This window comes from Streptomyces sp. MK7 (assembly GCF_032658145.1).
Lineage (GTDB): Bacteria > Actinomycetota > Actinomycetes > Streptomycetales > Streptomycetaceae > Streptomyces > Streptomyces spiralis.
Genome location: NZ_JAVACL010000052.1, coordinates 1 through 50,473, shown reverse-complemented (window position 1 = coordinate 50,473; position 50,473 = coordinate 1). Strand labels below are relative to the sequence as shown.

The window sequence follows — 50,473 nt, the reverse complement described above, 5'->3', positions numbered from 1 at the left end:
TTAGGCGCCCGCCCCGAGCTGGCAGACCTCCGTCTGCGGGCCTGGGCCCACATGCTCGGCTTCCGCGGACACTTCTCCACCAAGTCCCGCCGCTACTCCACCACCCTCGGCGCCCTCCGCGACGCGCGCGCCGACTGGCGCCGGGCCCAAGCGGCTCCGCCCATCCCGCAGGACGGCGAAACCACGCTCGTCCTCGCGCACTGGGTCTTCGCCGGTACCGGCCTGTCCCGCGCCGAAGCCTGGCTTGCCGCATCCCTCGAACCCGCCCTCGGAACGGAAGGAGAGCCGACATGGACACCCGCCGCGACGAGTTGATGACTGTTCATCAAGTCCTGGACGAGCTGGGCGGCGTTTCTCGACGGACGTTCTACCGCTGGCGCGAGCTGGGGCAGGGGCCGGCCGCATTCAAGCTTCCCAATGGCGAGCTGCGAGTCTGGCGAAGCGACTTCACCGCTTGGCTGCGGCAGTTGGAGGCGGCGGCGTGAAGTCTCTCGATGTAAAGGTGTGGGGCGTCCGGAAGAGGAACACCAAGAAGTCGTCTTATGACGTCCGGTGGACTGTCGCCGGGAACGTGTTCTCCGAACAGTTCCGTACCAAAGGGTTAGCGGACCACTACCGTTCCAAGTTGCTCCGCGCCACCCATGCCGGCGAAGAGTTCGACACGGCGACGGGACTGCCTGACTCACTGGTTGAAAAGGCACCGTCGAAGACCTGGTACGCCTTCGCGCTGGAGTACCTGGCGATGAAGTGGCCCCACGCCGCACCGAACACGCGCAACGGGATCAACGAATCGTTGACCGCCGTGACGGTAGCCCTTCTCGACGATCGTCCGGGGCGGCCGTCCGATGAGCAGCTCAGGGGGGCTTTGCGGAACTGGGCTTTCGTCGTTCCTGGCCCGGAGGGTCGCGACTTGCCGACCGAGGTGACGAACACGTTGCACTGGGTCGCCAAGGCGTCGCGCCCTCTCTCTGACCTCGGTGACCCTGCGATCGGTAGGTCTGTGCTGGACTCCCTCAAGCTGAAGCTCGACGGAACGGCGGCAGCAGCGGAGACCGTACGGCGCAAGCGACGGACACTCGTCAATGCAATGCACTACGCGGTGGACCTCGGTGAGTTCAAAGAGAACCCGATCACGGGCATCCGCTGGCAGAAGCCGAAAGCCGCCGGGGAGGTCGATCCCCGGGTGGTCGCCAATCCCGAGCAGGCTCGTTCCTTGCTGACCGCCGTCTCGTACGTCGGAGGATACGGCCGCGCTCGTGGTCGCCGACTCGTCGGCCTGTTCGCCTGCATGTACTACGGTGCCCTGCGCCCGGCTGAGGCCGTCGGCCTCACCAGTGCGGACCTGAAGCTGCCCGAAGTCGGCTGGGGGACAGCCCTGTTGAACCGGACGCGCCCCAGTGTCGGCAAGCAGTGGACCGACTCCGGCGAGACCCATGATGACCGTGGTCTCAAGAACCGGCCGGTGGAGGAGGTCCGGCTCGTGCCGATCCCACCCCAGCTCGTCACCATCCTCCGGCAGCACCTCGACACGTTCGGCACCGCCGAGGACGGGCGGCTGTTCACCAACGAGCGCGGGGGAGTGGTCGGCTCGTCCACGTACTACCGCGTTTGGCAGGAAGCGCGGGCGTTGGCGCTCCCGCCGGCCGCGGTCGCCTCGCCACTTGCCGCCCGGCCGTACGATCTTCGGCATTCGGCACTGTCGACGTGGCTCAACTCCGGAGTAGACCCGACAGAGGTCGCGGAGCGCGCGGGTAACAGCGTTGAGGTGCTGCTGTCCCGCTACGCCAAGTGCATCGACGGCCGGCAGGAGATCGCCAACCGCAAGATCGAAGGGCTGTTGCGCGAGTACGAATGAGCGAGCCGGCCATGAGACACAGGGCCCCTGGACAACCCGGGGGCCTTCGGCGTTGCTGGGGCTTGACTTTGCCGTGCCAAATCGATCGGTCTACGGTTGTTTTCGGGATCTCCCTGACGTCCACCCTTCAGTCAATGAGGAGGCGGGGCTCAGGGAGCAACCTCGCTCTGACCGCGGAACGAAGGTCAAATGCCACGGCTTTCTTCAAGCCAAGGCGTCGTTCGGTAGGTGAACACTCGACTGGAGCGAGAGAAGAGATCATGGCAACGACGAAGAAGATCCTGGTCATCGTCACCAACGTCGGTGAGTACGAGAAAGTCGGCATGCGTACGGGGCTGTGGCTGGGGGAGCTGACTCACTTCTGGGATGTGGCTGCTGAGGGTGGTTACACCATGGACATCGCGAGTCCTCAGGGCGGCAGGATCCCGTTGGATCCCGAGAGTCTTTCCCATGAGGTTCTCGCGGAACTCGGCACCGACAAGCGGTACCGGGACCGAGCGTTCATGGATCTCCTGGAAGACACGAGGAAAATATCCAATGTGCATCTCGACGACTACGACGCGATCTACCTCACGGGCGGTCACGGGGTGATGTTCGATTTTCCGCAGACCCCTGAGTTGGAAGAACTGATGGCGCGGTTCTATGAATCGGGACGCGTTGTGTCCACGGTCTGCCACGGTGGGACTGGTCTGCTCAACGTCGTCCTGAGCAACGGCGACCCCCTCGTTAAGGGGAAGAGGGTCACGGGCTTCTCCTGGCCCGAAGAGGAACTGGCGAACCGAGCAGACGCCGTCCCTTACAACCTGCAGGAGAGGCTGAAGGAACTCGGGGCCGACTACAGCACGGCCGACAAGCCCTTCGAGTCGTATGTCGTCGAGGACGGGCGGCTGATCACGGGCCAGAACCCTGGTAGCGCCAGGGGAGTGGCAGAGGCGGTTCTGAAGCAGTTGAGTACGGCCTGAGCGCGGCGGCAGCCTCTTGGGTCGCGGCGGCCGGCAGGTGGCCTCTCTCGACATCGGGTGACCTCGAAGGGCCAGCTGCTCTTCACCGCGAGGCGCAGGCGTGCCCAACCCTTCTAGGTCACTTGGGGCGGACATGCAGCTGGCGGGCATGGACTTCCAGGTGCCCACCAGCCTCTCGCCGTGTGACCACCTCAGGTCAAAACTGGCCGCGCTTCCGTAAAACAGCTCACCGGGCGGGGAAGGTGAGTCGCAGAACGATCTCGCCGTCGTCGATCTCCCCGGTGGGCTCGAACCCGAACTTCTGATAGAAGGGCCACGGTTCGCCGTCGCCGGGCTCGTAGCTGGTCAGCAGCTCGGTGGCGCCGTCCGCGCGCACCAGGGTGGTGACCTGCGTGAGCGCCTCTCGGCCGATCCCTCGCCCCTGGTACCGCTTGTCGACGAGGAGGCGCCAGAGGAAGTGACGCCCTTTGTAAGGACCGGCCGGCGGTTTCCACGACAGCATCACGAAGCCGACTGGCTCATCGCCGCGGTACACGGCGCGGTACCAGGGATTGGCCTCCGGTTTCTTCGCCGCCTCCTTGAGGGAGTGGGACACGGAGGCGACGAACTGCTTCTGGTCACGTCGGACGCGGAGGGCACGCACGGCATCCCGGTCGTCGTCGGTGATCTCCCGTAGGTGCACGCCCGGGAATCTCACGCCACGCCCCTTCCGTATCCGGCAGCTGCGCCGTCCGGGCATACGTGGAGAGCCGCTACCGGGCGGCATTCCCGCGCATCCGCGTTGTCGAGGCCTCCAGGTCGGACGTCTTCGCAGCGTATTCGACAAAGGTGATCTGGAGCGGGACTGGCACGCCGGGCTGGGACCGCGTCCGAGGCTGCTCCAGCCCGAGCCCCTACGCCGACCTTGACTATCGACGGTCGGCAGGAGATCGCAAACCGCAAGATCGAAGAATTGCTGCGCGAGTACGAGTGATCGCACGTGCTGTCAGGCTTAGGCCCCCGGACCTGGCAGTCGAAGGTGATCGCAGGAAGTTCCCTCCGGAATTTACCGAAAAGCTATTGACTCATGACATTTAGTGCGCATCCTGGTGAGTAAGGCCATAACACCGAAAGAGTCACAAAGTCGATCAGGACGTCTAGTCGACGGAGTGACTTGGACAGGATGTGGTTGAGGCCCCCGGCAAGCCGGCGCGATACCGAGGCGACAGTGACGACTGAAGCTTCAGGACACGCGCAGTACTACCGGGGACTGTTTTTTGCCCTTGGAGCCTCTGCACGGCTGGGTGTCGGTGCGGAGGTTCTGGCATGCCCACTCTCAGCGGAACCGAAGAGCAGCAGGCGTAGTCCGTTCCTGCAGGCGAGACCTACACATTGAGTATGTCGGCGCTCATCGTGGAGGTCCTGTCCGGAACTACGCGGCACGCGTTCGCGATGGTGACGAGGCGGTGCAGCCCGAGGCTCACATGCAGGTCTGCGGGGCCGACCTGTCCGGCTTCGTGGGTGAGTCGGAGGTGTGTCCGGAGCGGGGTGAGGTCTTCGTCTGGGACCTCAGCGTTTCCGCTGGTGGCGGGGTCTTTCGGCACCTTCTTCGAGGTGCCCCCGGCAGGATTCGAACCTGCGCGCACGGTCGGAGAGCATGGGCATGACACGCTGACTGACTCGCATGGCTACAGGTGGCATCCATCAGTCGGATCTCTATCGCATATCTTGCGCAAGGTTGGCAGCCGCGTGCTGCGCCTTGAGCACCTCGCCCGCCTCGCCAAGCAGGACAACCGCCGATGGGCTGCGCCCCGCACTCCGGAACGGCAGTCCCCACCTCACGGCCGGCGCACCGCCAGCAGCGCGAGGTCGTCCTCGCCGGCGCCGGCGGTGTGCCGGTGGACCTCCTCCACGACGACGCTCAACAGCCTGCCCGGCGCGTCGAACACCCTCCCGCTCAGGCTCGCCACGGGGTCGAAGAAGACGCCCTGCGCGTCGCGGGCCTCGGTGACCCCGTCGGTGAACATGAGCAGGATCGCTCCCTGGGGGAAAGCGAGGGTCTGGGACTGCGGCGGCCAGACGCCCAGTTCGGACATGCCGAGCGGCAGCGAGCCCTCCTCGGTCGCCACCTCCTGCAGAGCGCCGTCCGCGTACGCGATCAGGGGCCAGGGGTGACCGCGGTTGACGATCCGGATGGTGCCGTCGTCGTGCGGGATCTCGGCGAAGACGGCGGTGGCGAACTCCTCGAAGGCCTCCTCGCCACGTCGCATCGCCGCCTCTCTCGCCAGTGCGCGGTCGAGCCGCTGCGCCACTGTCTCCAGCGAGGACGTCTGCTCGGCGGCCTCCCGGAAGGCGCCGATCAGCACGGCGACGGCGGCCACCGCGCTCATCCCCTTGCCCCTCACGTCGCCGACCAGGACCCGTACGCCCCACCGGGTGTCCTGTACGGCGTACAGGTCACCGCCGATGAACGCACCCGCCTGCGCCGCCTCGTAGTGCGCCGCCACCTCCAGCCCAGCGATACGCTCGGCGGGTTCGGGCAGCACCGCGCGCTGGGCGGCGAACGCGATCTCGCGCGCGGAGCCGAGCAGGGTGTAACCCCGGTGTACGACGCGGTTGATGAGCACGGTGAGGAGGGCCACCGCGAAGGAGGTACTGATCTGGGTGATGGCGTTGGAGGAGCCGACCGACATGCGCTCGGCATTGCGCGCCGCGACACCGATCAGCGCGATCGCGTTGACGATCATCACGTACCGCATCCGGTAGAACGGCGCGGCGATCAGCGGTGCCGCCACGAAGATCGCCAGGAGGCCGCTGTAGCGCGCCGGCACCGTCGCCTCGAGGGACACGGCACCCGCGAGGAGCAGCCACGGCGCCAGCCACACCAGGACGCGCGCCAGGCCGACCCACCTGCTGCCGCCGGGCGCGAGGAGTTGGTCGCCCGCGGAGATGTACACCCCGGGCGCCGGCCGGGCGGGAGTCAGCAGAGGGGACAGCCAGGGCCAGGAGGACGCCTCCCGGCGCTTGCTGTGTCGGACGGACCCCGCGGACTCGCCCCCGGCCTGTGAGCGGTGGCCCGGGGCGGCGCGCGATGCATGCTGACGCCGGCCACTGCCGCGCGGGGGATCTTCCGGACGGCCCCGGGATCGCCCGAAGGCACCGGACGGCCTGGAGGTGCGGGAGGCGCGGCGGACACCCGAGAGCCGATCGCCCGTGGGTACACGATCGTCAGGCCCGTCCACCTCGCGGTGTCCATCCGCGCCTGACCCTGGCTGCGTCACCGCTCGTCTCCTGCCACTGCTGCGCTGGTACCGGCAACACTGGCAAGCCTGGCCGGTTTGTTCACATATGGCCAGTCGTGCGGTGGACCGGCGGCAAGGGGGTCGGTGTCCTGGGCACGCGCCGGCCATGTCGTTGTCCCCGGTGTCCGGTAGCGCTCGGGCGGTGTCGCCCGCGACCCCTGCGTGCGGACGCGTCCGGGGGCCTTGCCATTTGCTGGGGCTGACCTCGGCAGACGCTCCAAGATCCTGTCCACGAATAGTCCACAGACTCCGTCATAGGGCCGCTCGGCGCTGCATACGCCTGCACAAACAAGAAGACCCCGCACTCAGCGTTTTCGCTGGTGGCGGGGTCTTTTGGCACCTTCTTCGAGGTGCCCCCGGCAGGATTCGAACCTGCGCACACGGCTCCGGAGGCCGTTGCTCTATCCCCTGAGCTACGGGGGCGGGTCGGGCGCGGTGTGTGCGCCCGGCGACGGGTAGAACATTACCAGCTCTCGTGGGGTGGTCATGAACGTTTTCCGCAGGGCCGGGCGGGGAGTGGTGTCCACTCCGTGGGGTTGTGTCCCCCGGAGGGGGTGGAAGTGGGGAAAACCCGGACGCGGTGGCCGGTCCGGACCTACTCTCGAGTTGTGCCAGGGGCTTCCGGCCGGGTGCTTGTTGTGGACGACAACAAGGTCATCCGGCAGCTGATCAGGGTCAATCTCGAGCTCGAGGGTCTTGAGGTCGTGACCGCGGCCGACGGTGCCGAGTGTCTGGATGTCGTGCACCAGGTGCGGCCCGATGTCGTCACCCTCGATGTCGTCATGCCACGGCTCGACGGGCTCGCGACCGCGGCCCAGCTGCGTGCCGATCCCCGTACGCGTGACCTTCCCCTCGCCATCGTCAGCGCCTGTACGCAGCACGAGGTCGAGGCCGGGCTCGGGGTCGGCGTCGACGCCTTCCTCGCCAAGCCCTTCGAGCCGTCGGAGCTCGTCCGGGTCGTGCTGCGGTTGGTCGAGGGGCGAGGGGCCGGTGTCGGGTCCAGTGGGAGCAGTGGGACCAGTGGGCCCTGTGGTGGCAGTGGGTCCTCCGGGGGCGAGTGGGCCGGGTACGGCAGCAGCAGTGGGTGAGCCCTGCCGCCCTCGGTGATCCGTACGGGTACGGCGCACCGGCGTCCACATGCCGATATCCCGGCGAAACCAGTTCGCCTGCCCACCCCCCTCCTCCCCTACGCTTGTCCCGTGACCCCCCTCGAGCTCTCTCGCACCGTCCTGCACGCGGTGCGTCGTGCTGTGGACGTGGGGGAACTGCGAGTGAGCGTTCCTGAGCGGGTGGTCGTCGGGCCGCCGGGGCCCGGGGGGTGCGGCGACTACGCCACCAACGTCGCCCTCCAGCTCGCCCGGCCCGCCGGGCAGCCCGCCCAGCGGGTCGCCCAGGTGCTGCGCCGGCACCTTGTCGCCTGCGACGGTATCGACGACGTGTCCGTCACCGGGCCCGGGTTCCTCAACATCAGCCTCCATGACTCCGAGGGCGGCTCCGGTCGTCTCGTCGCCGAGATCCTGGGGGCCGGTGTTCGGTACGGGCATGTCCGCCATGTCGAGCCAGAGGACGGGCGGGGCCTCGAGCTGCACTGTCCTTGTGATGTCCGTGCCGTCGTCGTCTCCGATGCCGTTGCCCGGTTGCTTCAGGCCCAGGGACACGACGACGTTCATATTCGCTGCGGCTGCCCGCCTCCGCCGGAGTGGGTTTCGCTTCTCGGGGTACGTGTCGGGCTCTTCCGCGCGTCCGGCACCTCCGGTGCCTCGGGCATCCGGCCCGTTCCCGTTCCCGCTTCCCACTGCGCCGAGGTCCTCGGCCTCGGGCGTGACGCCGGGCGTTGGGCCCTGCTGCATCCCGCGGGGCACGACCGGGTCCAGGTCGACGGCCGGCACCTCGTCCAGCGTGAGAGCAACCCTCTCTTCCGCGTCCGGTACGCGCACGCCCGCACCCGGGCCCTGTGCCGCAACGCCGCCGACCTCGGGTTCCGCCCTGAGCCCGGGACGCCGGCTGCCACGGACACCGCGGCCGTCCGTCCGCTGCTCACCGCCCTCGGCGATCACCCCCGCGTCCTCGCGCAGGCCGCCGCGCACCGTGCGCCCGACCGTCTCGCCCGGCACCTCGTCACCGTCGCCGATGCCGTGCTGCCCCTTCTGCCCGCCGTACTGCCGCTCGGCGAGGAGAAACCCTCGGCCGCCCACCGTGCCCGGCTCGCCCTCGCCGAAGCCGCCGGGACGGTGCTGGCCGGCGGCCTGTCCCTGCTCGGCATCGACGCACCCGACCACCTCTGAGAGAGCCAGAGAGACGTAACCGACATGAGCCGTTCCGCACATCCCGCCGGGCCCCGTCACGCCGATGTCCTGCCCGAGGGGCACTACTCGGCCCCGCCCGCCGACCTCAACAGCCTCGATCCCAAGGTCTGGGCACAGACCGTCGGGCGGGACGCCGACGGTGTCGTGACCGTCGGCGGGATTCCCGTCACCCGGCTCGCCGAGGAGTTCGGCACCCCGGCCTACGTCCTCGACGAGGCCGACTTCCGCGCCCGTGCCCGGGCCTGGCGCGGCGCCTTCGGGCACGACGCCGACGTCTTCTACGCCGGGAAGGCGTTCCTGTCCCGTGCCGTCGTGCGGTGGCTGGACGAGGAAGGGCTCAATCTCGACGTCTGCTCCGGGACCGAGCTGGCCACCGCGCTCTCCGCGGGGATGCCGGCGGAGCGCATCGCCTTCCACGGCAACAACAAGTCCACGGACGAGATCCACCGTGCCGTCGAGGCCGGGGTCGGGCGGATCGTGCTCGACTCCTTCCAGGAGATCGTCCGGGTCGCGCACATCGCGCAGTCGCTCGGGAAGCGGCAGAAGGTCCAGATCCGGATCACCGTCGGTGTCGAGGCGCACACGCACGAGTTCATCGCCACCGCGCACGAGGACCAGAAGTTCGGCATCCCGCTCGCCGGCGGGCAGGCCGCCGAGGCCGTACGACGCGCCCTCCGGCTCGACGGGATCGAGCTGATCGGCATCCACAGCCACATCGGGTCCCAGATCTTCGACATGTCGGGCTTCGAGGTCGCCGCTCACCGCGTCGTCGGGCTGCTCAGGGAGGTCCGCGACGAGCACGGTGTCGAGCTGCCCGAGATCGACCTCGGCGGCGGGCTCGGGATCGCGTACACCAGTGACGACGACCCGCGTGAGCCGCACGAGATCGCCAAGGCGCTGACCGAGATCGTCACGCGCGAGTGCGAGGCCGCCAAGCTGCGCACGCCGCGCATCTCCGTCGAGCCCGGGCGCGCCATCGTGGGTCCGACGGCCTTCACGCTCTACGAGGTCGGCACCATCAAGCCGCTCGAGGGGCTGCGTACGTACGTCTCCGTCGACGGCGGCATGTCGGACAACATCCGCACCGCGCTCTACGACGCCGAGTACACCGTCGCGCTCGTCTCCCGCACCTCCGACGCCGAGCCGATGCTCGTCCGTGTCGTCGGCAAGCACTGTGAGAGCGGGGACATCGTGGTCAAGGACGCCTTCCTGCCGGCCGACCTCGCTCCCGGCGATCTCGTCGCCGTGGCCGCCACCGGCGCCTACTGCCGGTCCATGGCCAGCAACTACAACCACGTGCTGCGCCCGCCGGTCGTCGCCGTCGCCGACGGCGAGGCCCGGGTGATCGTCCGCCGGGAGACGGAGGAGGATCTTCTCCGCCTCGATGTCGGGTGAGATGCCGGGTCGGGGTGGCACGGAAGACGATCCCGGATGGCGCGGAAGACGACGATCTCGGGTGGCACGGAAAGCGATCCCTGGTGACACGGAAAGCACTTGAGCGCCGGAAGATCTCCGGTCTTCCGGCCCGGCCGAAATGAAATAGATGTCTCAGGATCCGGACAAATGACAGAAACTCCGGTCCGGTGAGTGAGACTGGTCCAACCGTAGACGGTATGAGGAAACGAGGTCGGATGATGCGTACGCGTCCGCTGAAGGTGGCGCTGCTGGGCTGTGGGGTTGTCGGCTCAGAGGTGGCGCGCATCATGACGACGCACGCCGACGACCTCGCCGCCCGCATCGGTGCCCCGGTCGAACTCGCCGGGGTGGCCGTGCGGCGGCCCTCCAAGGTCCGCGAGGGCATCGACCCGGACCTCATCACCACCGACGCCACCGCCCTCGTCAAACGCGGCGACCTCGACGTCGTCGTCGAGGTCATCGGCGGGATCGAGCCCGCGCGGACCCTCATCACCACCGCCTTCGAGCACGGCGCCTCCGTCGTCTCCGCCAACAAGGCGCTCCTCGCCCAGGACGGCGCCGCCCTGCACGCCGCCGCCGACGAGCACGGCAAGGATCTGTACTACGAGGCCGCCGTGGCCGGCGCCATCCCGCTGATCCGGCCGCTGCGCGAGTCCCTCGCGGGGGACAAGGTCAACCGGGTGCTCGGCATCGTCAACGGGACGACCAACTTCATCCTCGACAAGATGGACTCGACCGGCGCCGGATATCAGGAGGCCCTCGACGAGGCCACCGCCCTCGGGTATGCCGAAGCCGATCCGACCGCCGACGTCGAGGGGTTCGACGCCGCCGCCAAGGCCGCCATCCTCGCCGGGATCGCCTTCCACACGCGCGTACGGCTCGACGACGTCTACCGCGAGGGCATGACCGAGGTCACCGCCGCCGACTTCGCCTCCGCCAAGGAGATGGGCTGCACCATCAAGCTGCTCGCCATCTGCGAGCGGGCGGCCGACGGCGCCTCCGTCACCGCGCGCGTGCACCCCGCGATGATCCCGCTCAGCCATCCGCTGGCCTCGGTACGCGGCGCGTACAACGCCGTGTTCGTCGAGTCGGACGCCGCCGGGCAGCTGATGTTCTACGGCCCCGGCGCCGGAGGCTCGCCCACCGCCTCCGCCGTCCTCGGCGACCTGGTCGCCGTCTGCCGCAACCGGCTGAGCGGGGCCACCGGGCCCGGCGAGTCCGCTTACGCCGCGCTGCCCGTCTCGCCCATGGGCGACGTCGTCACGCGCTACCACATCAGCCTGGACGTCGCCGACAAACCGGGCGTCCTCGCCCAGGTCGCCACCGTGTTCGCTGAGCACGGCGTGTCCATCGACACTGTTCGCCAGCAGGGCAAGGACGGCGAGGCCTCTCTCGTCGTCGTCACCCACCGTGCTTCCGACGCCGCCCTCACCGGGACCGTCGAGGCGCTGCGCAAGCTCGACACCGTCCGCGGTGTCGCCAGCATCATGCGGGTTGAAGGAGAGTAACGAGCAATGACCCACCAGTGGCGCGGAATCATCGAGGAGTACCGGGACCGGCTGCCGGTGTCCGACAGCACGCCGGTCGTCACGCTCCGCGAGGGTGGTACGCCCCTCGTGCCCGCGCAGGTGCTCTCCGAGCGCACCGGCTGCGAGGTCCACCTCAAGGTCGAGGGCGCGAACCCGACCGGGTCCTTCAAGGACCGAGGCATGACCATGGCCATCAGCAAGGCGAAGGAGGAGGGCGCCAAGGCGGTCATCTGCGCCTCCACCGGCAATACCTCCGCCAGCGCGGCCGCCTACGCCGTACGGGCCGGGATGGTCTCCGCCGTGCTCGTACCGCAGGGCAAGATCGCCCTCGGCAAGATGGGCCAGGCACTCGTGCACGGTGCCAAGATCCTCCAGGTCGACGGCAACTTCGATGACTGTCTGACCCTCGCCCGCGCGCTCAGCGACAACTACCCCGTGGCGCTGGTCAATTCGGTCAATCCGGTGCGTATCGAGGGGCAGAAGACGGCCTCCTTCGAGATCGTCGACATGCTCGGTGACGCGCCCGACATCCACGTCCTGCCGGTCGGCAACGCGGGCAACATCACCGCCTACTGGAAGGGTTACAAGGAGTACGCCGCCGACGGCGTCTCGACCAAGTCCCCCCGCATGTGGGGCTTCCAGGCCTCCGGCAGCGCCCCGATCGTGCGCGGCGAGATCGTCAAGGACCCGTCGACCATCGCCACCGCGATCCGGATCGGCAACCCCGCCTCCTGGCAGTACGCGCTGGCCGCGCGCGACGAGTCCGGCGGTGTCATCGACGAGGTAACGGACCGTGAGATCCTGCGCGCCTACCGCCTGTTGGCGGCGCAGGAGGGCGTCTTCGTCGAGCCGGCGTCCGCCGCGTCCGTCGCCGGTCTGCTGAAGGCCGCCGAGCAGGGCAAGGTGGACCCCGGGCAGCGGATCGTCTGCACCGTCACCGGCAACGGCCTCAAGGACCCCGACTGGGCCGTCGCGGGCGCCCCGCAGCCGGTCACCGTCCCGGTCGACGCGGCCACGGCCGCGGAGCGGCTCGGCCTCGCCTGACCCGGCGGCGGACGGAACAGGGCGGGGCCCGGTACGGGGCGCCCGCCGCCCGCCCGCCGCCCGTTCGGCGGCAGAGGTTGACCGGGCACCCCGTGCCATCCACCGCCGGTTCCACCGGCTCCACCGGTCACGCCCGCCCCCGCTCGCTCACGCCCGCCCTCGCTCGCTCACGCCCGCGGACCCCGCCCGGCTCGCACGGCGAGAAACCGCCCACGGCGGCGTACACCCACCACCCGGCGCGCAGACCGCCACAACCCCGCCGCACGCGTCGCCGCGCCACGCCCCGCCGGCCCGCGCAACCCCGCGGCACCCGCAGGCGTCCTCACCCGAGGAACCCGAGGAACCCCGCTGAGGGTGCACAAGGGGCTTACGACACGCATCGTGCGCCTCCTGTGCGCCCTATGTCGCCACAGAACCTTCCTTCGATAGGCTGTAGGTAACCCGCCCGCCGCATATGCCTCGCATGGCGCGGTGCCGCGCCGTCTCCACGGCCCGAGGGTCCTCACGTACGTGTCGAATGTCGGTCGAATGCCACTCGACCATCACGCAGCTCAAGGAGAGTCAACGAGCGATGGCCGGTCCAGCGTTCCGCGCCGCCGCCGTCCGGGTGCGCGTCCCCGCCACCAGCGCCAACCTCGGCCCGGGCTTCGACGCCCTCGGCCTCGCGCTGGGGCTCTACGACGACGTCGTCGTCAGGGTGGCCGACTCCGGGCTGCACATCGACATCGCGGGCGAGGGCAGCGAGACGCTGCCGCGTGACGAGAAACACCTGCTCGTGCGCTCCCTGCGCACCGCCTTCGACGTCCTCGGCGGGCAGCCGCGCGGCCTGGAGATCGTCTGCGCGAACCGCATCCCGCACGGCCGCGGCCTCGGCTCGTCCTCCGCCGCCATCTGCGCCGGCATCGTCGCCGCCCGCGCCGTGACCATAGGCGGCGAGGCCAGGCTCGACGACACCGCGCTGCTGGAGCTGGCCACCGAGATCGAGGGCCACCCGGACAACGTGGCGGCCTGTCTGCTCGGCGGTTTCACCCTGTCCTGGATGGAGGCCGGCGCCGCCAGGGCGATCAGGATGGAGCCCTGCGATTCCATCGTTCCGGTGGTTTTCGTGCCCGGAAAGCCGGTGCTGACCGAAACCGCGCGGGGACTGCTCCCGCGTACCGTGCCGCACGTCGACGCGGCCGTCAACGCGGGCCGTGCCGCGCTGCTCGTCGAGGCCCTCACCCGGCGCCCCGAGCTGCTGCTGCCCGCCACCGAGGACCGCCTCCACCAGGAGTACCGCGCTCCGGCCATGCCGGAGAGCGCCGCGCTGGTGGAGCGGCTGCGCGCCGACGGCGTCCCCGCGGTCATCTCCGGTGCCGGGCCCACGGTGATGGCCCTGGCCGACGCGGACACCGCCGACAAGGTGGAACAACTGGCCGGTGCCGAATGGGCGGCGAACCGGCTCAGCCTGGACAAGCAGGGAGCGAGCGTGCTGCCGCTGTCGGGCTGACACGCGATTGCCGGATTGTGAGAGGGGGAATGTTTGTTGGATCCGGTAGTGTTAACCTCAAGTCTGCACCCGACCCCACCATGGCGAGGTGCTTCGCGTCCCCGTCCGGGACCAACATTCTTCCGGGAGCTCCCCAAGGCACTCTGCGTTCCGAACGCCGTATCTGGGCAGTACGTCGTACGCGGACGCTGAGCGGTTCACAGGGCACGCTCCGGAATCGGTGCGACCACCACGTGACACAGTGACACTCGGTGCCACGGCTCGGGGAAGCGCCAATCACCAGATATCTCTTCCGCCGCTTTGGCGGACCACCGCCCCGGCACGGTCCACACAGCAAGGGCCGTAGCCGGACAGCACAACCGGTCGCCGAGCCAGACAGGCCGACGTCCGCTCCAGGGAAGGACCCTTCGTGAGCGACACCACCGATCTGATGGGCGCACGTGTCGAGGAGACCGCTGCCGCGCCCGCCACGGACGCCTCCGCGCCTGCCACCGGTGCGGGCTCCCGGCGGCGCCGCGGTACCGGCCTCGAGGGCATGGTGCTGGCCGAGCTGCAGCAGGTCGCCTCCGGCCTCGGTATCAGGGGCACCGCGCGCATGCGCAAGAGCCAGCTGATCGAGGTCATCAAGGAGGCGCAGGCGGCAGGGGGCGCTGCTCCCGCGAAGGCCGACGCCGCCGAGACCAAGCCGAAGCGCCGCACCACCTCCCGGGCCCGAACGGGTGAGGAGGCCCCCGCCGCGGAGAAGAAGGCGGCCGAGGCCCCCGCCGAGAAGGCCGTGGCCCAGCAGCAGATCGAGATCCCCGGCCAGCCGGCTGGGGGCACCGCCCGCGGGGGCGAAGGCGAGCGTGGGGGAGAGGACGCTCCCGTGGAGCGCCGCCGGCGCCGTGCCACCGCCGAGGCGGGCAGCCCGGCGGGCAGCGCCGAGACCGTCGCCGCCGAGGCCAAGAGCGAGCCGAAGGCAGAGACCCCCGCGCAGCCGCAGCAGGCTCAGCAGGGCGAGGCCAAGGGCGACGCCGGTGAGGGCGGCGAGGGCCGCCGCCGGGACCGCCGTGAGCGCGGCCGTGACCGCGACCGCGATCGTGACCGTGACCGTGACCGCGACCGCCGCGGCAAGGGCGACGAGCAGCAGGGCCAGCAGCGCGGTCAGCAGCAGGGTCAGCAGCAGGGCGGCGGACGCCAGGACCGTCAGCAGGACGACGACGACTTCGAGGGCGGCCGCCGGGGCCGTCGCGGCCGCTACCGCGACCGCCGTGGCCGCCGCGGCCGCGAGGACGTCTCCGAGCCGCAGATCGCCGAGGACGACGTCCTGATCCCGGTCGCGGGCATCCTGGACATCCTCGACAACTACGCGTTCATCCGTACGTCCGGCTACCTGCCCGGCCCGAACGACGTGTACGTCTCCCTCGCCCAGGTCCGCAAGAACGGCCTGCGCAAGGGCGACCACATCACCGGTGCCGTGCGCCAGCCGAAGGAGGGCGAGCGCCGCGAGAAGTTCAACGCGCTGGTCCGCCTGGACTCCGTCAACGGCATGGCGCCCGAACACGGCCGCGGCCGCCCGGAGTTCAACAAGCTGACCCCGCTCTACCCGCAGGACCGCCTCCGCCTGGAGACCGACCCGGGCGTGCTGACCACCCGCATCATCGACCTGGTGTCGCCGATCGGCAAGGGGCAGCGTGGTCTGATCGTGGCCCCGCCGAAGACCGGCAAGACCATGATCATGCAGGCGGTCGCCAACGCGATCACCCACAACAACCCCGAGTGCCACCTGATGGTCGTCCTCGTCGACGAGCGTCCGGAAGAGGTCACCGACATGCAGCGGTCGGTCAAGGGCGAGGTCATCTCCTCGACCTTCGACCGCCCGGCCGAGGACCACACCACGGTCGCCGAGCTGGCCATCGAGCGCGCCAAGCGCCTCGTCGAGCTGGGTCACGACGTGGTCGTCCTGCTGGACTCGATCACCCGTCTGGGCCGTGCCTACAACCTGGCCGCCCCGGCCTCCGGCCGCATCCTGTCCGGTGGTGTCGACTCCACGGCCCTGTACCCGCCGAAGCGCTTCTTCGGTGCGGCCCGCAACATCGAGGACGGCGGCTCGCTGACCATCCTCGCCACCGCGCTGGTGGACACCGGGTCCCGCATGGACGAGGTGATCTTCGAGGAGTTCAAGGGCACCGGCAACATGGAGCTCAAGCTCGACCGGAAGCTCGCCGACAAGCGCATCTTCCCGGCGGTGGACGTGGACGCGTCCGGTACCCGTAAGGAAGAGATCCTGCTCGGCAACGAGGAGCTGTCCGTCGTCTGGAAGCTGCGCCGGGTGCTGCACGCGCTCGACCAGCAGCAGGCGATCGAGCTGCTGCTCGACAAGATGAAGCAGACCAAGTCGAACGTCGAGTTCCTGATGCAGATCCAGAAGACGACCCCGGCCCCCGGCAACGGCGACTGAGCCACGGCCGTCCTTCTGCGACGCTGCTCCGAAGCCGCCCCGTCACCTGAGTGACGGGGCGGCTTCACTTTTGCTCTGTAGCCTCGGCGCACCGAAGTGGGGGGGAACGTATTTTCTCATACGCCCATGGGGGACGGTCCGTGCTGCCTTCGACGGCTCCGCGTCCGCCGGGTTCTTCTCTCCCGCGAGCGATCCACGGTGACAGGAGAACCGAGTGGCACCCAGTTCCCGTACTTCCCGTACTTCCCGAAGACCCAGACGGGGTCTTCCCGCGGCCGCCGCGGCACTCGCCCTGGGAGGCGCGGTCCTCGCGGCCGCTCCCGCCCAGGCGTCCGGCACGACCCCCCTCCCGCCCGGACCGGCCGTCACCGAGAGGCCCAGCGCCTCCCTGACCGAGCTGCTGGCGCGGATCAAGGGTTCCGAGACCGCGCTGAAGGACGGCGCGGCCGCCGCTCCCACCGGGGAGGCGACGGCCGGCGCGAGTCCCACGGCCTCGTCCGGCACCGTCGACCCGAAGATCATCGGCGGTACGGAAGCGTCCCTCTCCGAGGCGCCGTGGATGGTGCAGCTGCACTACTACGACGCCACCACCGGCGAGGGCTACTTCTGCGGCGGCACCCTGGTCGCCCCGACGAAGGTCCTGACCGCCGCCCACTGCGTGTACGGCCTGGACTGGGCGGAGAACGGCGCCGTCCTCGCCGGCACCAGCCGACTGCCGGACGGCGACGACCTGCACGGCGGCCGGGTCGCCGGCGTGTGGCGCCAGTGGGTCAACCCCACCTACAAGCCGGCCACCACCGCGGGCGGTGACCTCGCGGTGCTGACGCTGACCGAGGCTCTGCCGTACAAGACGCTCCAGCTGACGCCGAGCTCCGACACCACCTCGTACGCCAACGGCACCCCGGCGACGGTGTACGGCTGGGGGCGCACCAGCTCCACCAGCGACGACCTGTCGCTGACGCTGAAGAAGGCGACCGTGCCGATGCGGTCGGACTCCGCCTGCACCGCGTACTACGGCTCCGACTTCGTGCCCGGTCAGATGACCTGCGCCGGCAACCCGGCCACCGGCCAGGACGCCGGTACGGTCTCCCCGTGCAACGGGGACTCCGGCGGCCCGCTCGTGGTGGGTGGCCGGATCGCCGGTGTCGTGTCGTGGGGCGTCCAGGACTGCGTCGAGACGGGCGCCTACAGCGTCTACGCCAAGACCCGCTCCTACGTCGGCGCGGTCAACGCGCGCATCGACGACGCCGACCTCGACTTCGACGGCCTGGCGGACCTGTTCGCCCGGCGCTCGTCCGGGGGCGGGGCCTACGAGTACTACTCGCTCGGGGACAAGTGGCCCTACCTGGGCAACCGGTACTCGATCGGCGACTGGAGCGGCCTGAGCCTGGTGCGCCAGGCCGACCTGAACCGCGACTTCTACCAGGACTACCTGTACCGCACACCGGACGGCGTCCTGTACGACTACGCGTTCAACGGGAGCGACAGCTACCAGTCGATCCGTATCGGCCCCGGCTGGAACGTCATGAAGGACATCCGGGTCCCGGGTGACCTCTCCGGCGACGGCCTGCCCGACCTGGTCGCCAAGGACAAGGACGGCTACCTGTGGCTCTACCCGGGCAGGGGCAACGGGCTGTTCGGCACCCGGGTCCGGATCGGCCCCGGCTGGTCGTCGTACACCGTCACCGGCAAGGGCGACTACAACAACGACGGCAGGCCCGACCTGCTGGCGCGGGACGGCTCCGGCGTGCTGTGGCTGTACCCGGGCACCGGCAAGGCCTCGCCGGCGCTCGGCACCCGGATCAAGGTCGGTCCCGGCTGGAACATCTACAACGCCTTCGACACCGCCGGTGACTACACCGGCGACGGCAGGCCCGACCTGCTCGCGCGGGACGGCTCCGGCGTGATGTGGCTGTACAAGGGCTACGGCACCGGTACGGCGACGTTCAGGAGCAGGGTCCAGGTCGGCGTCGGCTGGGGGGCCTTCGACCTCTTCGGCTGATCCCGCCGGCACCGCCGCGGCTGTGCCCAGGGCCGCTCCCGTGACGGGGGGCGGCCCTTCGGCGTCCCCCGGACCGGCGAGAGGTTCGCCACAGGTACCGGGCGCGATCCGTACAGGGTGCTGTGCAACCCTTGCCCGAGTTCCCCCGTCTGACCGTACGAGCGACGATGGTGCGTACCGGTCCTTCTCACCGAGGACGGCACGAGCCAGGACAGACCGGGGCCTGACCCTGAAAACAGGGGGTAACCGACCGGATACGAGAGCCGAGGAGCGCATGTCCGCCGAGAGCACGCCGGGCCCGGGGATACCCGGGAAGAACAGCGAGACCCCCCGCCGCCGGGCAGCCAAGGGCCGCCGCAAGCCGCCCACCACGCGGCGCAGGGCGCTTTCGGCCACGGCCTGGACCACCGCGGGGATCGTCGTGCTCGGCGGCACCGGTGCCGGCTACCTCTACTTCAAGCTCAACGGCAACCTCAAGACGGTCGACATCAACCAGGCCCTCGGCACCGACCGCCCCGGCAAGGCCGCGGGCGGCTCCGAGAACATCCTGGTCCTGGGCTCCGACACGCGCAGCGGCGGCAACAGGAAGCTGGGCGGCGGCACCGACGACGGCAGCGCCCGCTCCGACACGGCGATGATCGTGCACGTGTACGCGGGCCACAAGAAGGCCGCCGTGGTCTCCGTTCCGCGCGACACCCTCGTGGACCGCCCCGAGTGCACCGACGCGAAGGGCGGCACGCACCCGGCCGCACACGGCGTGATGTTCAACGAGGCGTACTCCACCGGCGGCGCCGCCTGCGCCGTCAAGACCGTCGAGTCGCTCACCGGTGTCCGGATGGACCACTACCTGGAGGTCGACTTCAGCGGCTTCCAGAAGCTCATCGACGAGCTCGGCGGCGTCCAGGTCACCACGACGAAGACCATCCACGACCCCGACAGCCACCTGAACCTCGACACGGGCACGCACACGCTCACCGGGCAGCAGGCCCTCGGCCTGGTCCGCACCCGGCACGGCGTCGGCGACGGCTCCGACCTGGGCCGCATCCAGCTCCAGCAGGCCTTCGTCAAGGCCCTGGTCGACCAGGTCAAGCACGTCGGCCTGTTCACCAACCCCAAGAAGCTGTACGACCTCGCCGACACCGCGACCAGGGCCGTCACCACCGACTCCGACCTCGGCTCGGTGAACTCCCTGATCTCCTTCGCCGACGGCCTGAAGGGCATCAGCGCCTCCCACATGAACATGGTCACCATGCCGGTCCAGTACGACCCCGCGAATCCCAACCGCGTGATCATCGAGAAGTCCAAGGCGCAGCAGGTCTGGGACGCCCTGAAGAACGACCGGCCGATCCCGGCGGGCGCGACCCGGGGAACGGCCACCGGCAAGGCAAAGGGCGTCGTGAGCGGCTGAGGGGCCCGGAGCCACCAGGCACCCCATCAGGCACCCCACCGGGTGCCTGGTGGGGTGCCCCCGCCGGGAACAAACGACCGCACCCCCCGGTTTGGGAAGAAGGCGCCAGTCCTGGCAGACTGGTACGTCGGCTCCGGTTCACGCTCCCGCACCCCGCGGCGGCGACCCGGCGCCCTCCCGAAACCTAGGAGACACCTTGAAGCGCGACATCCACCCCGCGTACGTCGAGACGCAGGTCAGCTGCACCTGCGGCGCGTCGTTCACCACCCGCAGCACCATCGAGTCCGGCACCATCCGGGCCGAGGTCTGCTCCGAGTGCCACCCGTTCTACACGGGCAAGCAGAAGATCCTCGACACCGGTGGCCGTGTGGCCCGCTTCGAGGCCCGCTTCGGCAAGGCTGCCGCCGGCTCCAAGAAGTAGCGAGCCCCTTTTCGCCGGTCCACGGCCGTGCCCCCTGGCGGGGGTGCGCCGGGACCGGCGTTTTTGGTCGCCCGCCCTTCCCCACCCCCCCGCAGTATCAGGAGCCGAAAGATGTTCGAGGCCGTCGAGGAGCTCGTCGCCGAGCACGCCGACCTGGAGAAGAAGCTCGCCGACCCGTCGGTCCACGCCGACCAGGCAAACGCGCGCAAGCTCAACAAGCGGTACGCCGAGCTCACCCCGATCGTCGCCACGTACCGCTCCTGGAAGCAGACGGGCGACGACATCGAGACCGCGCGCGAACTGGCCGCCGACGACCCCGACTTCGCCGCCGAGGCCAAGGAGCTGGACCAGCGGCGCGAGGAGCTGACCGAGAAGCTGCGCCTCCTGCTCATCCCGCGCGACCCCAGCGACGACAAGGACGTCATCCTGGAGATCAAGGCGGGTGCCGGCGGGGACGAGTCGGCGCTGTTCGCCGGTGACCTGCTGCGGATGTACCTGCGCTACGCCGAGCGCGTCGGCTGGAAGACCGAGATCATCGACGCCACCGAGTCCGAGCTGGGCGGCTACAAGGACGTCCAGGTCGCGGTGAAGGCCCGCGGGCAGATCGAGCCCGGCCAGGGCGTGTGGGCGCGGCTGAAGTACGAGGGCGGCGTGCACCGCGTGCAGCGCGTGCCGGCCACCGAGTCCCAGGGCCGTATCCACACCTCCGCGGCCGGTGTGCTGGTCACGCCGGAGGCCGAGGAGGTCGACGTCGAGATCAACCCCAACGACCTGCGCATCGACGTCTACCGGTCCTCCGGGCCGGGCGGCCAGTCCGTGAACACCACCGACTCCGCGGTGCGCATCACGCACCTGCCCACCGGAGTCGTCGCCTCCTGCCAGAACGAGAAGAGCCAGCTGCAGAACAAGGAGCAGGCGATGCGTATCCTGCGCTCCAGGCTCCTCGCCATGGCGCAGGAGGAGGCGGAGAAGGAGGCCGCCGACGCCCGCCGCAGCCAGGTCCGCACCGTCGACCGCTCCGAGAAGATCCGTACCTACAACTACCCGGAGAACCGCATCTCGGACCACCGGGTCGGCTTCAAGGCGTACAACCTGGACCAGGTGCTGGACGGCGACCTCGCCGCGGTGATCCAGGCCTGCGTCGACGCGGACTCGGCCGCCAAGCTCGCGGCGGCCTGAGCACCGGGAAGGCCCGCAAGGCACGTACGGACCGAACGCAGGGGACGTACGGACGAGTACCAAGCACGGAGGACCAGCGTGCAGCAAGAATTTGGGGGGCGACCCCCAAGCCCCCGCAGCGTGCTGCTCGCGGAGGTGGCGCAGGCCACCCAGCGGCTGGCCGACGCGGGCGTGCCCTCGCCGCGCAACGACGCCGAGGAACTCGCCGCGTTCGTGCACGGCGTCAAGCGCAGCCAGTTGCACTCCGTGCCGGACGCCGACTTCGACGCCCGGTACTGGGAGGTCGTCGCCCGGCGCGAGCAGCGCGAGCCGCTGCAGCACATCACCGGGCGGGCCTACTTCCGGTACCTGGAGCTCCAGGTCGGGCCCGGCGTGTTCGTGCCGCGGCCCGAGACCGAGTCGGTGGTGGGCTGGGCGATAGACGCCGTGCGTGCCATGGACGTGGTGGAGCCGTGCATCGTCGACCTGTGCACCGGCTCGGGCGCGATCGCGCTCGCTCTCGCCCAGGAGGTGCCGCGCTCGCGCGTGCACGCCGTGGAGCTGAGCGAGGAGGCGCTGACGTGGACCCGCAAGAACATGGAGGGGTCCCGGGTCGACCTGCGTCAGGGTGACGCCCTGACCGCCTTCCCGGACCTCGACGGCCAGGTCGACCTCGTCATCTCCAACCCGCCGTACATCCCGCTGACCGAATGGGAGTACGTGGCGCCGGAGGCGCGCGACTACGACCCCGAACTGGCGCTGTTCTCGGGTGAGGACGGCCTGGAGCTGATCCGCGGCATCGAACGCACCGCGCACCGGCTGCTGCGGCCCGGCGGGGTCGTCGTGATCGAGCACGCCGACACCCAGGGCGGCCAGGTGCCGTGGATCTTCACCGAGGAGCGGGGCTGGGCGGACGCGGCCGACCATCCCGACCTCAACAACCGGCCGCGGTTCGCCACCGCACGCAAGGCGCTGCCGTGACCGCGCCCACCAGGACTTCAAGCCAGCAGTACGTGTACGAGGAGGCCCGCTGACAATGGCACGGCGATACGACACCAACGACGCGACCGACCGCGTGACGGGTCTGCGCGAGGCCGCGTCCGCCGTCCGCCGGGGCGAACTCGTGGTGCTGCCGACCGACACCGTGTACGGCATCGGTGCCGACGCGTTCTCCTCCGAGGCCGTGGCCGACCTGCTCGCCGCCAAGGGCCGGGGCCGCACCATGCCCACGCCCGTCCTCATCGGCTCCCCGAACACGCTGCACGGGCTGGTCACGAACTTCTCCGAGATGGCCTGGGAGCTGGTCGACGCGTTCTGGCCGGGCGCGCTGACGCTGATCGCCAAGCACCAGCCGTCGTTGCAGTGGGACCTGGGCGACACCCGCGGCACGGTCGCCGTCCGGATGCCCCTGCACCCCGTCGCGATCGAACTGCTCACCGAGGTCGGCCCGATGGCCGTGTCCTCGGCGAACCTCACCGGCCACCCCGCGCCGGAGAACTGCGACGCCGCGCAGGAGATGCTCGGCGACTCCGTCTCCGTCTACCTCGACGGCGGCCCCACTCCCGGCAACGTCCCGTCCTCCATCGTCGACGTCACCCGCGAGGTGCCCGTACTGCTCCGTGAGGGCGCCCTGTCGCCGGAGGAGCTGCGGAAGGTCGTACCCGACCTCGAGGTGGCGAATTGACGGCCCCTGAAGCGGGGCGTGGCATAGGCGAGGAGTACGAGACGGGGATCCCGGCGCAGCCCGGCCCGCCCCGCGACACCTTCCGCATCCTCCACGTCAGCACCGGCAACGTATGCCGCTCGCCCATCACCGAGCGGCTGACCCGCCATTTCCTGGCGGACCGGCTCGGCGACCCGGCCGGCGGCGGGCTCATCGTGGAGAGCGCGGGCACCTGGGGCCACGAGGGCGCGCCCATGGAGAGCAACGCCGAGACGGTCCTCGCGGACTTCGGCGCGGACGCCTCCGGCTTCGTGGGCCGCGAACTGCTGGACGAGCACGTGATCAGGGCCGACCTGGTCCTGACCGCGACCCGCGACCACCGCGCCCAGGTCATCTCCATGGGGCACTCGGCCGGCCTGCGCACCTTCACGCTCAAGGAGTTCACCCGCCTGGTGAAGGCGATAGACCTGGCCACGCTGCCTCCCCTGGAGGACGGCGTGGTGGAACGCGCACGGGCCCTGGTCCGCGCCGCCGCCGCTCTACGCGGGTGGCTCCTGGCCCCCAGCGTCGAGGCCGACGAGGTCTACGACCCCTACGGCGCCCCCCTGCCCTTCTTCCGCTCCATCGGCGACGAGATACACGAGGCCCTGGACCCGGTCGTCACAGCCCTGACGGGGGTGCCGGCGCGGGCTTGAGGGCGGGCGGGCTTCCGGCGCGGGTCTGGTGCTGTCGGGGTCCGAGCGTGCGTTGGTGGGGGTGTGTCCTGACGGTCTTTGCCGGGGCTCGGTCTGTTCGCGGGTGGACGGAGTTCGCCGCGGCGGCTCGAAGCCGGTGGGCCGGCGAGGGCGGGGCGTTGCGAGGGGCGCGTCGGGGTCGGGACCCGGTCGTCACGGCCCTGACCGGGGTGCCCGCCCGGGCCTGAGGCCCTCGGGGTCCACGGGTCCTGCCGAGGGTGTCCCTGTGGGCCGTAGGGAGGGTGTGTGGGGTGGGTGGTGGGCCGGGAGGGGTAACGGTCGCGCGCGGGGGTCGGGGCGGGCCTACATTGGACGTACGTCACCGTCGACCGTCCGGAGACCACCATGTCGGTCATCCCTGCCCTCGAGGCCGATGTCCTGCGGCGGCAGGACCCCGCAGTGGCCGACATCCTGCTGGGGGAGCTGGAACGGCAGACGACCACCCTGCAACTGATCGCCGCGGAGAACTTCACCTCGCCCGCGGTGCTGGCCGCGCTCGGCTCGCCGCTGGCGAACAAGTACGCCGAGGGGTACCCGGCCGCCCGGCACCACGGCGGCTGCGAGATCGTCGACATGGCCGAACGGCTCGCCGTGGAGCGCGCCAGGACCCTGTTCGGCGCCGACCACGCCAACGTGCAGTCGCACTCCGGGTCGTCCGCCGTGCTCGCCGCCTACGCGGCCCTGCTGCGGCCCGGGGACACCGTCCTCGCCCTCGGGCTGCCCTACGGCGGTCACCTCACCCACGGCTCGCCCGCGAACTTCTCGGGGCGCTGGTTCGACTTCGTCGGCTACGGCGTCGACGCCGAGACCGGGCTCATCGACCACGACCAGGTCCGCACCCTGGCCCGTACGCACCGGCCCAAGGCGATCGTGTGCGGGTCGATCGCCTACCCGCGCCACATCGACTACGCCTTCTTCCGTTCGGTCGCCGACGAGGTGGGCGCCTACCTGATCGCGGACGCCGCGCACCCGATAGGACTGGTCGCCGGGCGAGCGGCGCCCAGCCCCGTCCCGTACGCCGACGTGGTGTGCGCCACCACCCACAAGGTGCTGCGCGGGCCGCGCGGCGGGATGATCCTGTGCGGGAGCGAGCTGGCCGAACGCGTCGACCGGGCGGTGTTCCCCTTCACCCAGGGCGGCGCCCAGATGCACACGATCGCCGCGAAGGCCGTGGCGTTCGCCGAGGCGGCCGGCCCCGCCTTCGCCGCCTACGCCCACCAGGTGGTCGTCAACGCGCGCGTGCTGGCGGCGCACCTGGCCGTGGAGGGGCTGAACATCACCACCGGCGGCACCGACACCCATCTGATCACCGCCGACCCGGCGCCCCTCGGCGTCGACGGGCGCGCCGCGCGCGGCCGGCTGGCCGCCGCCGGGATGGTGCTGGACTGCTGCGCGCTGCCGCACGGCGATGCCCGCGGGCTGCGCCTGGGGACCGCCGCGGTGACCACGCAGGGCATGGGACAGGAGGAGATGCAGCGGATCGCCGTACTCTTCGGCAAGGTGCTGCGCGGGGAGCTCGACGCGGCGCGGGCCCGTGAGGACGTGCGCGAGCTCACCGTACGGTTCCCGCCGTATCCCGTCTGAGAGCGCGTGAGAGAGCCCGAGAAAGGCCCAGAGAGCCTGAGACGGCCGGGACGGGGCCTGAGACGCCCGGGACGGGGTAGGCGCACGGTCGTCGCAGGGCCCGTCCGGAGACGTGCACAGCCACACGTGCAACCATCGTCGCTACCCGGAAGTCCCCATACATATGCCCGCGTCGCTAGGGTGTGGGGCTGAGATGGCCAGCGAGACCTGTGGGGAAGCCCGTGCGTGAATACCTGCTGACGCTCTGCATCACGGCCGCGGTGACGTACCTGCTGACCGGGCCGGTGCGCAAGTTCGCGATCGTGGCGGGGGCGATGCCGGAGATCCGGGCACGTGACGTGCACCGGGAACCCACCCCCCGGCTCGGCGGGATCGCGATGTTCTTCGGCATGTGCGCGGGCCTGCTGGTCGCGGACCACCTCACCAACCTCAACGAGGTCTTCGAGAAGTCGAACGAGCCGCGCGCGCTGCTCTCCGGGGCCGCGCTGATCTGGCTGATCGGTGTCCTGGACGACAAGTTCGAGATCGACGCCCTGATCAAGCTGGGCGGCCAGATGATCGCCGCCGGTGTGATGGTCATGCAGGGTCTGACGATCCTGTGGCTGCCGGTGCCGGGCGTGGGGACGGTCGCGCTCACCCAGTGGCAGGGCACCCTGCTGACGGTGGCGCTGGTCGTCATCACGATCAACGCGGTCAACTTCGTCGACGGCCTGGACGGGCTGGCCGCCGGCATGGTGTGCATCGCGGCCGCCGCGTTCTTCATGTACGCCTACCGGATCTGGTACTCGTACGGCATCGAGGCCGCCGCCCCCGCGACCCTCTTCGCGGCCGTGCTGATGGGCATGTGCCTGGGCTTCCTGCCGCACAACATGCACCCCGCGCGGGTCTTCATGGGCGACTCGGGGTCCATGCTGATCGGCCTGGTGCTGGCGGCGGGCGCGATCTCGGTGACCGGGCAGGTCGACCCGGACGTGATGAACCTGTTCGCCGGCTCCGAGCGCAACGCGGTGCACCAGATGGTGCCGGTCTACATCCCGCTGCTGCTGCCGCTGACGATCATCGCCATCCCGGCCTCGGACTTCGTCTTCGCGGTGGTGCGGCGCACCTGGCGCGGCCAGTCGCCGTTCGCGGCGGACCGCGGCCACCTGCACCACCGGCTGCTCCAGATCGGCCACTCGCACAGCCGGGCCGTGCTGATCATGTATTTCTGGGCGGCCCTGATCGGCTTCGGCGCGCTGGCCTACTCGGTCAACTCGGCGTCGATGTGGATCGTGCTGGGCATCGTCGTCCTCAGCTTCCTCGGCCTGGTGCTGCTCCTGCTGCCGCGGTTCACGCCGCGTACCCCGCGCTGGGCGGAGGGGTTCGTGCCGCCGCGCTACCGGCGGGGCCGCCGTCGCGGGGCCACGGCACCGGGCGCCGCCACTCCGGCGGCGGTCGGAGCCGCGCTCCGGGAGACGCAGGAGGCCGCCGAGGCCTGCGAGTCTCATGAGGTCCACGGGGCTCAGGCGGCTCGCGAGCACTCCGCGCCGATCGCGGCCGGGGTGGCCGGAGTCAACGGAGCCACCGCCGTGGGCGCCCGTTCGCGCGTCCTCGACGGGCGCAGAGCGGGAACGTCGCGCTGACGCCGCAAGGTAAGAATCTGACTAAAGCGTTGCCATCTCGTGGGGGGACAAAGACCCCCAATATCAGACAATTTGGTCCGCTTTTTGCACAGACGGGCAGCTTCACTCTCATGTGTGACGGCCAGCACACCCAGCAGGTAAAGACCTCATCAAATAGTTTGTGATACCGTTCACGAGAACCCCGGATACAACCGAAGGACCCGAGTGCGAGGGGCCCTTGGTGTGGAGGATCCTCGTCCGAACCGGGGACTACGCTCGTCCATGACGACACCCCTGCCCCCTGTGAAAGCGGAGTTGCCGCCATGCCGTCCAATGACGTCCGGAACCTACTGCACACCGCAGTGCCCACCGCAGCTGTCGGTGTGGTCGCGGTGGCGGTCAGCGGCGCGGTCGCCGGCGGAAAGGGCGCGATCGGGGCCGTCGTCGGCGTAGCCCTGGCCATCCTGTACATGGGGATCGGTCTCTACGTGCTGCAGTGGACGGCGAAAACGCTGCCGCAGCTCTTCCAGGCCATGGGCCTGATGCTCTACGTCGCCCAACTCCTGCTGCTCATGATCTTCTTGGCCGTCTTCAAGGGCACCTCGCTCTTCAACGCCAGGGCCTTCGCGTTCTCGCTCGTCGCCGCGACCGTCGTATGGATGGCGGCGCAGGCCCGTGCGCACATGAAGTCCAAGATCTTCTACGTCGAACCGGACTCCGAGAAGCACGACAAGTCCGAGAAGACAGGGTCCTCGTCGTGAGGGGTAGGGCCGGGATAAAGACGTGTGTGATCTCCTGCTATCGTCCGGTGCCAACTGCGGCATCGCGGGCGCGGGCATCTGAGCTGACGCCTGCTCGATCGCGAGGCTCGATGCCCGCCGGCCGCCCCCACATCCGTAACACCAGTCCGGTGCCGACCCGCGGCTGCCCGCCGCGCCGACACAACGAGGTTGCCGTATCCATGCGCCACGCCGAAGGAGCCCGCGGTGAGTGCTGACCAGACCACGCTCGCCTTTGACTGGAGTTGCCGCGTCTTCGCCGAAAACGGCTGCGGCTTCCCGTCGCCGGGCCTCCACTCCTTCATCTTCAAGCCGATGTTCACGGTCGGCGGCTACGACTTCGACAAGCCGATGCTGCTCGCCATCGTCACCTCGCTGGTCGTGGTCGGCTTCTTCTGGGCCGCCTTCAGCAAGGCCAAGGTGGTGCCCGGCAAGCTGCAGATGGTCGGCGAGGCGGGCTACGACTTCGTTCGCCGCGGCATCGTCTACGAGACGCTGGGCAAGCGCGAGGGCGAGAAGTACGTCCCGCTCATGGTCTCGATCTTCTTCTTCGTCTGGATCATGAACCTCTGGTCGATCATCCCGGTCGCCCAGTTCCCGGTGACGTCGATCATCGCCTACCCGGCCGCCATGGCCGCGATCGTCTACGTGACCTGGATGGTCCTGACGTTCAAGAAGCACGGCTTCGCCGGCGGCTTCAAGAACCTCACCGGCTACGACAAGTCGCTCGGCGCGGTGCTGCCGCTCGTGGTGGTCATCGAGTTCTTCTCGAACGTCCTGGTCCGCCCGTTCACGCACGCGGTGCGACTGTTCGCCAACATGTTCGCCGGTCACCTGCTGCTCGTGATGTTCACCGTCGCCAGCTGGTACCTGATGAACAGCTGGCTGATCGCGGCCGGCGCCGTCTCGTTCGTCATGGCCATGGTCATGATCCTGTTCGAGCTCTTCGTCCAGGCCGTCCAGGCGTACGTCTTCGTCCTCCTGGCCTGCTCCTACGTTCAGGGCGCTCTCGCCGAGCACCACTGAGCCACCGTCCCGCACCGCCCCGTCACAGACGTCCGGTGGCCAACCCCCACCGGTCCTTGAAAGAGAAGGAAGAATCAGCATGGCTGCCACTGAGACCCTTGCCGCCGTCACCGGCTCCATCGCCTCCGTCGGCTACGGCCTCGCCGCCATCGGTCCCGGCATCGGCATCGGCATCATCTTCGGCAACGGCACCCAGGCGCTCGCCCGCCAGCCCGAGGCCGCCGGTCTGATCCGTGCCAACCAGATCCTGGGCTTCGCCTTCTGTGAGGCGCTCGCCCTCATCGGCATCGTCATGCCGTTCGTTTACACCTACAAGTAAACCGCGGCGGACGACCCACCCCATTAAGGGAAAGGCACTGATGACATGCAGCTGACACAGCAGCTGGTGCAGCTGGCGGCGGAGGAGCAGCAGAACCCTCTCATCCCGCCCGGCCCCGAGCTGGTCATCGGCCTCGTCACCTTCGCCATCGTCTTCTTCTTCCTCGGGAAGAAGCTCCTGCCGAACATCAACAAGGTTCTGGAGGAGCGCCGCGCGGCGATCGAAGGCGGTATCGAAGAGGCCGAGGCCATGAAGGTCGAGGCCCAGAGCGTCCTCGAGCAGTACAAGGCCCAGCTCGCCGAGGCCCGGCACGAGGCCGCGCGCCTGCGCCAGGAGGCTCAGGAGCAGGGCGCCACGCTCATCGCCGAGATGCGGGCCGAGGGCCAGCGTCAGCGCGAGGAGATCGTCGCCGCCGGCCACACCCAGATCGAGGCCGACCGCAAGGCCGCCGCGTCCGCGCTCCGTCAGGACGTCGGCAAGCTCGCCACCGAGCTGGCCGGCAAGCTCGTCGGTGAGTCCCTCGAGGACCACGCCCGGCAGAGCCGCGTGATCGACCGCTTCCTCGACGAGCTCGAGGAGAAGGCCGAGGCCGCGCGATGACCGGAGCGAGCCGCGAGGCTCTGACCGCCGCACGCGAGCGTCTCGACGCGCTGACGGACGCCACGTCCGTCGACGCCGCGAAGCTCGCCGACGAGCTGGCGGCCGTCACCGCGCTGCTCGACCGCGAGGCAGGCCTGCGTCGGGTCCTCACCGACCCGGCGCAGCCCGGCGAAGCCAAGGCCACGCTGGTCCAGCGGCTGCTCGGCGGCCAGGTCGGTGGCGAGGCCGTGGACCTGGTGGCCGGCATCGTGCGCTCGCGCTGGTCGCAGTCGCGTGACCTGGTGGACGCGCTGGAGGAGCTGGCGAACCTCGCCGACCTCACCGCCGCCCAGCGGTCCGGCACGCTCGACGACGTCGAGGACGAGCTGTTCCGCTTCGGCCGGATCGTCTCCTCCAGCACCGAGCTGCGCTCGGCGCTGACCGACCGGGCCGCGCGCACCTCGGCCAAGGTCGAGCTGCTGCACCGGCTGCTCGGCGGCCGGGCGAAGCCGACCACCGAGCGTCTGGTGACACGCCTTGTGACCGTGCCGCGGGGACGTAGCCTGGAGACGGGACTGGAGTCCCTGTCCAAGCTCGCCGCCGACCGTCGCAACCGCATGGTCGCCGTCGTCACCACGGCGGTCCCGCTGAGCGACCGGCAGAAGCAGCGCCTCGGCGCCGCCCTCGCCAAGCTCTACGGCCGTCAGATGCACCTCAACATCGACGTGGACCCCGAGCTGATCGGCGGGATCCGGGTGCAGGTCGGCGACGAGACGATCAACGGCTCCCTCGCGGACCGGCTCGACGACGCCGCCCGCCGCATGGCGAGCTAGCAGCAACTCAACACGCAAGACGTACACGACGGCCCTGGTTGGGCCGTGCAGAGGATTCACCTCTTATTGGGGGGAGTCCCGAACCCGTGGAACACCCCCCAAGTGAAACTTCGGGCCCAACAAGGAGAGCAGGGAACCCAGATGGCGGAGCTCACGATCCGGCCGGAGGAGATCCGGGACGCGCTGGAGAACTTCGTCCAGTCGTACAAGCCGGACGCGGCCTCGCGCGAGGAGGTCGGTACGGTCACTGTTGCCGGCGACGGCATCGCGAAGGTCGAGGGCCTGCCCTCGGCCATGGCCAACGAGCTGCTGAAGTTCGAGGACGGCACCCTCGGCCTCGCCCTCAACCTCGAGGAGCGCGAGATCGGTGCCATCGTCCTCGGTGAGTTCAGCGGCATCGAGGAGGGCCAGCCGGTCACCCGCACCGGCGAGGTCCTGTCCGTCGCCGTCGGCGAGGGCTACCTCGGCCGCGTGGTGGACCCGCTCGGCAACCCGATCGACGGCCTCGGCGAGATCGAGACCGAGGGCCGCCGCGCCCTCGAGCTGCAGGCCCCCACGGTCATGCAGCGCAAGTCGGTGCACGAGCCGATGGAGACCGGCTACAAGGCCGTCGACGCCATGACCCCGATCGGCCGCGGTCAGCGTCAGCTGATCATCGGCGACCGCCAGACCGGCAAGACCGCCCTGGCCGTCGACACGATCATCAACCAGCGCGACAACTGGCGCACCGGCGACCCGAGCAAGCAGGTCCGCTGCATCTACGTCGCCGTCGGCCAGAAGGGCTCCACCATCGCGTCGGTCCGCCGCGCGCTGGAGGAGAACGGCGCGCTGGAGTACACGACCATCGTCGCCGCCCCCGCGTCCGACCCGGCCGGCTTCAAGTACCTGGCGCCCTACACCGGTTCCGCCATCGGCCAGCAGTGGATGTACCAGGGCAAGCACGTCCTGATCATCTTCGACGACCTGTCGAAGCAGGCCGACGCCTACCGTGCCGTCTCCCTGCTGCTGCGCCGCCCGCCGGGCCGCGAGGCCTACCCGGGTGACGTCTTCTACCTGCACTCCCGGCTGCTGGAGCGCTGCGCCAAGCTCTCCGACGACATGGGTGCCGGTTCGATGACCGGTCTGCCGATCGTCGAGACCAAGGCCAACGACGTCTCGGCGTTCATCCCGACCAACGTCATCTCCATCACCGACGGCCAGTGCTTCCTGGAGTCCGACCTGTTCAACGCCGGTCAGCGCCCCGCGCTGAACGTCGGTATCTCGGTCTCCCGCGTCGGTGGCTCCGCCCAGCACAAGGCGATGCGCCAGGTCTCCGGCCGCCTGCGTGTGGACCTCGCCCAGTTCCGTGAGCTGGAGGCGTTCGCCGCCTTCGGTTCCGACCTGGACGCGGCCTCCAAGGCCCAGCTGGAGCGCGGTCAGCGCATGGTCGAGCTGCTGAAGCAGAACCAGTACGAGCCGATGGCCACCGAGGACCAGGTCGTTTCCATCTGGTCCGGTACCACCGGCCGCATGGACGACGTTCCGGTCGCCGACATCCGCCGCTTCGAGAAGGAGCTCCTGGAGTACCTGCACCGCAAGGAGCAGGGCCTCATGACCTCCATCAAGGAGGGCGCCAAGATGTCCGACGACACGATCCAGGCCATCGCGGACGCGGTCGCGGAGTTCAAGAAGCAGTTCGAGACCTCGGACGGCAAGCTGCTCGGCGAGGACACCCCGGCCGCTGCCGCCAAGTGACGTAAGGAAGGGACCTGACTCATGGGAGCCCAGCTCCGGGTCTACAAGCGTCGCATCCGATCCGTCACCGCGACCAAGAAGATCACCAAGGCGATGGAGATGATCGCCGCCTCGCGCGTCGTCAAGGCGCAGCGCAAGGTGGCGGCGTCCACGCCGTACGCGCAGGAACTGACCCGCGCGGTCACGGCGGTCGGCACCGGTTCGAACACCAAGCACCCGCTGACCACGGAGACGGAGAACCCGACCCGTGCCGCGGTCCTGCTCCTGACGAGCGACCGCGGTCTGGCCGGCGCCTTCAACTCCAACGCCATCAAGGCCGCGGAGCAGCTGACCGAGCGCCTGGAGCGCGAGGGCAGGCAGGTCGACACGTACATCGTCGGCCGCCGTGGTGTCGCCCACTACAACTTCCGTGAGCGCAAGATCACGGAGTCGTGGACGGGCTTCACCGACGAGCCCACGTACGCGGACGCCAAGAAGGTGGCGGCGCCGCTGATCGAGGCCATCGAGAAGGAGACGGCGGGCGGCGGCGTGGACGAACTCCACATCGTCTACACCGAGTTCGTCTCGATGATGACGCAGACGGCGGTCGACTCCCGGCTGCTTCCGCTGCGCCTCGAAGAGGTGGCGGAGCAGACGCAGAAGAAGGACGAGATCCTTCCGCTGTACGACTTCGAGCCGTCCGCGGAGGACGTCCTCGACGCCCTGCTGCCGCGCTACGTGGAGAGCCGCATCTACAACGCGCTGCTCCAGTCGGCCGCTTCGAAGCACGCCGCCACGCGGCGCGCGATGAAGTCGGCCACCGACAACGCGGGCGAGCTGATCAACACGCTCTCCCGTCTTGCCAACGCGGCCCGCCAGGCCGAAATCACCCAGGAAATCAGCGAGATCGTCGGTGGCGCGAGCGCCCTGGCCGACGCGACCGCGGGGAGTGACCGATAAATGACCACCACTGTTGAGACCGCGACGGCTACGGGCCGCGTCGCCCGGGTCATCGGCCCGGTCGTCGACGTGGAGTTCCCCGTCGACGCGATGCCGGACATCTACAACGCCCTCCACGTCGAGGTCGCCGACCCGGCGAACGCGGGCGAGAAGAAGACGCTGACCCTGGAGGTCGCCCAGCACCTGGGTGACGGCCTGGTCCGCACCATCTCCATGCAGCCGACCGACGGTCTGGTCCGCCAGGCCCCGGTCGTCGACACCGGTGACGGCATCACCGTCCCGGTCGGCGACTTCACCAAGGGCAAGGTGTTCAACACCCTCGGTGAGGTGCTGAACGTCGACGAGACCTACGAGGGCGAGCGCTGGTCCATCCACCGCAAGGCGCCGAACTTCGACGAGCTCGAGTCGAAGACCGAGATGTTCGAGACCGGCGTCAAGGTCATCGACCTGCTGACCCCGTACGTCAAGGGCGGCAAGATCGGTCTGTTCGGCGGCGCCGGCGTCGGCAAGACGGTGCTCATCCAGGAGATGATCTACCGCGTCGCCAACAACCACGACGGTGTCTCCGTGTTCGCCGGTGTCGGCGAGCGCACCCGTGAGGGCAACGACCTCATCGAGGAGATGTCGGACTCCGGCGTCATCGACAAGACCGCGCTGGTCTTCGGCCAGATGGACGAGCCCCCGGGCACCCGTCTGCGCGTGGCCCTCGCCGGTCTGACCATGGCGGAGTACTTCCGCGATGTGCAGAAGCAGGACGTGCTGTTCTTCATCGACAACATCTTCCGCTTCACGCAGGCCGGTTCCGAGGTCTCCACGCTGCTCGGCCGTATGCCGTCCGCGGTGGGCTACCAGCCGAACCTGGCCGACGAGATGGGCCTCCTCCAGGAGCGCATCACCTCGACCCGCGGTCACTCGATCACCTCGATGCAGGCGATCTACGTCCCCGCCGACGACCTGACCGACCCGGCCCCGGCGACCACCTTCGCCCACCTCGACGCGACGACGGTTCTGTCCCGTCCGATCTCCGAGAAGGGCATCTACCCGGCCGTGGACCCGCTGGACTCCACGTCCCGGATCCTGGACCCGCGGTACATCTCCGCGGACCACTACAACGCGGCCATGCGCGTGAAGAACATCCTGCAGAAGTACAAGGACCTGCAGGACATCATCGCGATCCTCGGTATCGACGAGCTCGGCGAGGAGGACAAGCTCGTCGTCCACCGTGCCCGTCGCGTGGAGCGCTTCCTGTCCCAGAACACCCACGTCGCCAAGCAGTTCACCGGCGTCGACGGGTCGGACGTCCCGCTGGACGAGTCGATCGCGGCCTTCAACGCGATCTGCGACGGCGAGTACGACCACTTCCCGGAGCAGGCGTTCTTCATGTGCGGTGGTCTCGAGGACCTGAAGAAGAACGCGAAGGAGCTGGGCGTCTCCTGAGCCCGTAGCTCGGAGTGGGCCTCGCGGCTCACACGGCGTGAGTCGCACGGCTCACACGAAGTGAGTCTTACGGCTCACACCCGGAAGGGGGCGGGCGCGTCCCGCCCCCTTCCTCACGCCCCTTAGAATTGACCCCAACACCCGGCACTACCGCCGGGTGGTGACCCGAGGAGCCACCCTTGGCTGCTGAGCTGCACGTCGAGCTGGTCGCCGCCGACCGCCAGGTCTGGTCCGGCGAGGCCACCCTGGTCGTCGCGCGCACCACGTCCGGCGACATCGGCGTCATGCCCGGTCACCAGCCGCTGCTCGGTGTGCTGGAGTCGGGCCCGGTGACCATCCGTACGAGTGAAGGTGGAACGGTCGTCGCCGCGGTGCACGGCGGTTTCATCTCGTTCGCGGACAACAAGCTCTCGCTGCTGGCCGAGATCGCCGAGCTCGCCGAGGAGATCGACGTCCAGCGCACGGAGCAGGAGCTGGAGCGCGCGAAGGCGGACGAGGACGAGGCCGCCCAGCGGCGCGCCGACGTCCGTCTGCGGGCGGCTGCGGCGGCGCGCTGAACCGAGCGCCATGCGATGACACCACTCAGCCGCGGCCGGTACCGGAGCAATCCGGTACCGGCCGCGGCTGAGGCGGATGTGGGTGTTTTTTCCGTTCCATTACCTAGGAGACGAGGAGGTCGGTATCGATGGTCCTCGCTCTGAGTGTGTGCGGGGTCGTGGTCGCGCTCGTGGTGGTGGGACTGTTCGTCTTCGGGCTGCGACGCAGGCTCATCCAGCGCTCCGGCGGCACCTTCGACTGCAGTCTGCGCTGGGACGTGGCGGAGAAGCCCGACACCAGCGGCAAGGGCTGGAGCTACGGCGTCGCCCGCTACAACGGCGACCGCGTGGAGTGGTTCCGGGTCTTCTCCTACGCCCCCCGCCCGCGCCGCACGCTGGAGCGCGCGTCGATCGAGGTGGCCGGCCGCCGGCTGCCCGAGGGCGAGGAGGAACTCGCCCTGCTGTCCGACGCGGTGATCCTCGTCTGTCTGCACCGGGGCACGCGCCTGGAACTGGCCATGAGCGAGGACGCCCTGACCGGATTCCTGGCCTGGCTGGAGGCGGCCCCGCCCGGACAGAGGGTGAACGTCGCGTAGGCCACCGGCACTCATGACGGAGCTCCCCCGGACCAGGTCCGGGGGAGCTCCGTGTTTCCGGGGCCTGGTCTCCTTATGACAGGCCGCTGCTGAGGGCGCTCACCAGTTCACCGTTGCCGGTGTCACCGCTGAACTCCCAGAAGAACGCGCCGCCGAGGCCCTGGCTGTCGGCCCAGGCCATCTTCGACTTGATGGTGGCCGGGGTGTCGTAGGACCACCAGTTGCTGCCGCAGTGCGCGTAGGCCGTACCGGCGATGGTGCCGGTGACCGGGCAGGCCGTCTTGAGCACGTGGTAGTCCTCGATGCCCTGCTCGTAGGTGCCGGCCGCCGGGCCCGTGGCGGTGCCGCCCGGGGCGTCCTGGGTGACGCCGGTCCAGCCGCGGCCGTAGAAGCCGATGCCGATGAGCAGCTTGTTCGCGGGCACGCCCTGGGCCTTGAACTTGGCCATCGCGTCGGCGGTGGTGAACCCGGCCTTCGGGATGCCGTTGTAGGACGTGAGCGGGGAGTGCGGAGCGGTCGGGCCCTGCGCGTCCCAGGCGCCGAAGAAGTCGTACGTCATCACGTTGTACCAGTCGACGTAACTCGAGGCACCGGCGTAGTCGGTCGCGTCGATCTTGCCGCCGGCCGAGCCGTCCGCGGTGACGGCGGCGGTGACCAGCTCGTTGCCGAACTTGGCGCGCAGCGCGGCCATCAGGTTCTTGAAGGCCGCCGGGCCGCTCGAGTCGCAGCTCAGACCGCAGGCGTTCGGGTACTCCCAGTCGATGTCGATGCCGTCGAAGACGTCCGACCAGCGCGGGTCGTGCACCAGGTTGTAGCAGGACTGGGCGAAGGCCGCCGGGTTCTTGGCCGCGTCGCCGAAGCCGCCGGACCAGGTCCAGCCGCCGAAGGACCAGATCACCTTGATGTTCGGGTACTTGGCCTTCAGCTCGCGCAGCTGGTTGAAGTTGCCGCGCAGCGGCTGGTCCCAGGTGTCGGCGACGCCGCTGACGGACTGGTCGGCGGTGAACGCCTTGTCGTAGTCGGCGTAGGAGTCGCCGATCGCGCACTGGCCGTTGGTCACGTTGCCGAAGGCGTAGTTGATGTGCGTGATCTTCGACGCGGAGCCGGACGTCACCAGGTTCTTGACGTTGTAGTTGCGGCCGTAGATGCCCCACTCGGTGAAGTAGCCCATCTTCACCTTGCCGCCGGTGGGCGGCGGGGTGGTCGTGCCGCCGGTGGTGTGCACGGCGACCGATCCGCTGACCGGGCCGGTCTGGTCGGCGGTGTCGCGTGCCTGGACGGTGTAGGAGTAGTCGGTGCCGGCGGTCAGACCGCTGTCTGTGTACGAGGTCGTCGTCACGGTGGCGACCGTCCTGCCGTCACGCAGGACGTCGTAGTTCTTGATGCCCTTGTCGTCGGTGGCCGCGCCCCAGCTGAGCTTCACCGAGGTGTCGGTGATGGAGGAGGCGGTCGGGGTGCCCGGCGCGGAGGGCGGGTTGTCGCCCGGGACGGTCGTGCCGCCGTCGCAGCTGCCGCCGTTGACCAGGCAGTTGCTCGGAGCGCCGGAGCCGGTGCCGTTGAAGCCGAAGGAGACCGAGGCGCCGGGGGCGATGGAGCCGTTGTACGACTTGTTCTTCGCGGTCCAGTGGGTGCCGGAGGACGTGACGTCGGCGTCCCAGGCGGAGGTGACGGACGTTCCGGAGGGGAAGTCCCACTCGATCGTCCAGGAGCTGATCGAGGTGGTACCGGTGTTCTTGACGGTCCACTTGCCCTCGAAGCCGGTGCCCCAGTCCTGGGTCTTGGCGTAGGTGGCGGTGGCCGAGGTCGCGTCGGCGGCGGCCTGGGCGTGGCCCGAGAGCCCGACCAGTCCGGCCAGGGGGAGCAACAGGGTCGCGAACCCTGCCGCGGCTCTGTGTCTGAAGCGCATACCGCGCCTCCCTTGTCGGGGGGATTATCGGTTATTGTCAGGAGCATGACTGAGCCATCACGCCCGCGGTGCTGCGAGCGTAGAAAGGTCTGGACCATAGGTCAATAGGTCTGGACCAGTGTCCGCAGGTTCGGCCGGATCCCCAACTCCCGTGCGTGGGCGGCCCGTACGGGAAAGCCCCCGGCCGGAGCGGCCGCGCTCCGCGAGGGTCGTACGCTGACCGGGCGATGAGGAGGGCGGATGTCGGATGCCGGGCGGGCCGGGGACGTGCTGGTCGTCGACGACGACGCGGCGATACGTCGCTCACTGGAGCGGGGGCTGCGGCTGAGCGGGTTCGCGGTGCGCAGCGCGGGCGGCGGGGCCGAGGCGCTGGAGGCCATCGGGCAGGCGCCGCCGGACGTGCTGGTCCTGGATGTGTCGATGCCCGGGATGAGCGGCATAGAGGTGTGCACCCGGCTGCGCGCGGCCGGCCAGGACGTGCCTGTGCTGATGCTCTCCGCGCTGGACGAGACCGCCGACCGCATCGCCGGGCTCCAGGCGGGCGGTGACGACTACCTGGTCAAGCCGTTCGCGTTGCAGGAACTGGTGCTGCGGCTGCGCGCGCTGCTGCGCCGCCGGCCGCCCGCCGGCCGTGAGGTGCTGTGCGTGGCGGGCCTGGTGATCGACCCGGCGGCGCGCACCGCCGAGCGCGACGGGCGGGCGCTGGAGCTGACCCGGCGTGAGTTCGAGCTGCTGGAGGTGCTCGCCCGCAACGCCGGGCTGGTCCTCACCCGCGACCAGCTCCTGGAGCGGGTGTGGGGCTACGACTTCGACGTCCGCACCGACACGGTCGACACCTTCGTCAGCTACCTGCGGCGCAAGCTGGAGGCGGACGGGCGGCCCCGGCTGGTCCACACCGTGCGCGGGGTCGGCTTCGTCCTGCGGGAGGCGCCGTGAGGCTCTCCACCCGTATCGGCCTCGCCGTCGGCTGCACCGTCCCGCTGCTGGTGGCGGCCTCCGGCTGGCTGCTGCTGCACCTGGTCGCCCGCGACCTGCACCGCGTGGAGGACGACCACCTGCGCCGCCGGGCCGCCGCGATCGCCCCGGACGCCCGCGCCCTGCTGCGCGCCACCCGCAACGGCCGCCCCAAGGCCGCCGACACCAGGGAACGGCAGCTGTTCAGCTCCGCCCTCGACGTCGGCGTACGCGTCGTCGCCCCGGACGCCACCTTCAGCGGCGGACCCCAGCCCGGCCCCTCGGTGCGCCTGCCCGACCAGGCCTCCGGGCCGGTCACGCTCCGCGCCGGCGGGCGCGGTTGGCGCGCCCTGTCCCGGCCGCTGAAGGGCCCCGCGACCTCCGGCACCCTGTGGGTGTTCTCGCCGGACACCGCCGACCGGGCCCAGCTGAAGGCCGTACGCCGGCGCGTCGTCCTGACCGCGCTGCTCGCCGCGCCGCTGTCCGGGCTGCTCGCCTGGGGCCTGGCCGGCAGTGCCGGCGCGCCCCTGCGCCGCCTCACCCGCCGCACCGCCGGACTCGACCCGCGCACCTCCGCCGCCCGGCTCGACCACCGGCCGACCGGTGTCACCGAGGTCGACGAGCTCGCGGCCACCGTGCGCACCGTCCTCGCCCGCTACGACGAGCAGGCCGCCCGCACCGCCGAGGCCCTCGACACGGCCCGCTCCTTCTCCTCCGCCGCCGCCCACGAACTGCGCACCCCGCTGATGAGCATGGGCACCAACCTCGACATCCTCGCCGGCCACCCCGACCTGCCCGAACCGGACCGCACCGAGGTCCTCACCGACCTCGGGCGTGAGCACGCCCGGCTGCTCGGCCTGCTGGTGATGCTGCGCGAGCTGGGACGCGGGGACCTGGTGGAGGCGGACGCGCTGGGGACGGTGGACGTCTCCGAGGTCGCCGACGCCGCCGTGGCCGAGGCCCGGCGCCGCGCCCCGGACGCCGGGATCACCCTGGACGCCCCGCCCGGCCTCGCGGTGCACGGCTGGGAGCCGGGGCTGCGGCTGCTGCTGGACAACCTGCTCGGCAACGCCCTGGCCCACGGCCGGGACGGCCATGGCCGGGCCCGGGTGGCCGTCGGGGTGCGCGGGGCGGGGGACCAGGTGGTGGTCACGGTGGACGACCAGGGGCCCGGCGTACCGCCCGAGGCCCGGGAACGGATCTTCGAGCGGTTCCAGCGGGGCCCGGACAGTGCCGGCTCCGGACTCGGGCTCACCCTCGTCGCCCAGCAGGCGGCGCTGCACCGGGGCAACGTCACCGTCACGGACGCGCCCGGCGGCACGGGGGCGCGCTTCGAGGTACGGCTGCCCTCGGGCGGCAGCCCGGGTGGCGGCTCCGACGGCGGTGAGCTGCCCGGCCGACGGGACTGGCTGATCGGCACGGCGGGAGCGGCCGGCACAGCCGGGACGAACCGGTCCCAGAGTTTCCCCAAAGTCCGTCCCTAGCCTGCGTCGCACCGGACGGACGAGGGACGACACCCTCGTCCGGCCACGCACGAGAACGCATGCGAACGAACGGAGAGGCAGATGGACGCACGACGACGGACGCGCACGCTGCTCGCGGGACTCGCCGTGACGGCGGTCCTCGCGGGCACCACAGGCGCGGCGGCGGCCGAGAGCGCCCCGGCGCCCGGGCCCACCGGCGACGGCGCGCACGCCCTGTGCAAGCGGGTGCCGAAGCTCGACCGGCGGATCGACCGGGCCCTGAAGCGGCTGGACGCGGGCGTCGGCACCCGAGGCTCGGTGTCGCGGCTGCAGAAGCGTGTGGACAACGCCAAGGAGGCGGGCCACACCGAGATCGCCACCTTCCTCCAGGACCGCCTGAACCACCGCACATCGCTGCGTACCGACCTGGAGCAGCGCAAGAAGGACCTGGCGGCGGTGAAGACCTGGTGCCAGGCCAACGACAACGGCAAGAGCACGAACGAGAAGGGGAGCTGATGCGCGCCCGGCGGACGGCCGTCGTGGCGGCGGCCCTGCTGGTGGGCCTCACCGCGGGGTGCGCCGGCCACGGGGGTACGGCCCCGAAGGCGGCGCCGTCCGGATCCGCCTCGTCCGCCGCGCCCTCGGGCTCTCCCTCCGGCTACGCGGACATGCAGAAGAAGGTGGACGCCGCCGAGTCCGCGGTGGCCGCCGCCGACCGGGACGCGGCGAGCGACGACGACCGCTGAGGCGGGGCGGCCGGGCGGGAATCGGGGCTAACGCTCCCCGCCCGGCACCCACAGCACGTCACCGGTCTCCTTGTTCGCCGTCCGGGCCAGGATGAACAGCAGGTCGGACAGGCGGTTGAGGTAGGTCGCGGTGAGCGGGTTCATGATCTCGCCGTGCACCTCCAGCGCCGCCCACGTCGAGCGCTCGGCCCGCCGCACCACCGTGCACGCCTGGTGCAGCAGCGCCGCGCCGGGCGTACCCCCGGGCAGGATGAAGGACCGCAGCTTCTCCAGCTCCGCGTTGAACCGGTCGCAGTCCGCCTCCAGCCGGTCGACGTAGAACTGCTCGACCCGGAGCGGCGGGAACTCGGGGTTCTCCACCACCGGCGTGGCCAGGTCCGCCCCCACGTCGAACAGGTCGTTCTGCACGCGGACCAGGACCTTCACGATCTCCTCGTCGAGCCCGCCCAGCGCGATCGCCGTACCGATCACCGCGTTCGCCTCGTTGGCGTCGGCGTACGCGGAGATGCGCAGATCGGTCTTGGCGACCCGGCTCATGTCACCGAGGGCGGTGGTGCCCTTGTCGCCGGTCCTGGTGTAGATACGCGTCAGATTGACCATGCGGCCAGCGTAGTGAGGCCCTGGCCGTACGGCACACCGATGTGCCCACGGTCACGCCGCCCCCGGGGCCCTCCTCACGACCTCGCGAACTCGCACCACACCACCTTTCCGGGGCTGCGCCCGCCCACCCCCCACTTGTCCGCCAGCTCCGCCACCAGCAGCAGCCCGCGGCCGCCCTCGCCCGGCTCCCCGGCGTCCGGCCGCGGGACGGCCGGCACGCCGTCCCCGCTGTCGTGGACCTCCACCCGCAGGCCGCCGCCGTCGTCGTACGGCAGCAGCCGCAGCAGGAAGCCACGGCCGGGCGGTGCGCCGTGCACCAGGGCGTTGGTGGCCAGTTCGCTGACGCACAGCAGGACGTCGTCCGCGCGGCCGGTCAGCTTCCAGTCGGCCAGCGCCTCGCGCGCGAAGGCGCGGGCGGCGGGCACGGACCGGCGCTCGCGCCGGTAGAAACGCTCACGTGGGGAGGGGAGTCGGGTTTCGGTGTTCACCTGACGAGAGTCACGCTCCGTGTCCATCATGGAACAGAGCGCATATCCGTACGGCCGGACCGTACGGCTGCGCGCCGGTGAACGTACGCACGCGGGTGGGGAGTTCGGCCGCATGGGCACCACGACACGGTCACGGACGCGCAGGAACGCCTCGGCGATGAAGATGGTGGGCGCGCTGCTCGCCGTCTTCCGCGAGGCCGCCGGGTACACGCAGCGGACGCTCGCGGAACGGTTCTTCGTCAGCGAGCAGCAGATCGCGTCGATCGAGCAGGGGCGACGGCCGCTGAAGCCGGATCTCGCCGAGCAGCTCGACGGACTCCTGGGCACCAAGGGGGCGCTGAGCGAGGCGCTGAAGTACATGCCGGAGGTGGATCTGGTACCGCTGTGGGCGGAGGAGTATCTGGACCGGGAGCGGGAGGCTGTCGCGATTTCGTGGTACGAGAGCCTGTTGGTGCCTGGTCTGCTCCAGACCGAGGAGTACGCGCGGGCCGTCTTCCGCGGCCGTGTTCCGGTTTATGACGAGGACGAGCTTGAGCAGTTGGTGGCGGCGCGCACAGAGCGCCGGGGGATCCTGCACCGCAAGGTGCCGCCGATCACGAGCTTCGTGATCTGGGAGGCGGCGCTGAGGGATCATCTGGGCGGCAGGGATGTGTACGCCGAGCAACTGCGGCATCTACGTGAGTACGCCGACCTGCCCGGTCTCGTGTTGCAGATTCTCCCGTTGGGTCGCACCTCGCATGCAGGACTCGCAGGGCCGTTCATTCTGTTGGAGACGCCTGAGCACCAACGACTTGCCTATGTCGAGACCCAGCGCGGCAGTCAACTGATCGCGGATCCGGCCGAGGTGGCGATCCTCAACCAGAAATATGCGATGCTGCGAACGCAGGCCCTCACAGCTGAGGACACCAGGGACCTGCTGGACCGTCTTCTGGGAGAAGCATGAGCGGCACCGCACTTGAGTGGTTCAAGTCGAGCTACAGCAGCGAGGAGGGCGGTGCCTGCCTCGAAATTGCCGCCCACCCCACCGCCATCCACCTCCGGGACTCCAAGACCCCCGAGGGCCCGCACCTCACCGTCGCGCCCGCCGCCTGGTCGGCGTTCCTGGAGTTGGCCGCGCGGCCGGAGTAGCGCTCACGGCCCCCGGCCGTACAGGACTGTCAGCCGATGGCGATGCGCGGGTGGGCGCCGGGCTGGATCCAGCCCATGATCCGGTCCATCGTGGCCCGCGGCACCGACACACAGCCGGCGGTCGCGCCGGACCCGTTGACGTGCAGGAAGATCCCAGCCCCGCGACCCGGTGTGGCGGGCCACCGGTTGAAGTTGATGACGAGGGCCTTGGCGTACTGGGTGGGGTAGTTGATCAGGTGTTCGCTGCCCCGGTCGCCGGACTCGGTGAGCGGGAAGTCCGCGCCGGCCTCGCCGTGCATGGAGTTGTAGTACTTCGACTCGGGGTCCTCCACCCACCAGTCGTCGGAATTGACCACGTGGTACGGCATGCTCGTACCGCTCGCCGCCACGCCGAACCCCTCGGTGATCGTGTACGTGCCCGAGGGTGTCGTCCACGTCCCCTGCTGCCGGGTCGCCCCGTTCGTCACACCGTTGGACCCGACCCGCCCGGCGCTCGTGCTGAACTGCGCCTTCCACCCGGCCGAACCCTTGGCCCAGGCGGTGACCGTGGCGTACGAGCCGCTGGCCTTGACCGTGATCAGCTGCGTGGCGTTGCCGACGTCGGCCGGGACGGAGAAGTCCGGGGCACTGCTCCCGCCCGAGCTCTGCCCGCTGCCGCTTCCGGAGCCGGTACCGGACCCGCCCTCGGTTCCGGCGGCTTCCGTCACACTGCCACTGCCGCTGCCGGCGCCCGCCTTGGTGGAGCCCGCGGCGCCGGATGCGCTCGTGCTCGGAGAGGCGCTGCCGCTCGCCTTGGCAGAGGCAGAGGCGGAGACCGAAGCGGACGCGGAAGCGGACGCGCTCGGAGACCCACTCGCCGAAGAACTCGCGGGCGCCGAGGTGTCCTGCGCGTCCGCCGCCACCTGTTCGGACCCGGTGTCGCCGCCGTCCTTCCCGCAACCGGAGGCGACGAGCAGCGCCCCTGAGACGGCCGCGGCGACGACGAGCCGACGGGAACGTACGGACAGTGCAGAGAATTCGGGCAGCACGAAGGAACCCTTCGTCGGGAACGGGCACGAACACGGGCGAGGGCATACAACCAGCACACACTGGCGCAGAGGCCCCACAGGCCCCGCGAAACCGGCCCGGTTATACAGCAGCAGAGCGTCCGATTGCCACCCCGGGAACAATTCGGACGAAGGGGGCGCAGGGCGGCCGTGCGGCGCAGCTCAGCTCACGACGCGTCGGGGCGGGGCAGGGCGGCAGAGCAGGTGGCGCGGCCGAAGGTGCCGGTGGCGGTGGCGCTTTGGATGTGCTGTCCGCGGATGGCGAGGCTGCAGCGGGCGGTGCCGCCGTGCTGGTCGAGGACGATGCTGATGGTGGGGTTCTGGCCGAGGGGGACGTCGACGGTGGTGTGCCAGGGCAGGTGGGCGTGGCGGACGACGGTGGCTTTCCCGGTCTCGTCGCGGGCCTGGTAGGTGAGGTCGGCGGTGCCGGTGCCGGTGACTTCGTAGGTGACGGGGGCGGTGGGGGCGGGGGGCTGCTTGGCCTTGCCGTCTCCGTGGCCGGTGTCGAGGACGCCGTAGAGGACCAGTCCGGCGCAGGCGGCGAGGACGGCGCCGGCAGTGATCAGGGCGGCGCGGTCGGGGCGCCGGGAGCCTGATCCGCCGGGCGGCGCGGATGACGTCTCCGGCGTTCCTGGTGTCTCCGATGTTTCCGGTGTTTCCGCAATCTCGGACATCTCCGCCGTCATCTGCGATGTCGGCTTCTCCTCACCCATGAACTTTCCCCTGCATTCGGACGACCGGAAAACAAACCGGCCGCGAAACGGAATATCGAAGCGTGTCCGTCCGGCGCGCTCCACCGCCGGAACCGGGCCCTTATACACGATGCCGGGTGACGATTTCCAGCGGCCGGACAAATTGGACGCCGGTATCGGGCAGACACTGATATGTGCGAATTGCGAGTTCACTTGACGTGGCGCCACTTGGCTGATTAGAACCGCGGCGCCGCTCCTCTGACCTGCCCTGACGGTAGGTCAGAAGCGTTTAAAGGTGGCACGTTTATGACGTCAGAGAGTTGAAAAGGGGTGCGGTGAGACCCAGATTTGGCACGCTGATCGCGTGCCTGGTGGTTTCCGCGGTGACGAGTACCGCATTGCCCCAGGCCGCATATGCGACGTCCGGATCCGATGGCGGCGGTGGCAAGGGAATTGTCGATACCGTCAAGGGATGGTTCACGGACGACGACCACACATTGGACAAGCCGCCGTCGCATGACGAGCTCGGTGTCGCGGACCGGCAGAAGCTGCCGAAGGGCAAGGCCGAACCGAAGGCGAAGCGGGTCAAGGAGCTGACCGGGCGGCGCACGTCGAGTGCGCGGTTCTGGCAGTTGTCGGACGGCCGGGTGCAGGCGGAGCTGTCCGCTCAGCCCACCTCCTACCGGGATCCGAAGTCGAAGGCGTGGAAGGCGATCGACACCTCGGTGCGCGCCTTTGGGGCCAAGGGCTTCGAGTTCGCGAACACCACCAACGAGGGCCGCAGCTGGTTCGGGGCGGACACCGGGAAGCTGGTGCGGTTCCAGGCACCGGACGGGCGCGCGGTCACCCTCGGGCTGGACGGCGTGGGCAAGAAGCTGGCCCCGCATGTCAAGGGCTCGACGGTCTCCTACGACGACACCGCGCACGGTGCGAAGCTGGCGTACGAGGTCGGTCCCGGGCGGGTGAAGGAGAACATCACCCTGGCCGAACCGCCCACGGGCCCGCTGAAGTTCACCTTCACCCTGGATGCGGACGGGCTGACCCCGAAGGCGCGCAAGGACGGCTCGATCGCGCTGTACGGGGAGCTGCCGCACACGCCGGTGATGGTGATCCCGGCGCCGTTCATGACGGACGCGGCCAAGCCGAACGACTCCGTCTTCGGCCGGACCTACAGCCGCAAGGTCAGCCAGAAGCTGACCCGGGACGGCAAGGCGTGGAAGATCACCGTCACGCCGGACGCGGGCTGGCTGGCGGCGAAGGAGCGCCAGTACCCGGTCGTCATCGACCCGACGATCACGATCGCGCCGTCGCCGACGGACGCGCAGGACGCGATGGTCCTGGCCGAGGCGCCGACGACGAACTACGGGCAGTCGTGGAAGCTGTCGGTGGGCCGTACCTCCTCGGGTGCGGCGCGGTCGTTGATCAAGTTCCCGCTGTCGGAGATCCCGTCGGGCACGACGATCGATTCGGCCCGGCTGGAGATGTACTACGACAACATCCACACCACCGGTGGGACGGATGTGCCGATCGAGGTGCAAGAGGCCACCGGTGCCTGGGACGAGGCGACGGCGACCTGGGACAACACCAGCTCGCTGGTGGGTGCGCTGTCGGGGACGACGGTGCAGGTGGACGACGGGGACGCCGGGACGACGGCGGCTTCGGGCACCTGGCCGGCCTCGGGTTCGTCGCTGACGCAGTACGCCATCGGCTCGGACTACCGCTACAACAAGGACTCCGTCGCCGGGGACACCTACACCTTCCAGCCCAGGCTGCCGGAGGCCGACTCCTACCGGGTGGACGTGCACTATGTGCCGGCCACGGACCGGGCCACCGACGCGCCGTTCACGGTGACCGGCTCCGGCGGCTCCACCACGTACACGGTGGATGAGTCCTCCGGCTCCGGCGGCGTGTGGACGTCCCTGAACAGCGGCAACAAGATCGCCTTCGCCAAGGGCACGGCCGGGAAGGTCGTCCTCGGCGACGGGCCGGCCTCCACCTCGACCGCGGTGATCGCGGACGCGGTGCGCTGGGTGAACCCCGCCACGATCACCAAGTCCGTCGGCGCCTACAGCCAGTGGCACAGGTTCCCGGTCACCGACACCGTGCAGAAGTGGATCGACGGCACGGCCACGAACAACGGTTTCGTGCTCAAGACGACCGATGAGGCCAATGGTCCGCTGGGCGGCCCGCGGTATGAGGCGGGGGACGGCGACTACGGCGGTGAGACCTCCACGATCCCCCGGCTGACGGTGACCTACGGCAAGGTCGGCACCGAGCTGGACTCGCCGCAGGTGATCCACGCGACGGGTCCGGAGCTGTCGTGGAAGCCGTATGTGAACGACACCGGCGACAGCGGCAACGACATCGTGGAGTACCAGCTGCACCGCTCCACGCAGCAGGCGTTCACGCCGTCCGCCGCGACCCTGGTCGCCCCGATCGGCAAGGACGCGACCAGCTACACGGACACCACCGCCACCCCGACGCCGGACTCCTCCTCGGCGGAGATCGGCCGATCGTACTACTACCAGATCGTGGTGAAGACCAGGAGCGGTGAGCTGCTGGGCTCTCCGACCCGCGTGGTGGGTGTGCCGAAGGCGGGGCGGACGATGCGGCTGATCCAGGGCGCGTCGGAGGTGAAGGACACCACGCTGTCCTCCGGTCAGCCGACCAGCAACGAGGACACCCTGTCCATGTACGGCAAGGCGCAGCCGTGGCTGGAGGTGGGCAACAACTCCGCCACCTACGGCAAGGCCCGCGCCGCGCTGGGCTTCGACACCTCCGCCATCCCGGACACGGCGACCGTTCTGGAGTCGCGGCTGTTCATGTGGGGGGCGGAGACCACCACCGGCTCCAACGGGGCGATCTACGAACTCCACGGCCTGACCAAGGACTTCGACGAAACGTCGGCGACCTGGAACAACGCGACCTCGTCGACCGCCTGGAGCAGTGCGGGAGGTGACTACTCCGGCACCGTCTCCGACACCGTCGGGTCCGTCTCGGACGTGGGCCGGCACTGGTGGGACGCCACCAGCCTGACCCAGGGCTGGATCACCACGCCGTCGTCGAATCACGGCGCGCTGGTGAAGCTGCGCGACGAGTCCTCCACCGGTCCGCAGGAGCGCACGCTGTTCCTGTCCTCGGAGACCTCCGACTGGCAGCTCGGCCCGCTGCGGCGGGTGATCTACGTCGACTCCACGACCGCGAACTCGTACTACGCGCCGCAGACGCCGTCCCGGATGACCCCGAACTCCACCTACACGGTGGACTTCACGGTCACCAACACCACCAACGGTGCCTGGGCGGCGGGTGAGCGGGAGCTGTCCTACACCTGGAAGCTGCCCGACGGCACGGACGTGACCACCGGCGGCAACCAGGCCTCCACCGCGATACCCGCTCTCTCACCGGGCCAGTCGGCCACGATCCAGGCCACCGTCAACACGCCGATCAACTCCGACTCCGGCAACAAGCGCACGGACTATGTCCTCGGCTGGGATGTGCGCAAGGTCTCCGACGGCTCCTGGCTGTCGGTGACGAACACCTCGATCCAGCCGCTGAAGCAGAACGTGGCGGTGGAGGACCCCACCTCCAACACTCTCGGCCTGGAGAAGTTCTACTCCTACACCGGCAAGAACACCGGCGCCGGCTCCACGGTGATGAACAACCTGGCCTCCGGCAACAGCGTGTGGTCCTACAACGCCTTCTCCAACCCGGGCCGCGGACTGACCACCTTCGCGCGTTTCGCCTACAACTCCCTGGACACCTCCGACACCGTCTCGGGTGCGGGCTGGTCGATGCAGCTGGCCGGGCCGATCCGGCTCGGGGCACCGCTGGACTTCCACCCCAACCCCAACCCGACCGAGGTCAGGCTCCCGGACGGGGACGGCACCACACACGTTTTCACCAAGCAGGCGGACGGGACGTGGAAGGCCCCGGCGGGCGTCCACTACCAGCTGTCGTTCAAGACCGGCACCGACTGCACCCCGGACAAGGACAACACCCCGGACGCCTGGACGCTGCTGCGCCCGGACGGCACCCGGTTTCTGTTCGGCTGCGACGGCTACCTCACGTCCATCGTCGACAAGAACGGCAACACGCAGACGTACACGTACGCCGAGCGCAAGTCCAACAACAAGCCGACGAAGTTCCTGCAGTACATCACCGACCCGGCGGGCCGGCAGTCCCTGACGGCCGACTACTACAAGCAGCGCGACGCGTCGTACGAGTACATCGACGACACGGGCGCCAAGGTGACCGGCAGCAACCTGACCAACTCCAAGATCTACGACCACATCAAGTCGATCACGGACATCTCGGGCCGGAAGGTCTCCTTCTACTACACCGACAAGGGCCTGCTCGGGCAGTTCACCGACGGTGACGGCTCCTCGCAGCCGAAGACCTTCAAGTTCACCTACGACGCCACCCAGGGCAACAAGAACGTCAAGCTGGTCAAGGCGACGGACCCGCGTGGTCATGCGACGCAGCTGGCGTACTACGCCCCCCAGGCGGGTGACGACCCGAAGTACCACTGGTGGACGAAGACCATCACCGACCGCCTCGGTGGTGACACCGGCTTCGCGTACGCGGCGGACACGGCGAACAGCAAGTTCACCGACACCACGGTCACCGATGCCGAGTCGCACGCCACGCAGTATGTGACGGACGACTTCGGCCGCCCGGTGCAGACGACGAACGCCAAGTCCGAGACGACGAAGATGTCGTGGGACGCGGACAACAACGTCACGTACCTGGAGGAGGCCAACGGCGCCAAGACCGCGTACTGCTACGACGCCAAGACGGGCTACCCGCTCGCTGCTGGGATCCGAGCGCGGAAACAGATCACACCACCGGCGGTTTCTGGGATTTCCTCGTAGGCGTAGGAAAGGCCCTTGCTGACGCTGCTGATGCGATCGTCAATCAGACGATTTGGAATAGGGCCTCGTAACGGTTAGCGAATTAGGGCAGAGGGGTGCACATGGAGTGGGTTGATCGTCTGCTGGCTGCGACCGGGTGGGACGCGGAGCCTGCTGAGCTCGACTGGTCCGAGACAGAGGCCGCCTTGGGCACCCCTCTGCCTGCCGACTTCAAGGAGTTGCGTCGCCGCTTTGCGGCGTGGGGAAGTTTCAGTGACTACATCGTTCCGCTCAAAGTGCAGGATGGGAGCGAAACGGTGAAGGTTAATCATGAGTCAAGGCTACGCTCCGTGACTGGTAACCCTGACAGGCGCCGGTTGTACAAGTCGTACGGCCTGTTCGGGGACAGCGGTGCCACCAAGGGATTGCTCCAGTGGGGCTATTCCTTGATCGAGGACGAGTATTACTGGTTGGCCGACGCGTCGGTCGATCCTTCGAACTGGCCCGTAGTGGCGCGTGAAGATCCACTGGAGCCGTTTCACCAGTTCGACATGACGGCTTCGGAGTTCATTTACCGAGTCCTCAAGGATCCAGAATTCGAGCCGTTCACCGTGGCGCCAAGGATCGAAACACCCTACTACCGTGCCTACTGACTCGGACCTCAACTGGTTATGCAACGCTACCCGGCCTTCCAGGAAAACCCGGCCTACCGGAAGCTGCTCGACATGGTGGAAGAATTGAAGGCGTCGTAGACGAGCTGGACTCTTCAAAGAGGCTTAGGCCTTGACTACCTGAGCACGGCCGGCCGCACACCGCAAGGAGTGAGCACAGGGTCGCACGGTGAAAAACCTGCCATGCAGTGCATAGGCAGCACTGTGCGGCCCCTGCCGCGCTGTCAGCGCGGAATCACTGTTCTAAAGGTGTTCTAG

At 69.6% G+C, this 50,473-nt stretch carries 45 protein-coding genes and 1 tRNA gene; 38 read left to right on the top strand and 8 right to left on the bottom strand.

Going from position 1 to position 50,473, the window contains the following annotated elements; all coding sequences use genetic code 11:
- The 4 genes from R2S09_RS34745 to R2S09_RS34730 all read left to right on the top strand — a co-directional run.
- A partial coding sequence (locus tag R2S09_RS34745; RefSeq protein ID WP_316745323.1) for a replication initiator occupies nucleotides 1-315 on the top strand: 315 nt, incomplete at its 5' end.
- Nucleotides 291-485, top strand: coding sequence for a helix-turn-helix domain-containing protein (locus R2S09_RS34740; RefSeq protein WP_316745322.1), 195 nt, complete (start codon nucleotides 291-293; stop codon nucleotides 483-485). The genes R2S09_RS34745 and R2S09_RS34740, both read left to right, overlap by 25 nt.
- Nucleotides 482-1,855, top strand: coding sequence for a tyrosine-type recombinase/integrase (locus R2S09_RS34735; protein ID WP_316745321.1), 1,374 nt, complete (start codon nucleotides 482-484; stop codon nucleotides 1,853-1,855). Before R2S09_RS34740 ends, R2S09_RS34735 begins: the two co-directional genes overlap by 4 nt.
- A 260-nt stretch (nucleotides 1,856-2,115) precedes the next feature.
- Nucleotides 2,116-2,817, top strand: a complete 702-nt coding sequence (locus R2S09_RS34730; RefSeq protein ID WP_189904737.1) for a type 1 glutamine amidotransferase domain-containing protein — start codon at nucleotides 2,116-2,118, stop codon at nucleotides 2,815-2,817.
- Between the two features lie 226 nt (nucleotides 2,818-3,043).
- Here the strand turns inward: R2S09_RS34730 and R2S09_RS34725 are convergent, their stop codons facing one another.
- The 3 genes from R2S09_RS34725 to R2S09_RS34715 form a co-directional block, all read right to left on the bottom strand.
- Entirely contained in the window at nucleotides 3,044-3,514 is a 471-nt protein-coding gene (locus tag R2S09_RS34725) for a GNAT family N-acetyltransferase (RefSeq protein WP_316745320.1), read from the bottom strand.
- A 1,120-nt stretch (nucleotides 3,515-4,634) separates the two neighbouring features.
- Nucleotides 4,635-5,753 (bottom strand): PP2C family protein-serine/threonine phosphatase, encoded by a 1,119-nt coding sequence (locus R2S09_RS34720; RefSeq protein ID WP_316745319.1) that lies wholly within the window; start codon nucleotides 5,751-5,753, stop codon nucleotides 4,635-4,637.
- A 696-nt stretch (nucleotides 5,754-6,449) separates the two neighbouring features.
- Nucleotides 6,450-6,521 (bottom strand) — tRNA-Arg (locus R2S09_RS34715).
- Nucleotides 6,522-6,652: 131 nt separating this feature from the next.
- Here R2S09_RS34715 and R2S09_RS34710 point away from each other — a divergent pair.
- From R2S09_RS34710 to R2S09_RS34585, 26 genes are all read left to right on the top strand, one after another.
- On the top strand, nucleotides 6,653-7,186 hold the full coding sequence (locus R2S09_RS34710) for a response regulator (protein WP_306191888.1): 534 nt from the start codon (nucleotides 6,653-6,655) through the stop codon (nucleotides 7,184-7,186).
- A 111-nt stretch (nucleotides 7,187-7,297) separates the two neighbouring features.
- A complete protein-coding gene (nrtL, locus tag R2S09_RS34705; protein ID WP_316745318.1) occupies nucleotides 7,298-8,383 on the top strand; it encodes an ArgS-related anticodon-binding protein NrtL in 1,086 nt (361 codons plus the stop codon).
- Nucleotides 8,384-8,407: 24 nt separating this feature from the next.
- Nucleotides 8,408-9,799: a diaminopimelate decarboxylase gene (lysA, locus tag R2S09_RS34700; RefSeq protein ID WP_306191890.1), complete on the top strand. Its 1,392-nt coding sequence runs from the start codon at nucleotides 8,408-8,410 to the stop codon at nucleotides 9,797-9,799.
- Nucleotides 9,800-10,035: 236 nt separating this feature from the next.
- Nucleotides 10,036-11,328 carry a homoserine dehydrogenase gene (locus R2S09_RS34695; RefSeq protein WP_030170264.1) on the top strand — a complete coding sequence of 431 codons (1,293 nt, stop codon included), beginning with the start codon at nucleotides 10,036-10,038 and terminating at the stop codon, nucleotides 11,326-11,328.
- Nucleotides 11,329-11,334: 6 nt separating this feature from the next.
- Complete coding sequence (gene thrC, locus R2S09_RS34690) at nucleotides 11,335-12,393, top strand: threonine synthase (protein WP_316745317.1); 1,059 nt, start codon at nucleotides 11,335-11,337, stop codon at nucleotides 12,391-12,393.
- 571 nt (nucleotides 12,394-12,964) lie between these two features.
- Nucleotides 12,965-13,882 carry a homoserine kinase gene (gene thrB, locus R2S09_RS34685; RefSeq protein ID WP_306191892.1) on the top strand — a complete coding sequence of 306 codons (918 nt, stop codon included), beginning with the start codon at nucleotides 12,965-12,967 and terminating at the stop codon, nucleotides 13,880-13,882.
- A gap of 409 nt (nucleotides 13,883-14,291) precedes the next feature.
- Complete coding sequence (gene rho / locus R2S09_RS34680) at nucleotides 14,292-16,322, top strand: transcription termination factor Rho (protein ID WP_306191893.1); 2,031 nt, start codon at nucleotides 14,292-14,294, stop codon at nucleotides 16,320-16,322.
- Nucleotides 16,323-16,536: 214 nt separating this feature from the next.
- Nucleotides 16,537-18,324, top strand: coding sequence for a trypsin-like serine protease (locus tag R2S09_RS34675; RefSeq protein ID WP_316745316.1), 1,788 nt, complete (start codon nucleotides 16,537-16,539; stop codon nucleotides 18,322-18,324).
- 274 nt (nucleotides 18,325-18,598) lie between these two features.
- Nucleotides 18,599-19,732, top strand: coding sequence for an LCP family protein (locus R2S09_RS34670; protein ID WP_316745315.1), 1,134 nt, complete (start codon nucleotides 18,599-18,601; stop codon nucleotides 19,730-19,732).
- A gap of 196 nt (nucleotides 19,733-19,928) precedes the next feature.
- Complete coding sequence (gene rpmE / locus R2S09_RS34665) at nucleotides 19,929-20,153, top strand: 50S ribosomal protein L31 (RefSeq protein ID WP_014675000.1); 225 nt, start codon at nucleotides 19,929-19,931, stop codon at nucleotides 20,151-20,153.
- A gap of 111 nt (nucleotides 20,154-20,264) precedes the next feature.
- Nucleotides 20,265-21,332, top strand: coding sequence for a peptide chain release factor 1 (gene prfA / locus R2S09_RS34660; protein ID WP_316745314.1), 1,068 nt, complete (start codon nucleotides 20,265-20,267; stop codon nucleotides 21,330-21,332).
- 120 nt (nucleotides 21,333-21,452) lie between these two features.
- Nucleotides 21,453-22,292: a peptide chain release factor N(5)-glutamine methyltransferase gene (gene prmC, locus R2S09_RS34655; RefSeq protein WP_030170243.1), complete on the top strand. Its 840-nt coding sequence runs from the start codon at nucleotides 21,453-21,455 to the stop codon at nucleotides 22,290-22,292.
- Nucleotides 22,293-22,347: 55 nt separating this feature from the next.
- On the top strand, nucleotides 22,348-22,995 hold the full coding sequence (locus R2S09_RS34650; RefSeq protein ID WP_306191898.1) for an L-threonylcarbamoyladenylate synthase: 648 nt from the start codon (nucleotides 22,348-22,350) through the stop codon (nucleotides 22,993-22,995).
- Complete coding sequence (locus R2S09_RS34645) at nucleotides 22,992-23,669, top strand: protein-tyrosine-phosphatase (protein WP_306191899.1); 678 nt, start codon at nucleotides 22,992-22,994, stop codon at nucleotides 23,667-23,669. Before R2S09_RS34650 ends, R2S09_RS34645 begins: the two co-directional genes overlap by 4 nt.
- Nucleotides 23,670-24,053: 384 nt before the next feature.
- A complete protein-coding gene (gene glyA, locus R2S09_RS34640) occupies nucleotides 24,054-25,292 on the top strand; it encodes a serine hydroxymethyltransferase (protein WP_306191900.1) in 1,239 nt (412 codons plus the stop codon).
- 221 nt (nucleotides 25,293-25,513) lie between these two features.
- Nucleotides 25,514-26,914 (top strand): MraY family glycosyltransferase, encoded by a 1,401-nt coding sequence (locus R2S09_RS34635; protein ID WP_316745313.1) that lies wholly within the window; start codon nucleotides 25,514-25,516, stop codon nucleotides 26,912-26,914.
- A gap of 302 nt (nucleotides 26,915-27,216) precedes the next feature.
- Nucleotides 27,217-27,654 carry a hypothetical protein gene (locus R2S09_RS34630; RefSeq protein WP_306191902.1) on the top strand — a complete coding sequence of 146 codons (438 nt, stop codon included), beginning with the start codon at nucleotides 27,217-27,219 and terminating at the stop codon, nucleotides 27,652-27,654.
- A gap of 225 nt (nucleotides 27,655-27,879) precedes the next feature.
- Nucleotides 27,880-28,698 carry a F0F1 ATP synthase subunit A gene (gene atpB, locus R2S09_RS34625; protein ID WP_316745312.1) on the top strand — a complete coding sequence of 273 codons (819 nt, stop codon included), beginning with the start codon at nucleotides 27,880-27,882 and terminating at the stop codon, nucleotides 28,696-28,698.
- A 79-nt stretch (nucleotides 28,699-28,777) separates the two neighbouring features.
- The gene (gene atpE / locus R2S09_RS34620; RefSeq protein WP_018571456.1) at nucleotides 28,778-29,017 is read left to right on the top strand and encodes an ATP synthase F0 subunit C; all 240 of its coding nucleotides are present in this window, start codon (nucleotides 28,778-28,780) and stop codon (nucleotides 29,015-29,017) included.
- 51 nt (nucleotides 29,018-29,068) lie between these two features.
- On the top strand, nucleotides 29,069-29,617 hold the full coding sequence (locus R2S09_RS34615) for a F0F1 ATP synthase subunit B (protein ID WP_107473291.1): 549 nt from the start codon (nucleotides 29,069-29,071) through the stop codon (nucleotides 29,615-29,617).
- Nucleotides 29,614-30,429 carry a F0F1 ATP synthase subunit delta gene (locus R2S09_RS34610; protein WP_316745311.1) on the top strand — a complete coding sequence of 272 codons (816 nt, stop codon included), beginning with the start codon at nucleotides 29,614-29,616 and terminating at the stop codon, nucleotides 30,427-30,429. Before R2S09_RS34615 ends, R2S09_RS34610 begins: the two co-directional genes overlap by 4 nt.
- Before the next feature lie 141 nt (nucleotides 30,430-30,570).
- Nucleotides 30,571-32,163: a F0F1 ATP synthase subunit alpha gene (atpA, locus tag R2S09_RS34605; protein WP_306191905.1), complete on the top strand. Its 1,593-nt coding sequence runs from the start codon at nucleotides 30,571-30,573 to the stop codon at nucleotides 32,161-32,163.
- Between the two features lie 21 nt (nucleotides 32,164-32,184).
- On the top strand, nucleotides 32,185-33,102 hold the full coding sequence (locus R2S09_RS34600) for a F0F1 ATP synthase subunit gamma (protein WP_306191906.1): 918 nt from the start codon (nucleotides 32,185-32,187) through the stop codon (nucleotides 33,100-33,102).
- Nucleotides 33,103-34,539: a F0F1 ATP synthase subunit beta gene (gene atpD, locus R2S09_RS34595; protein WP_306191907.1), complete on the top strand. Its 1,437-nt coding sequence runs from the start codon at nucleotides 33,103-33,105 to the stop codon at nucleotides 34,537-34,539.
- Nucleotides 34,540-34,718: 179 nt separating this feature from the next.
- Nucleotides 34,719-35,096: a F0F1 ATP synthase subunit epsilon gene (locus R2S09_RS34590; RefSeq protein WP_306191908.1), complete on the top strand. Its 378-nt coding sequence runs from the start codon at nucleotides 34,719-34,721 to the stop codon at nucleotides 35,094-35,096.
- 128 nt (nucleotides 35,097-35,224) lie between these two features.
- A complete protein-coding gene (locus R2S09_RS34585; protein WP_030170206.1) occupies nucleotides 35,225-35,671 on the top strand; it encodes a DUF2550 domain-containing protein in 447 nt (148 codons plus the stop codon).
- A 73-nt stretch (nucleotides 35,672-35,744) separates the two neighbouring features.
- Here R2S09_RS34585 and R2S09_RS34580 read toward each other — a convergent pair whose 3' ends face one another.
- Complete coding sequence (locus R2S09_RS34580; RefSeq protein ID WP_316745310.1) at nucleotides 35,745-37,577, bottom strand: glycoside hydrolase family 18 chitinase; 1,833 nt, start codon at nucleotides 37,575-37,577, stop codon at nucleotides 35,745-35,747.
- 240 nt (nucleotides 37,578-37,817) lie between these two features.
- Here R2S09_RS34580 and R2S09_RS34575 point away from each other — a divergent pair, with 240 nt between their 5' ends.
- From R2S09_RS34575 to R2S09_RS34560, 4 genes are all read left to right on the top strand, one after another.
- Nucleotides 37,818-38,513 carry a response regulator transcription factor gene (locus R2S09_RS34575; RefSeq protein ID WP_316745309.1) on the top strand — a complete coding sequence of 232 codons (696 nt, stop codon included), beginning with the start codon at nucleotides 37,818-37,820 and terminating at the stop codon, nucleotides 38,511-38,513.
- On the top strand, nucleotides 38,510-40,015 hold the full coding sequence (locus R2S09_RS34570) for a HAMP domain-containing sensor histidine kinase (RefSeq protein ID WP_316745308.1): 1,506 nt from the start codon (nucleotides 38,510-38,512) through the stop codon (nucleotides 40,013-40,015). The genes R2S09_RS34575 and R2S09_RS34570 overlap by 4 nt, the downstream gene beginning before the upstream one ends.
- Before the next feature lie 81 nt (nucleotides 40,016-40,096).
- Nucleotides 40,097-40,510, top strand: a complete 414-nt coding sequence (locus R2S09_RS34565; protein WP_316745307.1) for a hypothetical protein — start codon at nucleotides 40,097-40,099, stop codon at nucleotides 40,508-40,510.
- Nucleotides 40,510-40,740: a hypothetical protein gene (locus R2S09_RS34560; protein WP_306191913.1), complete on the top strand. Its 231-nt coding sequence runs from the start codon at nucleotides 40,510-40,512 to the stop codon at nucleotides 40,738-40,740. Before R2S09_RS34565 ends, R2S09_RS34560 begins: the two co-directional genes overlap by 1 nt.
- 27 nt (nucleotides 40,741-40,767) lie before the next feature.
- Here R2S09_RS34560 and R2S09_RS34555 read toward each other — a convergent pair whose 3' ends face one another.
- Nucleotides 40,768-41,340 (bottom strand): cob(I)yrinic acid a,c-diamide adenosyltransferase, encoded by a 573-nt coding sequence (locus R2S09_RS34555; RefSeq protein ID WP_306191914.1) that lies wholly within the window; start codon nucleotides 41,338-41,340, stop codon nucleotides 40,768-40,770.
- Nucleotides 41,341-41,414: 74 nt separating this feature from the next.
- Nucleotides 41,415-41,828: an ATP-binding protein gene (locus tag R2S09_RS34550; RefSeq protein ID WP_316745306.1), complete on the bottom strand. Its 414-nt coding sequence runs from the start codon at nucleotides 41,826-41,828 to the stop codon at nucleotides 41,415-41,417.
- A 28-nt stretch (nucleotides 41,829-41,856) separates the two neighbouring features.
- Between R2S09_RS34550 and R2S09_RS34545 the strand changes: the two genes are divergently transcribed.
- Complete coding sequence (locus tag R2S09_RS34545; RefSeq protein ID WP_399145336.1) at nucleotides 41,857-42,771, top strand: Scr1 family TA system antitoxin-like transcriptional regulator; 915 nt, start codon at nucleotides 41,857-41,859, stop codon at nucleotides 42,769-42,771.
- Nucleotides 42,768-42,956 carry a DUF397 domain-containing protein gene (locus R2S09_RS34540; RefSeq protein ID WP_316745305.1) on the top strand — a complete coding sequence of 63 codons (189 nt, stop codon included), beginning with the start codon at nucleotides 42,768-42,770 and terminating at the stop codon, nucleotides 42,954-42,956. The genes R2S09_RS34545 and R2S09_RS34540 overlap by 4 nt, the downstream gene beginning before the upstream one ends.
- A 29-nt stretch (nucleotides 42,957-42,985) precedes the next feature.
- Here R2S09_RS34540 and R2S09_RS34535 read toward each other — a convergent pair whose 3' ends face one another.
- Entirely contained in the window at nucleotides 42,986-43,984 is a 999-nt protein-coding gene (locus R2S09_RS34535) for a L,D-transpeptidase family protein (RefSeq protein WP_316745304.1), read from the bottom strand.
- Nucleotides 43,985-44,169: 185 nt separating this feature from the next.
- Complete coding sequence (locus R2S09_RS34530) at nucleotides 44,170-44,715, bottom strand: hypothetical protein (protein WP_316745303.1); 546 nt, start codon at nucleotides 44,713-44,715, stop codon at nucleotides 44,170-44,172.
- A 1,310-nt stretch (nucleotides 44,716-46,025) separates the two neighbouring features.
- Between R2S09_RS34530 and R2S09_RS34525 the strand changes: the two genes are divergently transcribed.
- Together R2S09_RS34525 and R2S09_RS34520 are read left to right on the top strand one after the other, a co-directional pair.
- On the top strand, nucleotides 46,026-49,565 hold the full coding sequence (locus R2S09_RS34525; RefSeq protein ID WP_316745324.1) for a DNRLRE domain-containing protein: 3,540 nt from the start codon (nucleotides 46,026-46,028) through the stop codon (nucleotides 49,563-49,565).
- 101 nt (nucleotides 49,566-49,666) lie between these two features.
- Complete coding sequence (locus R2S09_RS34520; protein WP_316745302.1) at nucleotides 49,667-50,197, top strand: SMI1/KNR4 family protein; 531 nt, start codon at nucleotides 49,667-49,669, stop codon at nucleotides 50,195-50,197.
- The last annotated feature ends 276 nt before the right edge of the window (nucleotides 50,198-50,473 follow it).

Bases quoted from the DNA above. Each gene is read 5' to 3' on its own strand.
- atpE (WP_018571456.1), top strand. From the start codon at position 28,778: ATGGCTGCCACTGAGACCCTTGCCGCCGTCACCGGCTCCATCGCCTCC.
- prfA (WP_316745314.1), top strand. From the start codon at position 20,265: ATGTTCGAGGCCGTCGAGGAGCTCGTCGCCGAGCACGCCGACCTGGAG.
- thrB (WP_306191892.1), top strand. From the start codon at position 12,965: ATGGCCGGTCCAGCGTTCCGCGCCGCCGCCGTCCGGGTGCGCGTCCCC.
- R2S09_RS34610 (WP_316745311.1), top strand. From the start codon at position 29,614: ATGACCGGAGCGAGCCGCGAGGCTCTGACCGCCGCACGCGAGCGTCTC.
- R2S09_RS34670 (WP_316745315.1), top strand. From the start codon at position 18,599: ATGTCCGCCGAGAGCACGCCGGGCCCGGGGATACCCGGGAAGAACAGC.
- glyA (WP_306191900.1), top strand. From the start codon at position 24,054: ATGTCGGTCATCCCTGCCCTCGAGGCCGATGTCCTGCGGCGGCAGGAC.
- R2S09_RS34630 (WP_306191902.1), top strand. From the start codon at position 27,217: ATGCCGTCCAATGACGTCCGGAACCTACTGCACACCGCAGTGCCCACC.
- R2S09_RS34695 (WP_030170264.1), top strand. From the start codon at position 10,036: ATGATGCGTACGCGTCCGCTGAAGGTGGCGCTGCTGGGCTGTGGGGTT.
- R2S09_RS34520 (WP_316745302.1), top strand. From the start codon at position 49,667: ATGGAGTGGGTTGATCGTCTGCTGGCTGCGACCGGGTGGGACGCGGAG.
- R2S09_RS34530 (WP_316745303.1), bottom strand. From the start codon at position 44,715: ATGGGTGAGGAGAAGCCGACATCGCAGATGACGGCGGAGATGTCCGAG.
- R2S09_RS34740 (WP_316745322.1), top strand. From the start codon at position 291: ATGGACACCCGCCGCGACGAGTTGATGACTGTTCATCAAGTCCTGGAC.
- R2S09_RS34580 (WP_316745310.1), bottom strand. From the start codon at position 37,577: ATGCGCTTCAGACACAGAGCCGCGGCAGGGTTCGCGACCCTGTTGCTC.
- R2S09_RS34545 (WP_399145336.1), top strand. From the start codon at position 41,857: ATGGAACAGAGCGCATATCCGTACGGCCGGACCGTACGGCTGCGCGCC.
- R2S09_RS34555 (WP_306191914.1), bottom strand. From the start codon at position 41,340: ATGGTCAATCTGACGCGTATCTACACCAGGACCGGCGACAAGGGCACC.
- R2S09_RS34565 (WP_316745307.1), top strand. From the start codon at position 40,097: ATGGACGCACGACGACGGACGCGCACGCTGCTCGCGGGACTCGCCGTG.
- R2S09_RS34560 (WP_306191913.1), top strand. From the start codon at position 40,510: ATGCGCGCCCGGCGGACGGCCGTCGTGGCGGCGGCCCTGCTGGTGGGC.
- R2S09_RS34525 (WP_316745324.1), top strand. From the start codon at position 46,026: ATGGTCCTGGCCGAGGCGCCGACGACGAACTACGGGCAGTCGTGGAAG.
- R2S09_RS34650 (WP_306191898.1), top strand. From the start codon at position 22,348: ATGGCACGGCGATACGACACCAACGACGCGACCGACCGCGTGACGGGT.
- atpA (WP_306191905.1), top strand. From the start codon at position 30,571: ATGGCGGAGCTCACGATCCGGCCGGAGGAGATCCGGGACGCGCTGGAG.
- atpD (WP_306191907.1), top strand. From the start codon at position 33,103: ATGACCACCACTGTTGAGACCGCGACGGCTACGGGCCGCGTCGCCCGG.
- R2S09_RS34730 (WP_189904737.1), top strand. From the start codon at position 2,116: ATGGCAACGACGAAGAAGATCCTGGTCATCGTCACCAACGTCGGTGAG.
- lysA (WP_306191890.1), top strand. From the start codon at position 8,408: ATGAGCCGTTCCGCACATCCCGCCGGGCCCCGTCACGCCGATGTCCTG.
- thrC (WP_316745317.1), top strand. From the start codon at position 11,335: ATGACCCACCAGTGGCGCGGAATCATCGAGGAGTACCGGGACCGGCTG.
- R2S09_RS34540 (WP_316745305.1), top strand. From the start codon at position 42,768: ATGAGCGGCACCGCACTTGAGTGGTTCAAGTCGAGCTACAGCAGCGAG.
- R2S09_RS34575 (WP_316745309.1), top strand. From the start codon at position 37,818: ATGTCGGATGCCGGGCGGGCCGGGGACGTGCTGGTCGTCGACGACGAC.
- R2S09_RS34585 (WP_030170206.1), top strand. From the start codon at position 35,225: ATGGTCCTCGCTCTGAGTGTGTGCGGGGTCGTGGTCGCGCTCGTGGTG.
- R2S09_RS34600 (WP_306191906.1), top strand. From the start codon at position 32,185: ATGGGAGCCCAGCTCCGGGTCTACAAGCGTCGCATCCGATCCGTCACC.